The sequence below is a fragment of the Paenibacillus catalpae genome, from assembly GCF_900112695.1.
GTDB classification, from domain to species: Bacteria; Bacillota; Bacilli; order Paenibacillales; family Paenibacillaceae; genus Pristimantibacillus; species Pristimantibacillus catalpae.
The window spans coordinates 565559-612147 of sequence record NZ_FOMT01000006.1 but is presented as its reverse complement, the minus strand read 5'-3'; the positions used below and the strand labels follow the sequence as shown (position 1 = coordinate 612147).

33 protein-coding genes, 1 rRNA gene and 1 pseudogene are annotated in these 46589 nt (G+C 50.0%); 3 read left to right on the top strand and 32 right to left on the bottom strand.

Going from position 1 to position 46589, the window contains the following annotated elements; genetic code table 11:
- From BM200_RS27280 to BM200_RS27250, 7 genes are all read right to left on the bottom strand, one after another.
- Positions 1-333, bottom strand: a 16S ribosomal RNA gene (locus BM200_RS27280); the annotation flags it as partial.
- A gap of 347 nt (positions 334-680) precedes the next feature.
- A complete protein-coding gene (gene ligA / locus BM200_RS27275; RefSeq protein ID WP_091190067.1) occupies positions 681-2714 on the bottom strand; it encodes an NAD-dependent DNA ligase LigA in 2034 nt (677 codons plus the stop codon).
- Positions 2715-2738: 24 nt separating this feature from the next.
- Positions 2739-5096 carry a DNA helicase PcrA gene (gene pcrA / locus BM200_RS27270; RefSeq protein WP_091190066.1) on the bottom strand — a complete coding sequence of 786 codons (2358 nt, stop codon included), beginning with the start codon at positions 5094-5096 and terminating at the stop codon, positions 2739-2741.
- Positions 5097-5271: 175 nt separating this feature from the next.
- On the bottom strand, positions 5272-5979 hold the full coding sequence (gene pcrB / locus BM200_RS27265; protein WP_091190063.1) for a heptaprenylglyceryl phosphate synthase: 708 nt from the start codon (positions 5977-5979) through the stop codon (positions 5272-5274).
- Between the two features lie 13 nt (positions 5980-5992).
- Positions 5993-8512 (bottom strand): U32 family peptidase, encoded by a 2520-nt coding sequence (locus tag BM200_RS27260; protein WP_091190060.1) that lies wholly within the window; start codon positions 8510-8512, stop codon positions 5993-5995.
- Positions 8513-8660: 148 nt separating this feature from the next.
- Positions 8661-10565 (bottom strand): copper amine oxidase N-terminal domain-containing protein, encoded by a 1905-nt coding sequence (locus BM200_RS27255; protein ID WP_091190055.1) that lies wholly within the window; start codon positions 10563-10565, stop codon positions 8661-8663.
- A gap of 36 nt (positions 10566-10601) precedes the next feature.
- On the bottom strand, positions 10602-11717 hold the full coding sequence (locus BM200_RS27250; RefSeq protein WP_091190052.1) for a S1C family serine protease: 1116 nt from the start codon (positions 11715-11717) through the stop codon (positions 10602-10604).
- Positions 11718-12114: 397 nt separating this feature from the next.
- Between BM200_RS27250 and BM200_RS27245 the strand changes: the two genes are divergently transcribed.
- Positions 12115-13083: a sugar phosphate isomerase/epimerase family protein gene (locus tag BM200_RS27245; RefSeq protein WP_091190051.1), complete on the top strand. Its 969-nt coding sequence runs from the start codon at positions 12115-12117 to the stop codon at positions 13081-13083.
- A 249-nt stretch (positions 13084-13332) separates the two neighbouring features.
- On the opposite strand, the gene BM200_RS27240 is transcribed toward BM200_RS27245, so the two are convergent.
- From BM200_RS27240 to ftsE, 9 genes are all read right to left on the bottom strand, one after another.
- Positions 13333-13938: a DUF2087 domain-containing protein gene (locus BM200_RS27240; RefSeq protein WP_091190048.1), complete on the bottom strand. Its 606-nt coding sequence runs from the start codon at positions 13936-13938 to the stop codon at positions 13333-13335.
- Positions 13939-14140: 202 nt separating this feature from the next.
- Positions 14141-14359 (bottom strand): hypothetical protein, encoded by a 219-nt coding sequence (locus BM200_RS27235; protein ID WP_091190046.1) that lies wholly within the window; start codon positions 14357-14359, stop codon positions 14141-14143.
- A gap of 320 nt (positions 14360-14679) precedes the next feature.
- Positions 14680-17568, bottom strand: a complete 2889-nt coding sequence (gene uvrA, locus BM200_RS27230; protein WP_091190044.1) for an excinuclease ABC subunit UvrA — start codon at positions 17566-17568, stop codon at positions 14680-14682.
- 27 nt (positions 17569-17595) lie between these two features.
- Positions 17596-19599: an excinuclease ABC subunit UvrB gene (gene uvrB, locus BM200_RS27225; RefSeq protein WP_175533042.1), complete on the bottom strand. Its 2004-nt coding sequence runs from the start codon at positions 19597-19599 to the stop codon at positions 17596-17598.
- A 166-nt stretch (positions 19600-19765) separates the two neighbouring features.
- The gene (locus BM200_RS27220) at positions 19766-21088 is read right to left on the bottom strand and encodes a PDZ domain-containing protein (RefSeq protein ID WP_245773166.1); all 1323 of its coding nucleotides are present in this window, start codon (positions 21086-21088) and stop codon (positions 19766-19768) included.
- Positions 21089-21236: 148 nt separating this feature from the next.
- Positions 21237-22688: a S41 family peptidase gene (locus BM200_RS27215; protein ID WP_091190039.1), complete on the bottom strand. Its 1452-nt coding sequence runs from the start codon at positions 22686-22688 to the stop codon at positions 21237-21239.
- Positions 22689-22853: 165 nt separating this feature from the next.
- Positions 22854-24026, bottom strand: a complete 1173-nt coding sequence (locus tag BM200_RS27210; protein WP_091190038.1) for a murein hydrolase activator EnvC family protein — start codon at positions 24024-24026, stop codon at positions 22854-22856.
- 12 nt (positions 24027-24038) lie between these two features.
- Complete coding sequence (ftsX, locus tag BM200_RS27205; RefSeq protein ID WP_091190035.1) at positions 24039-24956, bottom strand: permease-like cell division protein FtsX; 918 nt, start codon at positions 24954-24956, stop codon at positions 24039-24041.
- Complete coding sequence (ftsE, locus tag BM200_RS27200) at positions 24946-25632, bottom strand: cell division ATP-binding protein FtsE (RefSeq protein ID WP_091190152.1); 687 nt, start codon at positions 25630-25632, stop codon at positions 24946-24948. Before ftsE ends, ftsX begins: the two co-directional genes overlap by 11 nt.
- A 367-nt stretch (positions 25633-25999) precedes the next feature.
- On the opposite strand from ftsE, the gene BM200_RS27195 reads away from it, so the two are divergent.
- Positions 26000-27427 carry a VanW family protein gene (locus BM200_RS27195; RefSeq protein WP_091190034.1) on the top strand — a complete coding sequence of 476 codons (1428 nt, stop codon included), beginning with the start codon at positions 26000-26002 and terminating at the stop codon, positions 27425-27427.
- 413 nt (positions 27428-27840) lie between these two features.
- Positions 27841-28511: pseudogene (locus tag BM200_RS27190) on the top strand (hypothetical protein).
- Between the two features lie 548 nt (positions 28512-29059).
- Here the strand turns inward: BM200_RS27190 and argH are convergent.
- The 16 genes from argH to BM200_RS27110 form a co-directional block, all read right to left on the bottom strand.
- Positions 29060-30475 (bottom strand): argininosuccinate lyase, encoded by a 1416-nt coding sequence (gene argH / locus BM200_RS27185; RefSeq protein ID WP_091190033.1) that lies wholly within the window; start codon positions 30473-30475, stop codon positions 29060-29062.
- Between the two features lie 80 nt (positions 30476-30555).
- Positions 30556-31791, bottom strand: a complete 1236-nt coding sequence (locus BM200_RS27180; protein WP_091190031.1) for an argininosuccinate synthase — start codon at positions 31789-31791, stop codon at positions 30556-30558.
- Positions 31792-31836: 45 nt separating this feature from the next.
- Positions 31837-32793 (bottom strand): ornithine carbamoyltransferase, encoded by a 957-nt coding sequence (gene argF / locus BM200_RS27175; protein ID WP_091190030.1) that lies wholly within the window; start codon positions 32791-32793, stop codon positions 31837-31839.
- A gap of 101 nt (positions 32794-32894) precedes the next feature.
- Positions 32895-34094 carry an acetylornithine transaminase gene (locus BM200_RS27170; RefSeq protein WP_091190028.1) on the bottom strand — a complete coding sequence of 400 codons (1200 nt, stop codon included), beginning with the start codon at positions 34092-34094 and terminating at the stop codon, positions 32895-32897.
- Between the two features lie 19 nt (positions 34095-34113).
- Complete coding sequence (gene argB, locus BM200_RS27165) at positions 34114-34902, bottom strand: acetylglutamate kinase (RefSeq protein ID WP_091190027.1); 789 nt, start codon at positions 34900-34902, stop codon at positions 34114-34116.
- A 27-nt stretch (positions 34903-34929) separates the two neighbouring features.
- A complete protein-coding gene (gene argJ, locus BM200_RS27160) occupies positions 34930-36171 on the bottom strand; it encodes a bifunctional ornithine acetyltransferase/N-acetylglutamate synthase (protein WP_091190026.1) in 1242 nt (413 codons plus the stop codon).
- Between the two features lie 72 nt (positions 36172-36243).
- The gene (gene argC / locus BM200_RS27155; RefSeq protein ID WP_091190025.1) at positions 36244-37293 is read right to left on the bottom strand and encodes an N-acetyl-gamma-glutamyl-phosphate reductase; all 1050 of its coding nucleotides are present in this window, start codon (positions 37291-37293) and stop codon (positions 36244-36246) included.
- Between the two features lie 143 nt (positions 37294-37436).
- A complete protein-coding gene (locus BM200_RS27150) occupies positions 37437-38342 on the bottom strand; it encodes a YitT family protein (RefSeq protein WP_091190024.1) in 906 nt (301 codons plus the stop codon).
- 163 nt (positions 38343-38505) lie between these two features.
- Positions 38506-39613, bottom strand: a protein-coding gene (prfB, locus tag BM200_RS27145) for a peptide chain release factor 2 (protein WP_139230844.1) whose coding sequence is annotated in 2 segments (ribosomal slippage) — positions 38506-39540 and positions 39542-39613 — 1107 coding nt in all. Because the reading frame shifts where the segments join, the coding sequence is not laid out codon by codon here.
- Positions 39614-39759: 146 nt separating this feature from the next.
- Positions 39760-42267 carry a preprotein translocase subunit SecA gene (gene secA, locus BM200_RS27140; protein ID WP_091190021.1) on the bottom strand — a complete coding sequence of 836 codons (2508 nt, stop codon included), beginning with the start codon at positions 42265-42267 and terminating at the stop codon, positions 39760-39762.
- A gap of 194 nt (positions 42268-42461) precedes the next feature.
- Positions 42462-43010, bottom strand: coding sequence for a ribosome hibernation-promoting factor, HPF/YfiA family (gene hpf / locus BM200_RS27135; protein WP_091190019.1), 549 nt, complete (start codon positions 43008-43010; stop codon positions 42462-42464).
- A gap of 259 nt (positions 43011-43269) precedes the next feature.
- Complete coding sequence (locus BM200_RS27130) at positions 43270-43467, bottom strand: cold-shock protein (RefSeq protein ID WP_015847290.1); 198 nt, start codon at positions 43465-43467, stop codon at positions 43270-43272.
- Positions 43468-43608: 141 nt separating this feature from the next.
- Positions 43609-43947 carry a hypothetical protein gene (locus BM200_RS27125; RefSeq protein ID WP_091190018.1) on the bottom strand — a complete coding sequence of 113 codons (339 nt, stop codon included), beginning with the start codon at positions 43945-43947 and terminating at the stop codon, positions 43609-43611.
- Positions 43907-44332: a flagellar export chaperone FliS gene (fliS, locus tag BM200_RS27120; RefSeq protein WP_091190016.1), complete on the bottom strand. Its 426-nt coding sequence runs from the start codon at positions 44330-44332 to the stop codon at positions 43907-43909. The genes BM200_RS27125 and fliS overlap by 41 nt, the downstream gene beginning before the upstream one ends.
- Before the next feature lie 3 nt (positions 44333-44335).
- Positions 44336-46117 carry a flagellar filament capping protein FliD gene (fliD, locus tag BM200_RS27115; protein WP_091190010.1) on the bottom strand — a complete coding sequence of 594 codons (1782 nt, stop codon included), beginning with the start codon at positions 46115-46117 and terminating at the stop codon, positions 44336-44338.
- A gap of 18 nt (positions 46118-46135) precedes the next feature.
- On the bottom strand, positions 46136-46561 hold the full coding sequence (locus tag BM200_RS27110; protein ID WP_217649589.1) for a flagellar protein FlaG: 426 nt from the start codon (positions 46559-46561) through the stop codon (positions 46136-46138).
- Positions 46562-46589 lie beyond the last annotated feature (28 nt).

Here is a 46589-nt window from a genome sequence, read left to right as displayed (position 1 = left end):
CGTGTCTCAGTCCCAGTGTGGCCGATCACCCTCTCAGGTCGGCTACGCATCGTCGCCTTGGTGAGCCGTTACCCCACCAACTAGCTAATGCGCCGCGGGTCCATCCATAAGTGGCAGATTGCTCCGCCTTTCCCGATTCGGCCATGCGACCAATTCGCGTATCCGGTATTAGCATTCGTTTCCGAATGTTATCCCAGTCTTATGGGCAGGTTACCCACGTGTTACTCACCCGTCCGCCGCTAACCTTGTCCCGAAGGACAAGATCCGCTCGACTTGCATGTATTAGGCACGCCGCCAGCGTTCGTCCTGAGCCAGGATCAAACTCTCCATGAAATGGTGTTTGACTTGCTCAATACTTAACTAGCTATTTAAAACTTGTTTGAATCGACGTGATTCATTTGTTCAGTTTTCAAAGAACTTGTTTGTCACATTTTGTCGTGGTGACAAGATGTTATGTTATCAGCTTCCGAACTCTTTGTCAACAGCTTGTTTCACATTTGTTTTAGCTACTCATGTGCTTTCGCTTGTTAATGCCGTGTCTTCCGAAGCGACAAGAAATAATATACCATGTCTGATTTTGAAATACAACTTGTAATAAATGACATTAATCTTTCATGACCATAATTAAAAAACCGCAAGCCCTGTTTCAGGACCTGCGGTGCTTTAACGCTCTATGCGTTCTATGCTTCGCCTAGCAAACGAAGCAATTCATCTTCATCCTCGATAACGGTAATGCCGAGATCGCGCGCCTTGGTCAGCTTGCTGCCTGCGCTTTCGCCTGCAATAACGAAGTCGGTCTTTTTCGATACACTGCCGGATACCTTAGCCCCGAACGCTTCGAGCTTCTTGGCTGCTTCATCCCGCGACATTTTCGACAAAGTACCTGTTAATACAACCGTCTTACCGCTGAAGATACTATCCTGACGGACCACTGCCGGCTGCTCAGCTTCCGCCTTCACGCCAAGCTCGCGCATACGCGCAATACTTGCAGCGATTATCGGATCGGCAAAGTAGTTCACAATACTATCCGCGACAATAGCGCCAACATCCTGCAAACCTACCAGCTCTTCCGCCGTAGCAGAGATGACGGCATCGAGGCTTCCATAGTGGTCGGCGAGCATTTTTGTCGTCGCCTTGCCCGTATTCGGGATGCCAAGAGCGAAGAGGAAAGCCGCAAGATCGCGTTCTTTGGATTTCTCGATGGCATCAAGAAGCTTTCTGGCCTTTTTGTCGCCGAATCGGTCCAGCTTAATCAAGTCATCATAACCTAGTGCATAAAGATCCGCCGGATCATGGACGTCGCAGTCCGCATACAGCTGCTCGGCCGTCATGACGCTGAAAGCTTCAATATCCATCGCATCACGGGATGCGAAGTGAGTGATACGCCCGATAATTTGCGGTCGGCACCCCAGCTTATTATTACAGAATAGATGGGCGCCGCGCTGCTCCAGCTCCGTTCCGCATGCCGGACAAACGGTTGGAAAGACAATCTCCTGACCCGGTTCTTCATCTACTTTGCCCAGTATCTCAGGGATAACATCATTGGAACGGCGTATGGACACAAGCGTGCCAAGAGCAAACTTCAAGTTCTTCCGCTCAATATCTCCAATATTGTTAAGCGTACAATTCTGAACCGTTACTCCTGCCAGTTCGACCGCTTCAACACGGGCTACCGGCGTGATTTTGCCTGTACGGCCAACCTCCCAGGAGACAGACTCGAGTACGGTTGCCGCTTCTTCCGCCTCAAACTTGAAGGCTACTGCCCAGCGCGGGAATTTATCCGTGTAACCGAGGGCTTCCCGCGTGCGCATATCTGTAAGCTTAACGACAGCGCCATCGATCAGGAAATCAAGTTCCAATCGTTTCTCGGCAATCCGCAGCAATTCTTCCTGCACTTCTTCAATCGTGTCGAAATACAAGGCATACGGATTCACTTTAAACAGGTTATCTTTCAGAAACTGCTGCATTTCACGGTGGTTCGTAAACGAAATCCCTTCCGCAAAGCCAACATTATAGAAGAAAGCATTCAGCTTTCTTTCTGCCGTTACTTTCGGATTAAGGTTACGGAGTGCCCCTGCTGCCGCATTACGCGCATTCTTAAGCGGTTCTGCTGCTGTCTGGTTATAACGCTCCAGGACGGACAGGTTCATAATCCCTTCGCCCTGTATTTCAATAATTCCGTCTCTGAAAGGAATCGTAAGCGGTACTGAACGGATGGTGCGCACCTGCGCAAGAATACCTTCGCCCACTGTGCCGTTGCCGCGCGTGGAAGCTTGAATGAGCTGTCCGTTCTCATAAGTCAGGTTGAGAGTGAGTCCATCAAACTTCAGCTCAATCACGTAACTCGGCTGAGGAAGAGGCTCCTCCCCAGGATGCTTCGCATTATAATCGTTAATACCCTTGAGCACACGCTGATTCCAAGCCAGAAGATCTTCAATATCCTGAGCTTTGTCGAGACTCCATAAGCGCGCCCGATGACGATGGGGCTCGAATCCCTTCAGCAGCTCGCCGCCTACACGTTGAGTAGGAGAATCCGTCAGCACAACTCCGGTAGCCGCTTCAAGCGCCACCAGCTCGTCGTACAGCTTATCGTAATCAGCATCATTAATGGATGGCCGGTCAAGGGTGTAATATTGATAGTTATGGGCGGAAATTTCCGCCGCCAGCTCTTGCATGCGGGTTAATTGCTCAGGCGTTGCCGTCTGATTGTCCATGGGAGGTCCCATCCTTCCATACCTTTAGACTTTTGTTATTGGTGCAAATCCGGCGAGCAGCCGTTTGACGCCAACCGGCGCAGGGAATGCGATTTGCAGCTCCATATCGTTGCCCGTTCCTTTAACGGAGACGATAACGCCTTCGCCCCATTTGCCGTGCGCGACTCTGTCGCCGGCAACGAAGTTCCGGTCCGCGGCACTACCCGCGGCCGATCCGGCTTGAGTCGCCGCTTTCGCTGCTGCGTCAAGCGGCGTGCTCACGCGCACTCCCGCCCCGGATGGCCCCGAGGGGCGGGCTCCAGCGCTTGGCGCGCCGAAAGATGGCGCGCGCCCTGCGCCAAAGCCGGCGTTGCCGCTGCTGCTGCCAAAGCTCGAGCGGCTTGCGCCTCCGCCAAAGCTGCCGCGGCCAATCGTTCCCCCCGGCGAAGCCAGCGTCTTCACGTTGTCCGGCACTTCCTGCAGGAAACGTGAAGGCAGATTGGCACTGATGCGGCCGAAGAGAGTCCGGCTGCGCGCGCATGTCAGGTAGAGCTGCTTCTCCGCGCGGGTAATGCCCACGTATGCAAGGCGCCGTTCTTCCTCCAGCTCTTCGTTGTCATTAAGCGCACGGCTGTGAGGGAAGATGCTCTCCTCCATTCCGATAATAAAGACGACCGGGAACTCCAGACCTTTCGCACTGTGCATGGTCATGAGGACAACCGCATTATTGTCTGCCGGATTACCGTCATCATCTTTGTCCATGGAATCAATATCTGCGATAAGAGCAAGATCCGTCAGGAACGCGACTAATGTCTTGTCTTCATTACGCTTCTCGAAATCAAGCGTAACGGACAGGAACTCGTCAATGTTCTCGAGGCGGGCAGTCGATTCGAGCGTCTTCTCTCGCTGCAGCTCTATCCGGTACTGCGACATTTCCAGGACTTTCTCCGTCAGCTCGGTCACAGACAGGTAGTCGACCATCTGCGTTAAATTATCAATCATATCCCGGAATTCATGCAGCAGACCTTGCGCACGGGCGTTCAGATCGATCCCTTGCAAATTACCAAGCACATTATAAATAGACGTGCCTTGACGGACAGCTTCTTCGGCAAGCTTCGCCACCGTCGTATCGCCGATTCCCCGCTTCGGAACGTTAATAATCCGCTGCAAGCTGATATCATCGTCCGGGTTGGAGATGAGTCTTAAATAAGCTAGCAGGTCCTTGATCTCTTTGCGATCGTAGAACTTGATGCCGCCGACGATCTGATAAGGAATATCCGACTTGATCAGAATTTCCTCGATCACACGGGACTGGGCATTTGTCCGGTACAAAATCGCATGTTCATCGTATCTGCTGCCGTTTTTCACATTTTTGCTGATCGTGCCGGATACGAAATACCCTTCGTCATGCTCGGAGTCCGCCTGATACAAAGTGATCATGTCGCCTTCTCCCTGATCCGTCCACAGCTTCTTCGGCTTGCGGCCGGTATTGAGCTTAATCACGGCATTTGCTGCTTCCAGGATGTTGGCGCTGGAGCGGTAGTTCTGCTCGAGCATAATCGTCCGTGCTTCGGGATAGTCATCTTCAAAGTTCAGGATGTTCGTGATGTCTGCTCCGCGCCAGCGGTAGATGGACTGGTCACTATCGCCGACTACGCAAATATTATGATGCTTGTCAGCCAGCATGCGGCAAAGCATATATTGCGCACGGTTCGTATCTTGATACTCATCCACGTGGATAAAGCGGAACTTGTTCTGGTAAAACTCCAACACTTCCGGCATTTCCTTGAACAACTGGATCGTAGTCATAATCAGATCGTCGAAGTCGAGTGAATTATTGCTCTTCAACCGCTTCTGATACATCTTAAATACTTTCGCCACAATATCGGTAAAATAGTCACCCGTCTTCTGCTCGTAACGCTCCGGTGTAATCAGCTCGTTCTTTGCTCCGCTGATTTCAGCCTGGACAGCCTTCGGCTCAAACTTTTTCACATCGATATTCAATTCCTTCATACAGTTGCGGATAACCGACAGCTGGTCGGCAGAATCCAGAATCGAGAAGTTGGAGGTAAAACCAATACGGTTAATATCGCGACGGAGAATCCGCACACACATCGAGTGGAAGGTCGATACCCAAATATCCTGTCCGGAAGGTCCAATCAGTGCCGCTACCCGCGACTGCATTTCTCTGGCAGCTTTGTTGGTAAAGGTAATAGCCAGAATGCTCCACGGAGCAACCCGCTTCTTCTCAATTAGATAGGCAATGCGATGCGTAAGCACACGCGTCTTGCCGGAACCCGCTCCAGCCATGATAAGCAAAGGTCCATCCGTTGCCTGAACGGCCTCCCGCTGCGGAGGATTCAGCTTCTGTACGGCTTGATCAATATTTATCGGATTAAACATAAATGTACTCCTTAATGATAAGTTCTGTTCGCATTTGTTCGCTTCTTACTGATAGTGTAGACAACGACCTTTAATGTGTCAATTTGCAAATAAAAAGCTATTCCTAAAGCTCGTTATTACGCTCTCGGAATAGCTCTCTCGCTGACTGACATTTCTCAAGAAAATAAGCTTTTGTTCATTTTTCCCCTGCAGCAGTCCGGACAGCCTGAACCGTCGACAGCGCTGCTTCCAGGTCGGAATAAATCACATTACCGACAACAACGGTATCGGCATATTCGGCAGCCTGCGATGCGGTATCCGCATTATGAATGCCTCCGCCATAAAACAGCTGGGCGCCATGAGCGGCCTCCTTCGCTGCGCGGAGAAGTGCCATATCGCCGAATCGCCCGCTGTACTCGATATAAATAACCGGGAGATTCATCAGCCTTGCCCCCATGCGGACATGGGCAACCAGAGCCGTTTCGTCCAGCTCCGTGTTTGCGCCTGTGACAGCTGCTGCTGTAGCTTCGCTGTTGAGGATAATATAGCCCTGTGAAGCGGTCTCCTCCCACGGCACAAACGAGCCATATTCCTTCAACCCTTCGATCTGACGGCCGATAATCCACTCTGCTCTGTCCGTGTTCAGGACAATAGGGACGAAGTAGCCGTCAAATCCAGGTACTGCCCCGTCGAGGCTTGAAACCTCAAGGGCACAATCAACCTCATAGCGGCGAATGCGCGCCATGAGATCAACCGTATTTTCAAACGTAACGCCGCTGGAGCCGCCAACTATGATTGCATCAGTTCCGGACATACAAACGGCATCCAGAACATCGTCGGAGATATCCTTCTCCGGATCTAATTTGAACACATGTCTCCAACCGCTGTACCATGCTCCACTCATGCGATGGTTCTCCTTACTTCACGAGCTGCCCGCGTGTAACACCGAGCTGATTCGTTGCTTTTAACGTTTTCCATACTTTCGTTCCTGTGATGCGGCCATCCAGCGCGTCCCGGTATAAGCCCAGTACTTCGCGTACTTTCTCCGGGGTTTCTTCCAGAAACTCAACGCGGTAGGAAGGTACGCCAAGCTCCATGAAATTGCGGATGTACTCGGCGCCAGACTGTTCAATCGCATTATATACCGTATTGCGGCAGCCTTCGTCTACACGTACCGGATGAGACATGCCAATACGGTCTTGCAGCGATGCGCGGTGATCCTCGCAAGGACGTCCGCAGTTCGTATAATCCGTACCTTCACTCATAAAGGTACAGTATACGCAATGCTCCGTATGGAACATCGGCATATGCTGCTGGATAACAACCTCCAGACGGGATGTGTCCGACTGCTCGAGCATATCGACCATCTGCTGAATGTTCAGATCGTAGGACGGGGTAATGAGATCAAGACCCGCTTCCGCAAATACTTCAACCGCTTTATGATTAGCCACGTTAAGCGAAAAATCGCCGATTAATCTCGGGAAAGGCTTGCCCGGATTCTCTGCGCGTGCACGAAGGTAGTAGTACAAGGCACCCGTATTGCGGACAAGCACGGCATCCGGTTGAAGCTTCAATATATTCGCATGGTAGCCGTTCTCTCCCGGCATATGAATACGCGGCGTAGCCAGCGCAATCGGCTTGCCTGCCCGTCTTGCTACTTCAATAGCAGCAGGGAACTGCTTAATAAATTCGAAATCGGCATAGATCATCTCAACATCCATTTGAACGGCCGCTTCAACCTGCTCCAAATTACGGCAGAGAGCCGTCAGTTTCGGATCAATCACTTTTTGCTTGGACTGCCCGGCAGCCAGGTTTGTCGCATCATCCAAAGGATCAATCATATGCTTCACATAGACCGGCGGTTTCGGACGCTCGCCCGTCAGTTTCACAACCGCGTCACGGCGCATCCTGTTCAGCTCACGTACCGGTACGATAAGATCGCCTTCGAGCGCCACTTCAAGCTGATCAAGCTGATACAGCGATCCACCAAGACGGCCAAGCTGGTCTTCAAGCAGTGCAGCATCCATCGGACGTTTATTCGCTTGCTCCAGCATTAGCTCAGATTCGACCTCAACGGTGATTCCTTTTTGAACATCCGTCCACCAGGTTCGGAGCGGTTCACCAACAACGCCCGATACTTTCAGATGCAGAGGGAATACGCGGTATGGCTTCTCGGTCTCGAATGTTGTACGCAGACGTTTATCCAGTGCCGGGTCGTTTGTCTTCCAGATCTTATCCCCGACATGCACTTTACGCAGGTCAACGTCATTACGGCCCGCTACGAGCTCGAGCAATGTTCCCTCTTGTGCTTCGCCTTCGATCTTCTGGCCATGACGGCGCAGGTCATAAACACGTCCGCCTTCTTCCTTCTTCGTTGGATCCCCTGCATCAAATACGATTCCGTCACCACGTTTAAGCGGAGCTTCCAGGCGAATCGTTACCGCATCACGCAAAATACGTTCTACACGGCCCAGATAGACGCCACGGCTTTTCGGGAAGGTGCCGTCTACCAGCTGTTTGTTGTTCGTTCCTTTCAGGAAGCCATGCGTAAAGCCGCGGGAGAAGCTTTGCTGCAGCTCGCGGACTTCTTCCTTGGTAGGGCCGGTCATATCTCCCGAAAAATAACTGTCAATTGCACGGCGGTATTTGCTTACAACATTAGCAACATACTCAGGGCTTTTCAGGCGGCCTTCAATCTTGAAGGACGTGACGCCTGCCTGAATCAATTCCGGAATCAGATCAATAGCCGCAAGATCTTTCGGAGATAATAAGTAAGCAACATCGCCCATCGGCTTATGCTCGCCGTCTACCATTAGATCATATGGGAGCCGGCATGCCTGTGCGCACTCGCCCCGGTTCGCGGAACGGCCTCCCCACATTTCCGAGGTAAGGCATTGGCCCGAATACGATACGCAAAGCGCGCCGTGAACGAATACTTCCATCGGAAGCTTCGCTTGCTCGCCAATCTTTTGAATTTGTTTCAAGTTATTCTCGCGGCCAAGAACGACACGTTCCATGCCAAAAGGCTTCGTGAACTCTACCGCTTCCGGCGACGTAATCGTCATCTGAGTCGAGCCGTGAATCGGGAAGTCAGGAGACAGCTCGCGAATCATTTTCACAAGACCCAAATCCTGCACGATTACCGCGTCTACACCGGCATTAATACACATCTCTATTAATTGCTTCGCATCACGAAGCTCATCTTCAAATACGAGAATGTTAAAGGTCAGAAAGCCTTTCACTCCATACGTATGAAGAAACGCCATAATCTCCGGCAGCTCTTCGCTCCGGAAGTTGTTCGCGCGGGCACGAGCATTAAACTTCTCTACGCCAAAAAAAATGGCATCCGCGCCGTTGGCCACTGCTGCGCGCATGCAATCCCAGTCGCCGGCCGGAGCCAGCAGCTCGATATCCTCTCGCTTTATATTAATCGTCATTCGACATTCATTCCTCCATTTGTAAACCTGCTATTGCTAGTTTATCAAACCGCGGCATCAGATGCCACCACCCAATACTGGCAAGGAAGAGAAAAGAAGCCGATTCTCTTGACGAGATCCGGCTTCTTTCCTAATACTTACATGACTATTATTGAAGCTTGATCGACTTGACAATTGTGTCAAAGCCGTTCAGAGCGCTCGTTGTTGCGTTTGCATCATTAATTGTAAAGACGAGCAGCAGCGTATTGCCTTTGCTTTGGACAAAATATAAAACTTGTGTAATCGGCACCCCGGAATCTGTCACATCATGAATGGTAAATTTGCCAACCGTCGAGTTGCCCACAAATAGGGAAGAACTATTGGAAACTGTTATTCCTTCTTCCTGTAGTCCTTGTTGAACAGCTCTGTTTGCTGTCGCGGCATCAACATCTTCATAAGCTTGAATGATCATGCTGCTATAATCGTCAGCGTAGCTTACTGTCTCTTGGTTAAAGTCAGTGTCGATACCCAGCCAGTGAGACGGAAGATCGATGGAATAGCCATATTTACTGCTTGTTTTCGTATTCACTTGTGTACGGTCGATGTTATCGTACTGATCTTCGATTTGGCCGTAATTTTTTTCAATATAAGCCGAGTCGATATCTACCGTTGCCATTGTGGATTTAAATAATGCATCGCCTTGGGCTCCGAGCTTCGAATCATAAGTGAAATGAACCGAATAACGATAGTTGCCTACAATCAGATAAACTTCATTAACCGTAACCCAGTCTTTCATGTCATAGCTGTAATCATAGGTCAAAACTTGCGCATTGCCGTCTTTCAAAGTAATAGAAGAGACTTTCTCATTCTTAATATAATTCGGCAAGAAATCATCATGAAGCTGCTGTTGCATGCGAGCAAGCCATCGGTCTACCGTATCACCCGACTGCAGCGAAGAGATTGCAAAGGAGAAATAGCCGTCTTCGCTTACATACAGAGGAGTTGTGCTGTCTTTAACACCGTACCAACCTGCAGGCAGCTTAAGGGAAAGGCCAAACTCTTTGTTATTAATGGACATAAGGCCATCTTTAACTTTTGTAATATCTTTAACGGTGCTATCCGCTTTATTGAAAGAAGTCACGAAGCTGTCCAGCAGAGACTGGTATGGATCAAGAGCCGACTTGTCTGTTCCAACAACTCCAACCATCACGTAATACAGCTCTTCGCCTTTTTGAGCGGCACGATATTCGAACATCATTCCACGTTTAGTTGTTCTTGTTACCAACTTCTCGAAACTCTGGCCATTAACAGTGATCGCACGTTTATCCATTACGACTTCATCATCGCCGAGCCAGTTTACAGTGATTTTATCGCGAATCTCGTTGCTCGTCAGAACATCAGACACATGCTCAGTCGACACGATAACGGTCGATTCGCTTGTAGTGCTGCCCCACATTGCAAATGTTCCGTCATCACTTTGCTGCACTAGCGCAAGTCCTGGTGGATAGTTCATCGTCCAGCCGAGGTAGCTGTCACCAAATTTCGTTTTGCCATAGTCAGGATCCAGGTTCGGCAAGCCGCCGCCTGAATTACTGCTGCCCGATTGAGCAAGCGTACCGGTGATTACAATTTCATTCGTCTTCTTATCTTTGCCAATCTTCGCGCCGAACGTTTCGACAATTACCCGCACCGGCACCATTGTTGTACCCTTGATCACAACTGGCGCAACAGCGACTGTTTGTGCTTTGCCATTTACTTTCACGGCTTTGCTGCCGATCGTGACTACCACGGTTTTATCATTATAATTAAGCGTAATAATTTTATTGTCTTGCAGCTTCAGCTTCGCGCCAAATGCTTTCGTAATAATGCTAAGCGGTACCATTGTTGTTCCGCTTTTCTCAAAAGGAGCTTGTACCGTCGATTGTTTGCCGTTAATCTTAACGGCGGTGCTGCCTGTTTTGAGGCGGACTTCTACTGCTGTGCTCGTAGAATCTGCTGCAAAAGCTGCTTCCGGCACGATGCTGACAACCATCAATACCGCGAACAGCATGAGCATAAATCGGTTCATCTTCATTCTCTCTACTCTCCCTATTTATAAATGAATAAGAAATTAAGCCGTAGTCAGCGTTAGTTTACGGGTAACCAAATCGCCATCCATCATCATTGTGACTTCAATCTGCTGGCTTGGTAAGTACGATTTCAAAAGCTCATTTAGTTCCACAATAGAAGAAATCTGATGGCCGGCAACGGAATACAACACATCCCCAACCTGAATGCCCAGCTTCTTGGCAGAGTCCGATTTGACAGAGGTCACTGTTAAACCGTCATCTGTCGGCAGACCGACAATAGCAGCGTAACTCTCTTCCAGACCGATGCCGAGGGATGAACGCTTCACATGACCATATTTGAAGAAATGGCCCGTTACGTAGGAGACGGTATCGATCGGAATGGAAAAGCCCATGTTATCGATACCTTCATCCACAAACTTCATGGAGTTGATCCCGATTACTTCGCCCTTCATATTCACAAGTGGGCCGCCGCTATTCCCAGGGTTAATCGCCGCGTCTGTCTGCAGCAACTTATAGAAGGAAGACACCGAACGATTCATGCCGCTAAGTACACCAGTTGTAGCCGTGTTGCGAAGCGAGAAGGATACAGGCGTCCCGATTGCAATAACCGTTTCGCCAACCTTTGCTCGGAGAGGCGATGCCGCAAACTTGGCGACCGGCAGCTTGGTTGCATTGATTTTGACAAGCGCCAGATCGCTTACCTCGTCAACATTACTTCGCTTTCCGCTGTACTGCTTGCCATCCGCGGTAACGACCGTAATATTGGTCATGTCCTTCACGACATGGGCGTTGGTCAAGATCCAGCCATCCGCCTTCATAATGACACCCGTTCCATGAGCTAACACATAACGCTGGTCGCCGCCTCCTTCAGGCTTGCCAATAATGCCAACAACAGAAGGAGATACTTTGCTGACAATGGCGGGTACATCCGCAGGCGGTGTGTAAGTATAGGTCTTCGATGATGCGTCATAAGTCCCAGCCCCTCCAAGAGTACCTGTCAGCGAAGAAGCTTTGACATAAACTTCTCCATTAATCTTGGTCGCGCTCATTTTCATTGTTCCGGGACTTGTTGCTGTTCCCGCTGCAAACGCTGAACCAGCCACCAACAGGCCTCCCGCCAGGACGATGGCACCTGCGCGAAGCATACTACGTTTCACTCTATCACTCTCCCAGATCCAATAAAAAAGAGAATCCATTTATAGGAAACATGTTCTAAATGTATCATGCCAAAGTACTATACAACAAGAAGAATTTGTATTTAAAATCCTAAATATTGGGTAAATGTAAGGATGAAGTAAACCTCTTATTTTCTTATTATGAAGAATCCAATATAACGACAAATAGGTATACCTTGATCGAATAAATTTGACGTTATTGTAAAGTTTTAAATAGGCCCTTTCGTTACTGAAATGCTAAGTCATTCCGCACCAAGAGAATGCTTTCATTTTAATTGCTCTGTTTATATGCGATTTTGGTTTTTCTTTCGTAAAAATTAACTATCCGCTCAAGTAGAATGATATAATAGGGGCAGCCAAACCTTAGGAGGTAATAATAATGAAATTAGGCGTATTTGCCGTACTTTTCTCGCAGAAACCACTTGAAGAAGCGCTCGACTATATCGCAGCCAAAGGTCTGGAAGCGGTAGAGCTGGGAACTGGCGGCTATCCGGGCAACGCACATTGCGACCCTGACACATTGCTTGCTGATGCAGGCAAATTGAAAGCGTTTAAACATGCAGTGGAATCGCGTGGACTGATGATCAGCGCACTTAGCTGCCATGCCAATCCACTTCACCCGCAAAAAGCAATCTCCAGTGCAGACGACGCTATTATCCGTAAAACAATTGAACTGGCTAACCGTCTTGAGGTTCCAGTTGTAAATACATTCTCCGGCTGCCCGGGCGACCATGAAGATGCAAAATATCCGAACTGGCCGGTTGCTCCATGGCCAAATGATTTCCAAGAAATCCTGGCATGGCAATGGGAGAAAAAAGTTATTCCATATTGGTCTGAAATCGGCGGCATTGCTGAACAAAACGGTGTAAAAATCGGCCTCGAGCTGCATGGCGGCTTCTCCGTTCACACCCCGGCTACTTTGCTTCGCCTTCGTGAAGCTGCTGGTAAAGCGATTGGTGCCAACCTTGACCCATCCCATATGTGGTGGCAAGGCATTGACCCTGTCGAAGCTATCAAAATCCTGGGCCGCGAAAATGCGATCCATCACTTCCATGCAAAAGATACATCGATTGACTATAATAACGTGAACAAACACGGCGTGACTGACATGCAATCGTACACCCTGATGATGGACCGCGCTTGGCAGTTCCGCTCCGTTGGCTTTGGCCACGATCTGAAAACTTGGGCTGATATCATCAGCACGCTTCGCCTTGTTGGCTACGACTACGTTGTCAGCATCGAACATGAAGACGGCCTAATGTCCGTCGAGGAAGGCTTCTCGAAAGCCGTTCAAAACTTGCAGCAAGTTCTGATTAAAGAGCCTGTAGGCGATATGTGGTGGGTTTAATTCTTGTGTAACTGATATTCGCTGCGCAAAAGTATGTTTCTTCCGATCGCTCTTGACCGCGGATTTTCTCAATTAAACCGCTGGGCGGTTGAAATCCTTGGTCAAAGGCGAACGCTAGCGCTTCTCCAGAAACATACTTTCGCTCCGCTCACGCAAGACACACAAGAATTAAAGATAAGAGCAGTAAAACAGCCTGCCTGGCTTTGAGCCGGGCAGGCTGTTTTTTTGTGAGAGCAAAACTAAGAATACTTAGGACAACATCTCCCACTTCGCCCACATTTCCTGTGGATTGAGCTCGTAAATTTCGTTTTCGCGGAACATGAATTGATGCATGATAAACTCACGCCGGATCGTGGCGAAATCTTCATGGTAACCCTTTATGAATGCGTTAAGTTCTTTTTCCGTGTATTTACGTCCCTTCTCTAACTTCGAGACCATAAACTCAAGTACGATAAGCTTCTTCTTGAGTTGAGCCGGGATCGACTTCAACTGACCCGATGCGGTAAAGAAGTTCTTGATCACGGATTGCTTCATACGCTCCAGTTCCTCATTCATTTGTTCTTCCTCTCCCTTCTGATTAGACTGCCTATAGATCAGGTTCGCCGCTGCATTAGAGCCGCTCTTGATAAAGTAATCATTGAGTGAAAAATAAATGGTGTTCTTCTCTCTCCGCTCATTGATCAGGCTCGCTTCCCGCAGCTTTGCCGCATGATGTGTTACGGTAGCCGGCGTTACGCCAAGCTTTTCAGCGAGTACCTGACCGTTGAGCTCTCCATCTGCCAGCAAGATGAGCAGCCGGATTCGCGTTGGGTCCGCAAGTGCTTTATGGTAATTCACTACTTTATCTAATTGCATGGAGGTCACTCTCTCCCTTCTGAGATATAATTTAATAATTGTCTAATTAGATTATTGTTAAATTAGATATTACGGGATGGCTTCCTAAAAGTCAATCCGCAAACCAAAAAAGCGCCAGCCTGCTTCATCCTTACGGATGAATAGACCAGCGCTTGTTATCCATTAATAAAGCCTGCCGATTAACGGCAGGCTTATGTATGATTTATGCCATCCAAACTTTAAAGATCATAATGTAGTCAATGTAAACAAACAAGGCGAGCGATACGGCGGTAAATCCGATCGCAAACACATTTTTCTTAGAACGAGCTTTCAATAAACGCACAAAGCCAATCAAGATCAAAATGGTAAATGCAAGCATGAACCAGTCAAATGTATTGATGTTGCTGGTCGATTGTGCTGCTTCTTCTGCTGCCAAAAACATCGAGTGACCCCCTTTTATTCGCACGTAGCCTATATTACCTCTATGTTATCTTCAAGTGGCAAATGATGCAAGTCCGATTCAGATTTCGTAACAACTTTGTCACCTTTTCCCACATTTTCTTTTTAAAACGTTGTCTTTCCAGTTTACCCTGCCAATAATTTGTCCATATCGGCCCACATTTATAACAAATACATACAAGCGAGAACGGCTGCGCCATCCACGGGAGGAGCAGCAACCGTTTCGCTAAGCACAGAATAATGAAATCTCAATTTAAAAAGAGACCCTCCTCCGTTCAAGCAAAGGAGAGTCTCTGTCTTCATTTAATCCACAACGCCGGCAGCTACACTTTCTTCTACGGAGCGATGCTTCTTCACCGTACGTTCACGGTCACGTTCCATAATCGGCTTCAGATACTTGCCCGTATAGGAACCGGCAACCTTCACTACATCCTCCGGTGCACCTGATGCAACAATGGTACCTCCGCCATTACCGCCCTCTGGACCAAGATCGATCAAATAATCGGCTGTCTTGATTACGTCCAGGTTATGCTCAATAACTAGCACCGATTCTCCCGAATCAACTAAACGATGCAGTACGGTAAGCAAACGGTCAATATCATCGACGTGCAGCCCGGTAGTTGGTTCATCCAGGATATACAACGTCTTGCCCGTGCTGCGCCGATACAGCTCGGAAGCCAGCTTCACCCGCTGAGCCTCGCCTCCGGATAACGTCGTAGCCGGTTGGCCCAAGGTCATATAGCCAAGGCCTACATCAAGCAAGGTCTGCAGCTTACGATGGATACGAGGGATGTTCTCGAAGAACTTGGTTCCGTCCTCGATCGTCATTTCCAGTACTTCGGCAATGTTCTTGCCTTTGTATTTCACTTCTAACGTCTCGCGGTTATAGCGCTTGCCTTTGCAGATCTCGCAAGGGACATAAACATCCGGCAAGAAATGCATCTCAATCTTGATAATCCCGTCGCCTCTGCAAGCTTCGCAACGTCCACCCTTGACGTTAAAGCTGAACCGGCCTTTCTTGTAGCCGCGAACCTTTGCTTCATTGGTTGTGGAGTACAGATCACGCACATCGTCGAATACCCCTGTATAAGTAGCAGGGTTCGAACGCGGGGTACGGCCAATTGGGGACTGGTCAATATCAATGACCTTCTCCAAATGCTCAAGACCACGCAGCTCCTTGTACTCCCCTGGACGCACCTTCGCCTTGTTCAGGTCGCGGGCAAGCGTCTTATACAGGATCTCGTTGATGAGAGTAGATTTACCGGAGCCGGAAACGCCCGTCACCGCGGTAAAGATACCAAGCGGAATCTTCACGTTGACGCCGCGCAGATTATTCTCCTTGGCGCCGCGGATTTCCAGCCATTTGTCACCGGTGCTGCGGCGCTCAAGCGGAACCTCGATAAATCTCTTCCCGCTCAAATATTGGCCGGTCAGCGAGTTATCATCCTTCATAATCTCCTCAGGTGTCCCTTCAGCTGTTACCATGCCTCCGTGTATACCTGCACCCGGGCCAATATCAATAATATAATCCGCTGCCAGCATGGTATCTTCATCATGCTCAACCACAATAAGCGTATTGCCAAGGTTGCGCATATGCTCCAGCGTTTGAATAAGGCGGTCGTTGTCACGCTGATGCAGGCCGATACTTGGCTCGTCCAAGATATACAGGACGCCCATCAGACTGGAACCAATCTGCGTAGCGAGGCGGATACGTTGTGCCTCCCCACCGGACAAGGTTCCCGCTGCACGGCTCATCGACAAATACTCCAGACCAACGTTAACGAGGAAGCCTAGTCGGCTGTTGATCTCCTTCAGGATCAAATGGCCGATCGTCCGTTCTTTCTCGTTCAGCTCAAGAGAGTCAAAGAAACGCTGCGCTTCACCAATCGATAACGAAGTAACAAAGGAGATGTTCTTCGCATTAATGGTCACCGCAAGGCTTTCTTTCTTGAGGCGATGTCCTTTGCAGGTACCGCATGGCTTCGCGCTCATATAAGCCTCGATATATTCCCGGATGCCTTCAGAAGCAGTCTCCCGGTAGCGGCGCTCCAGATTATGCACAATACCTTCGAAAGGAACAAAAGCTTCCTTCCGGTGGCCAAAGTCATTCTCATAGAGGAACCGCACCCGCTCCCCGCCTGTTCCGAACATGAGCTTTTTCATTTGATCCGCGGTCAGATCCGATACCGGAACATCCTGCGGAATATGGTAGTGCTGACATACGGCGCTAAGAAATTGCGGGTAATAGTTGGACGTGCTTCCCGCCCAAGCTTCGAATGCCCCTTCATTGATGGCTTTGCTTAGATTCGGAACAAGCAGATCAGGGTCAACGATCATCTTTACGCCAAGGCCGTCACATTCCGGACAAGCACCATACGGGCTGTTGAAAGAGAACATACGAGGAGCCAGCTCCTCAATGCTGAAGCCGCATTCCGGACAAGCCAGGTTGGAACTGAAGAGCAGCTCCTCCTGATCGATAATATCAACGAGAACACGGCCATCGGCCAGCTTCAGCGCCGTTTCTAAAGAGTCGGCCAACCGGCCCTGGATGTCTGGTTTAACAACAATCCGGTCTATGACAACCTCGATGTTATGCTTTTTGTTCTTCTCCAGTTCAATCTTCTCGCTTAGCTCGCGAAGCTCGCCGTTAACCCGTACCCGGACGTAGCCCTGCTTCTGAATATCCGCAAGCAGCTTCGTATGCTCGCCTTTACGGCCGGAAATAAGGGGAGCCATAATTTGCAGCTTCGTCCGTTCCGGATACTCCATAATCCGGTCAACCATTTGTTCAACTGTCTGTGAGGTTATCTCAATACCATGATCTGGGCAATGCGGTCTTCCGATCCGGGCATACAGCAAACGCAAATAATCGTAAATCTCCGTTACCGTACCTACCGTCGAACGCGGGTTACGGCTTGTCGTCTTCTGGTCAATCGAGATCGCCGGAGACAAGCCTTCAATGGAATCGACATCCGGCTTCTCCATTTGACCCAGAAACTGCCGGGCATACGCGGATAACGACTCGACGTATCTGCGCTGGCCTTCTGCATAAATCGTATCAAAAGCAAGCGAAGACTTCCCGGAGCCGCTAAGCCCTGTCAGCACGACAAATTTGTCGCGGGGTATGGTAACGTCGATATTTTTCAAGTTATGGGCTCTTGCCCCTTTGATTACAATCTTGTCACTAGCCACTTCTTACGTTCCTCCCATTCCTTGTCTCTAGCCCATCTCGGCTTTCAGCTCCAGCAAAGCGTCACGCAGCTCCGCGGCTCTCTCGAACTGCAGGTTCTTCGCCGCATCCTTCATCTCGGCTTCCAGCCTTTGCAATAATGCCTGACGGTCTTTCTTCGACATCTTCTCGGTGCCAACGCCGGTCAAATATTCCGACTTCTCCTCAGCCACTTTCGTCGCCTTGATATCATCATGCACTTTCTTGCGGATCGTCTGCGGCGTTATGCCATGCTTCTCGTTGTAGGCAATCTGAATGGTCCGGCGGCGCTCCGTCTCCTTCAGCGCCTTATCCATGGAATCCGTAATCTTATCCCCGTACATGATCACTCGGCCTTCACTATTACGTGCAGCCCTGCCAATCGTCTGAATCAAAGAGCGTTCGGAGCGAAGGAAGCCTTCTTTATCGGCATCCAGTATCGCAACCAGCGACACCTCCGGCAGATCCAGCCCTTCCCTCAGCAAGTTAATACCCACCAGCACGTGGAACGTACCAAGGCGCAAATCCCGAAGGATCGCAATCCGTTCCAGCGTCTTGATATCGGAGTGCAGATAACGCACTTTAATGCCAATCTCTTTGAAATAATCCGTCAGATCCTCAGCCATCTTCTTCGTCAGCGTGGTGACAAGGACTCGTTCATCCTTGGCAATCCGGTCGCGGATCTCGACTAACAAATCATCGATCTGGCCTTTGGTCGGACGCACCTCAATAATCGGATCAAGCAGGCCTGTCGGACGTATAATCTGTTCAATCATCGTCGGGCACTGCTCCAGCTCATAAGGTCCAGGTGTTGCCGATACATAAATTTGTTGTTTGGATTTCTCCTCGAATTCCTCGAAGCGCAGCGGCCTGTTATCCAAGGCAGACGGCAGGCGGAAGCCATGGTTAACAAGCATTTCCTTCCGCGCACGGTCACCGTTGTACATAGCCCGGATCTGCGGCAGGGTAACGTGGGATTCGTCAATAACGATCAGCATATCATCCGGAAAATAATCCATGAGCGTATACGGCGTAGCTCCGCGTTCACGGAAAGTCAGAGGTCCCGAATAGTTCTCGATACCGGAGCAGAAGCCCATCTCGGCCATCATCTCAAGATCGTAACGCGTACGCTGCTCCAGACGCTGCGCTTCCAGCAGCTTGCCATTCTCCCGCAGCTCCGCAAGGCGTTCCTCCAGCTCCCGCTCGATATTACCAAGCGCAACCTTCATCGTCTCTTCATGGGTAACGAAGTGAGACGCCGGGAATATGGCCACATGATCGCGTTCGCTTACGATCTCGCCAGTAAGCACGTCGATCTCCGTAATTCGTTCAATCTCATCGCCAAACAGCTCGACCCGGATCGCCCGTTCATTATTGGCAACCGGGAAAATCTCTACAATATCACCGCGGACGCGGAACGTACCGCGGATAAAGTTAATGTCATTGCGCTGGTATTGAATGTCAACAAGCTTATGAAGAATCGTATCCCGGGGCTTCTCCATGCCTACCCGCAGCGACAGAACCAAACTGCCGTATTCGGAAGGCGAACCGAGACCGTAAATACAAGATACGCTCGCTACAATAATGACGTCCCTGCGTTCAAACAAAGAACTGGTCGCGGAGTGGCGCAGCTTGTCGATTTCATCATTAATGCTGGAATCCTTTTCGATATAGGTGTCTGTAGACGGGATATAAGCCTCAGGCTGAAAATAATCATAATAGCTGACAAAATAGCTTACCGCATTGTCCGGGAAGAACTGCTTGAACTCGCTGCACAGCTGTGCCGCGAGCGTCTTGTTGTGTGCAATGACCAGCGTCGGCCGGTTAAGCTCCGCAATCGTATTGGCAATCGTGTAGGTCTTGCCGGTACCTGTCGCACCAAGCAAGGTCTGCTTGGCTTCGCCGTTCCTCACGCCTTCAACAAGTCTTCTGATGGCTCCCGGCTGATCGCCCTGCGGCGTATAGTCGGACTTTAATTGAAATAATTGCTCTGAAATCTCATTCACTTGCGTCATCCACCCCGTTTCCCTTACTCATCAATCATTATAGTCAATATATATAATAATATAGCATATCCGAATGTGTGTTCCCCTCTATTATAGACGTCTGCAACGGCTGTTGCAAACATAAAATCGAAGGGCTTTCCCTAAGCATCCGCTTAAGAAAAGCCCTTGTTCCCCTTTAAACATTCAAAGTGCCCGAACGGTCTTCATCCTCCGAATAAACCCCGCCCCGGCGCTTTGCCGTCCTTGACCTGCGAAGGAGATCAAGCAGCGTAGCCGGCTCCGATGAAGCGTAATAGGTCGCCCGCTCATCCGGCGACAGGATGACGCCCAGCTGATGATGCTCCCCTTCATAACGTGCGCGCTGAACAAATTTGAGCTCGCCGTCTGTATTCAACACCTCAAGCTTATACATCGCCGAGCTGTTCTGCAGCGCCTCGTGAAGATCCTCTTTGGAATAAACGCGGCTGCCGTTTACTTTCGCGATAATCTCGCCTGCCTGCAGCTTCATCCCATCTGCCGGTGTACCCGGCACAATGCCAAGTATGCGCAAGCCGCGCTGGTCATTCACATAGAGCGGACTTTGTGCCGCCTCTATAGCACGGCTTCGCCAGATAATCACTTCATGCATGAGCAGCGAGCACAAAGCAGCGATCGGCAGCAGCGCAGGCTGCCACCACGCGAGCAATGCCGCACCCGTCAGCAGCAGGCTGTACCCCAAAAGCCTTTTTGCCGCGTGGCGGGCTTTGACCTTGGGCAGCATAGTCCGCGTCATCTCGCTGAAGCCGATAATCATCGGCAGAGCTACGACACTCCATCCTTGCGTCCAGTCACTGCCGGATAATGGCGTCCATGGCAGATCAACAACGGATGCTCCTCCTGCAGCAGGTACAAGCAGAAACAGCGGAACCGGCCAAAAGCCCTGCAGCATATAACCGCCAACAAGCTTGCCGCGTTTGCCTTCCAGAAATAACGGGGTAGCAAGCTTGTCGCCTTGCCGCCGGACCAGGAAAGCCTCCATCAGATGAAGCAGCGCTACCAGCACAAGTATGCCTGGCATATCAAGCGCTGCGAGTGAAGCAGCGATGTCGCCAATCCAGCCGCCGTTATCCTCTAACGGTGTAAAACCAATAATCCATTGCAGAAGCGCGAGCACTCCCGCTCCGTAAGCAAAGCACAGATAGCGGATCCGGAACAGCAGCAGAACAACTGCCGATCCCCACAGCCATAATACGGCATCCCCGCTTAAGCTTATTCCGATAAAAGCTCCAACAATGGAGGCGATCACGCCCGCTGCAAGCCCCGCCAGCATGGCTTTCGCGACTAATCGCGGCCATATATGCAGCCTAACGGCGAACATCCTTCTCTCCAGAGAGATTTGCCTTGTGTACTGTACAATAATAAATAAGACCGCAATATAGTAAAAAGGCTGCGCCAGCAAATGTACAAACGCCTTGCCAAACTGATCTAGTAAAGCATTGGCCGCATCCAATCGCCACACTCCCATCCTGCATCTAGCGTAAACGGCTGCGCCGTCCTAAGAGGACAAGCACGCGTTTCGCGGTAAAATAAAATAAAATAAAATAAAATAAAATAAAAGGCTGACCCTTAGCAGCGAGCCAACCTTTTAAGAATTCGACATTTCCTCTTTATTTCCTGCTGACCGCCTGGATTGCTTCAAGCAGCTGTTTATCGTTCTTCTCGTCCTTGATCCACTTCACAACAGCTTGCTCTAAAGCAACTGCCGTCTTGGCATCGATCTCGCCTGTAACCGGCAGGCCGGTATTGCTTTGGAAGTTCTTCACAGACTGTTCCGTCGAGGCGTTGAAGTATCCGTCATCCCGCTGGGTAGCATAGCCAAGACCAGTCAGCATCACCTGCGCATTCCGCACTTGCTCCCCGAGCATATCCTTACGCAATGTATCCTTTAACGTAAGTCTCGCTACGGTATACAGCTTAGGCGGCTGTACTTCAACCGTTGGCTTAATCCCCTTCTGATGAATCCAATTGCCATCCGGCGTCAGCCATTTCGCAATCGTCATTTTCACAAGACTGCCGTCTCCCAGCGTTTTGTTGTAGCTGACCTGCACCGTTCCTTTGCCGTAAGAAGTCTCCCCGACAAGAACGGCCTTAGCCCGTTCCTGCAGCGCTCCTGCCAGAATCTCGGAAGCACTGGCGCTGCCCTTGTTCATTAATACCGCAATCGGATAGGTCTTGCCCCCGCCTTGCGATTCCGTTTTGTCCCGATGGCCGTCGCGGTCTTCGACCTGTACGATTGTTTCACCCTTCGGTATGAACTGCTGTGCGATTTCAACCACAACCGGCAGCACACCACCCGGATCATTACGCACATCGATGACTAGCCCCTTCATCCCTTGCTTCTCCAGCTTGGCGAGTTCTTCCTTGAACCTGTCTGCTGTGTTGAGTGAGAACTGGCGAATCTCGATCACGCCTACACCATCACTTCGGAGATTGGCATACACCGTCTCCACATCAATATCATCACGGACGAGGATCAGATCAATCGGCTGGGTATTCCCAACGCGCTCGATCCGAAGCTTCGCTTTTGTCCCCTTAGGGCCGCGGATTTTGGCTACTGCATCATTTAACGTAAGACCGTCCAGTTTGTCGCCGTTGACCGACAGGACGATATCCTTGGCAAGCAGTCCCGCGCGTTCAGCCGGTGAGCCTTTGATTGGCGCAACGACTACTACCTTCCCTTTCTCGAGCGTAACTTCTGCCCCGATTCCGGAGAAAGATCCTTCAATAGACTCGGAAAACTGCTTGGCGACATCCTCCTCCATATAGACGGAATAAGGATCATCAAGCGATTCCATCATACCTCTGACAGCTCCGTCTACCAGCTCATCCCGGTCTATGTCCTTGAAGTACTTGGTTTCAATCAAGCCCAGAACCGCATTGATTTTCGACTCTTCCTTCCTGCTCAGCCCGGCACCTTCGCTTGCCGAAGCAGCGGATAAGGAAGCCTGCTTCCCGTTGGCCGGCCAAAAGACTTGATCTCCTATGGTCAGCGTTACGAGCACTGAAGCAACCATCGTCATCAGCAGAAGGACGAACACGGTTCTTCCTTTAAAATACACGTTCCACACCACCTTATCATTTGACCCATTCCAGATTTTAAGTGAACCTCATTAGTATATGAAAGTCTGTCCATATTTATTTGCAGCTTCTTCCTAATGCAGGAGAAGGCATACTCGTGAAATAACGGAACAATTCCGCATCCCTCGGTATGCCTTCCAAGAAAGTTATTTCAAATAGCCTGCCGGATCAACCGTTGCCTCGTTCTTCCGGACTTCGAAGTGGAGATGCGGTCCTGTCGAATTACCCGTACTGCCGACCTCTGCAATTTTCTGACCTTTCTTCACGCTCTGACCCTTCTCTACTTTAATGCCACCATTGCGGATATGCCCGTACAACGTCCATAATCCGTTGCCATGATCGATAATGACTGCGTTTCCGTAACCGCTCCATACTTGGGCTACGATAACAATACCCGACTCTGCTGCATAAATATCTGTCCCCTGCTTCGCTGCAAAGTCGATGCCGGTATGAAGCTTCTTCACATGGGTAATCGGATGGATACGGTAGCCGTAATTTGAACTGATCCGGTATGTACCACGAATAGGCATGCCCAGCTTGCCGCCCGAATAAGGGTTTTTGATCGAATTCTTCTGTTTGTTCAAATCCGACACTTTCTTCGCCAAGGCAATCAGCTGCTGTTCCTGCTCCTCGCTGATGTCCTCAAGTTCTTCCATCTCTTTGTTGTAGTTTGCGATCAGAACTTCTTTCTCTTCCTCTTTTTCGTTCAGCTCCGATTTGTACTTCTGGAGCTTCGTATACATGGTCTTTACTTCTCCAAGCGCCGTTTCGACGTTCACTTTCTTCTCAGCGACCATTGCTTTATCCTTCTTGTGCTGTTCGAGGATCGAGCGGTCTTGACTCAGGATGGATTGCAAAGAATCGAACCGGTCAAGAAAGTCAGAGAAGCTGGTTGCACTGAACAGAACATCCAAATAGGAGACAACGCCATTCTCATACATAAGCTTCAGACGGGACTGGAGCAGCGCATCCCGCTCCTTCACCTGCTCTTCTGCCTTGACCAGCTCTTTGCCGGCCTTCTGGAGCTCTTCTTCCTTCGTATCCACCTGGTCTTGCACATAGTTCAGGTTGTCTGCAACCTGATTCAGCTGTTTGTTCAATTTAAGGATTGCCTGCTGAGCGTCTTCCTTCTTGCCTGCTATATCTTCTTTCTTCTGGTCGGCATTTTTGGCGATTTGCTGCGCCTGCTCAATCTGCTTCTTCGCTGCAGCGAGATCTTTGTTGATTTTATCCAAGGAGGATGCGGCATTTCCGCCAACAGGCTGCAACATAAATACGGTCAACATCGTTATGACGATAAATAGTTTTTTTACCTTCACCTGCGCGGTCACCTACACTTTCAAATATTTGCGTACCGAGATCGTACTTCCCCATACCCCAATCAAGGTGCCGAGGCCAATCAAGAGCGCTGCGATTTGCCAACCACAATCTGCAACAGGAATCAGCTTAATCATCAATAAGCCCAGTTCGACTTCATTCAAACGCACAAGCTCCGAGTAAGCCAGCAGAACAACCACGGTTGTAATCCCTGAAGCCACGATTCCGATTAACGCACCTTCTACAAAGAATGGCCAGCGGATAAAAGAGTTCGTTGCCCCTACCAGCTTCATAATGCCAATCTCCCGGCGTCTTGCCAGAATCGTCATCTTGATCGTAGTCGAGATCAGGAACATTGCCGTAACGCCAAGGCCAATAACGACGATCAGACCGATGTTGCGGATGGCATTCGTAATCTTGAACATCTTCTCAACCGTGCCTTGTCCGTATTTGACGCTTGTAATCGGCTTTGCCTCATCGTCATTATTCAGAGCGCTGATTTGATCTGCAGTCACGCCGATATTTTGCGGGTCAAACACCTCAACGGTGAATGAGTCCGGCAGCGGGTTGCTGTCCTTGTCATAACCGTCTAACAGCGCGTCGCCGTCCTTGCCGAGATTTTTGCGGAGAAGCTCAAGCCCTTCTTCCTTGGATACAAACTCGACTTTGCTGACGTCGGCCAGCTTGCGGATTTTGTTCTCGAGCTGATTCGCTTTCTGCTGATCAATATCCGTCTGCAGGTAAACGCGGATTTGCACCTGGCTTTCAATGTTAGATGCCATGCTGTTAATGTTCAGCGCCAGCAATACGAATACGCCCAGCAGGAAGAGCGAGAAAAAGATCGAGCTGATCGAAGCGAAGGACATCCATCCGTTACGGATGATGTTCTTGAAGCCTTCGCGCAGATGGCGGAGCAGCGTACTAAACTTCATACCCGTACTCCCCTCTTGCTTCATCGCGGGCAATGTTGCCGTTCTCGATGGCGATGACGCGTTTGCGCATCGTATTTACGATCTCTTTGTTGTGCGTTGCCATGACAATCGTTGCGCCGCGGAAATTGATCTCCTCGAGCAGATTCATAATGCCCCACGAAGTCTCGGGATCAAGGTTGCCGGTCGGCTCATCCGCTACGATAACGGTTGGATTATTCACAATCGCCCGCGCAATGGCAACACGCTGCTGCTCACCGCCGGACAGCTGGGCAGGCAGGCTGGAATGCTTATGTTTCAGTCCGACCAGATCGAGCACCTCCATCGTCCGCTTCTTGATCAGGCGGCGCGGTGCTTCGATAACTTCCATGGCGAAGGCTACATTCTCATAAATCGTCAGCTTCGGAAGAAGCCGGAAATCTTGGAAAATAACGCCGATATTACGTCTAACGTACGGGATTTTACGAGGCTTCAGCTTGCCAATATTGAAACCGTTGACGGAAATTTGCCCTTTCGTTGGCACTTCCTCACGGTAGATCAGTTTCATGAAGGTGGATTTGCCGGCGCCGGATGGGCCGACGAGGTACACGAATTCGTTGCGATCTATGCGGACAGATACGCCTTTCAGGGCGTGAGTACCGTCGGTGTAAGTCTTCCATATGTCTTGCATCTCTATCAACATTATCACATCCTGTTTTTTATCAAATTCTAAGCATTTATAAGTCTTTGTCTTATAAATAGGACTTAGAATTCTCCGGAATGAAACGCTCCCCGCTATCAATGGACGGCGGAAGCCATTTCACCTCGGCCTTACTATTTCGACAGGGATATACGAAATCCTTCACATTGGGTCTTATTTCCTCATTTTTCACAATTCTCATAAACGTTCGAAGGGTTGATTTTCCTCGAGTTTTGGCCTTTTATACGACAAAACGCCTTGTCGCCTAATGACGAAAATATGGAAAACAGAGTAAGTGACAAGTCGCCTTCCTCCTCTGCATATACATGAAACACTGTCATTTTTGAACGGAAAGGGTGGTCTTACGATGTGGAAAAAGCTGCACTTATGGATCATTGTTATTTTTGCGCTGCTATTAGTCGCTTCAGTCGGCTATGGCGCCCTGTCCTACTATGCCGGGCAGGATACCGTACCCGAGCAGGTCACAGCCGGAGGGGTAGACGTCGGGGGCTTGCCGATTGATGATGCGCTGAAGAAGCTGGATCAATATGAACAGATGCTGGAGAGCCGGACGATTACCGTCGAAGGCAATGCCGAAGCTAAGGCTGAGGGCAGCAAACAGTGGAGGGCTTCCGAGATCGGATATAACGCAGAGTTCATTGGGGTCCGGGAGGAAATTAAAAAGCTCCGTACGGGGGATGTGTGGACCCGCTCGAAGTTCCGTTACCACTTCCCGGCTTCCTTTGAGCTGAAGCAAAGCTATGATGCTGCCGTCTTTGGCAAGCTCGTCCGGGCCGAGTGGGACTGGATTGACTCGAACGAGCCGGTGAACGCCACACGCACAATCGCAAGCAACGATAAGGTTGTCTATACGCCGCATACCGATGCTTACCGTATTGATGTGGAGCCTTTGGAGAAAAAGGTTGCGTCCTGGATTATCATCCCGGACAGCCAGATTGGCGGGCAGCCGGAGCAGGCGCTCTCTATGCAGCTTGAAGTGAAAACCGTTCAACCGGACATCACTTTGGAGAAGCTGAAGGATGAAGGCATCGACCGTAAAATCATCGAGTTCACGACCAATTTTGCCACGAGTGCCGAAGGCCGGGCTTTTAACGTAACATCGACGGCTAAAGTGTTAAACGACTGGGTGCTTGAACCTGGCGAGGTGTTCTCTTACGGGGATGTGGTGAAAAAGACCGAAAAGGAATATGGCTACAAAGAAGCTCCCGTTATATCTAATGGCAAGCTTGTACCCGGTATCGGAGGCGGCATCTGTCAGGTGTCCAGCACCTTATATAATGCGATTCTCCGAGTATCAGGAATCGATATCGTCGAACGGCGCAATCACTCTCTTCCCGTCGCTTATCTGCCTAAGGGTCAAGACGCCACCTTTGCTTCCGGCGCAATCGACTTCCGCTTCCGCAACTCGACCGGCAAAAAGCTGATTATCCGCACCGTTGTGGAAGACCGAAAGCTGACGGTGAAGCTGTTTGGCACCATGCCGGAAAATATCCGCTATGATATTGAATCCAAAGTGGTGAAGACGGTGCAGCCAGCCGTGCAAAAAGTGACGGATAAATCGTTAGAAGCCGGTCAGAGTGTTACCGTTCAGAATGGCTCTCTTGGCTATGTCGTTGATACGTACCGCACGCTTGTGAAAGACGGCAAAGCTGTCTCCCGCGAGAAAGTATCGCATGATACGTATCGTGCACAGCCAATTATTATCCATGTTGCACCAGGCGCCGGCGGCTCGGCAGGCTCGCAAAACTCCGGTGTCGTAGAAGACGGGATCTGATTCACCCTATAGCATAATAGTGCGGTTTTGCCCATTAGCTCGAGCTTATAGTGAAGTCGTACATTCTCTCGACGGTTTGAGCCACTTTAGAGAGTTAGCGCCGCTACATTGGACTTCTTACAGTATAATGCGGATTCTTCAACCTGCAGCATACGCTACATTGGATTGCATGCAGCATAATAGGCTCATTTGGGACATTGGCGGCTCATTCTGGCTACTTTTACTGGAGTGACTCCAACTTAGCACCGCCCTCCATCCCTGTTAGCCTAATTTTACTGGAGAAACCCAACGTAGTAGATTTAATGGGGACTGTCTGTTCATGCTGGAAAAAATATAGTAAACTGTTGGCAGACGAAGAACGTCCTTAGCCTTTTGGCTGAGGGCGTTTTTTTATTTTTTAAGGAGGGACTAGATTGGTTGAATTTGAAGAAGCGCATCAACAATTTCTAACAGAACATTTAGAATTGAGAGGTGGTGAAAGAAAGGGCCGTTTAGCACGAGGACATAACTATGCGGAAAAGCTGCTACTGCAAAACATTTGGTGGCCGTTGTTTGGCAGTTTTGAACATTTATTCCCGAATATGAAGTCTATGATTGGAACCGCAAATCGCAGTTTTTAGACTTTGCTTTCCTGCCACCCTACGGTAAATTCGGCATTGAATGCGACGGCTACCAAAGTCATGTCAAAGATATGGACCGCGAGAAATTGAGCTATTCATTAAATAGGGATACATTCCTGACCGGACTGGGTTGGACCATGATCCACTTTTCCTTTGATGATGTACAGAATCGGCCCGAGATATGCAGAATGCTGCTTCAACATGTCATTAGTCCTCGTCTTTTCCGCAGCAGTTCTTCACCTGATCCAACTCTATTGCTTGAGAAAGAAATATTACGTTATGCTTATCAGCTTAGCAGATCGATCCGTCCAAAGGATGTATCGGACCACCTGAAAATTGATTTTCGGACTGCCCGCAATAAGCTGCAATCCCTCACTTCCAAAGGTATGCTTAAACCAATCGAGCGCGGAACCCAGATCCGACGTTACGAACTAACCGATAGAGCAATGGAGTCATTGTTGTAGCTGCTACGACTTCTGAATATGCCAACACATTGATTGGTGATCGAATTCAATGTAGTCCTAAACCGACTTCTTACCTTATATGCTGATTTTTACTGGAATGAATCCAATGTAGCCGCCTCATGAGGGGAAGTGTTTACTTTATATGATAGTCGAAGGAGTTACGTTGGATTTCGTGCAGTATATTGCGGCGTTTTCGACCGGCAGCTTATGCTACATTGGACTGCATGCAGTATAAGAAGCAGACTTAGACTATCTCGGCTCATTACTGTTCTTTTTACTGGAGTGAATCCAATGTAGCACCACTCCCCATCCCTATTTTCCTAATTTTACTGGAGTGAATCCAACGTACTGCCTCGTGTTGCAGGGGGCGGTGTAGCACCGCTCTCCATCCTTATTTGCCTAATTTTACAGGAGTGAATCCAACGTACCGCCTCGTGTTGAGCGTGCGCGGACGCGCAGCAGGCGGGCACGCACGCTCAGCCGTTACCGGGTGAAAATAAAAAGACCATCAGCACCGCTATAAAGCGGGTTGATGGTCTTTATTCGGATTAACGGCTTTTCTCGGCGTATTCCGTAACCCAGGCAGCGGTTTGCTCAAGCACCTGCTCGGCACGGCCGATTGCGGCCTCCACCTGTGCTTTTGCTGTGCCGCCGTATACATTGCGGGCATTAACAACCTGCTCCGGCTGAAGCACGTTGTAGATACGGTCGTCGAACAGCTGCGAGAACTGCTTGAACTCTTCCAGCGTCAGATCAAGCAGGTATTTGTTCTGCTGGATGCAGTACAATACCGTCTTGCCGATCACTTCATGCGCTTGACGGAACGGCAGGCCTTTGCCAACGAGGAAATCGGCAATGTCGGTCGCGTTCGAGAAGTCCTTGTTAACCGCTTGACGCATTTGGTCTTTGTTGACCTTCATCGTCGCGATCATTGGGGCAAACAGCTGCAAAGCGCCTTGCATCGTTTTCACCGTGTCGAACATGCCTTCCTTGTCTTCCTGCATATCCTTGTTGTAAGCAAGCGGCAAGGATTTCAGTACGGTCAACAGACCAACCAGGTTGCCGTAGACACGGCCGGTTTTACCGCGTACTAGCTCCGGAACGTCCGGGTTCTTCTTCTGCGGCATAATGCTGCTGCCCGTGCAGAACGCATCATCCAGCTCGACAAAACGGAACTCCGTGCTCGACCACAGGATCAGCTCTTCGCTCAGACGCGAAAGGTGCATCATGATGATCGAAGCATGGGACAGGAACTCCAGGATAAAATCGCGGTCGCTTACCGCATCCAGACTGTTCTCGTACACACGGTCGAATTTCAGCTGGCTTGCGACAAAATGACGGTCGATCGGGAACGTTGTTCCCGCCAATGCGCCAGCGCCAAGCGGCAGCATGTTGATACGCTTGTAGCTGTCCTGCAGACGCTCCAGATCGCGGCCAAACATCGAAACGTAGGCCATCAGATGATGGGCGAACAGGATTGGCTGCGCACGCTGCAAATGCGTGTAGCCCGGTACGATGGTATCGATGTTGGCTTTCGCCTGCTCGATCAGCGCGGATTGCAGCTTATGCAGCATATCCACGAATTCAACGACGCGTTTGCGCAGGTACAAGTGCATGTCCGTTGCCACTTGGTCGTTACGGCTGCGGCCGGTGTGAAGCTTGCCGCCAACCGGACCAACGTCGTCGATCAGCGTTTTTTCAATATTCATATGGATGTCTTCATCAGAAATAGAAAATTCGATATCATTGCGTTTGATGCGCTGCAGTACGCGGTGAAGCCCGTCCTTGATCGCCTCCACGTCATCTGCAGGCAGAATGCCCTGCTTGCCAAGCATCGTTACATGCGCCAGGCTGCCTTGGATGTCTTCTTCCGCAAGCTCTTTATCGAACATAATGGATGCTGTATATTCCTCTACCAATTGGTCGGTCTTCTTCGTGAACCGGCCGCCCCACAATTTGCTCACTCGTTACACTCCCTCCCGAATTGCCATAAAGGCCGCTAGATGCAACGCACATAACGGCCTTGATGAGTATTCGGTTCAATTTATTTCTTGCTTTGTTCTACGCCGGACGATACTTTCAGACGAAGCGCGTTCAGGCGGATGAAGCCAGTAGCATCGCCTTGATCGTATGCTTGCGAAGGATCTGCTTCCATTGTTGCGATATCCGGGTTGTACAAGCTTACCGGGCTCTTCACACCAGCGCCGATGACATTGCCTTTGTACAGCTTCAGGCGAACAACGCCCGTTACGTTCTTTTGCGACTCGGCAACAAGGGTTTGCAGCGCAAGGCGCTCAGGTGCGAACCAGAAGCCGTTGTATACGAGTTGCGCATATTTCGAAATGAGGGAATCACGAAGGTTCATCACTTCGCGGTCCATCGTGAGCGATTCCATCTTGCGGTGTGCCGTGAACAGGATTGTGCCGCCCGGTGTCTCGTACACGCCGCGGCTCTTCATGCCAACGAAGCGGTTCTCTACCATGTCTACGCGGCCGATGCCATGCTTGCCGCCCAGTTCGTTCAATTTATCCATAACGCCAAGCGGGCTCAGCTTCTCACCGTTAATTGCGATGCAGTCGCCAGCTTCAAAAGTCAACTCAACGTATTCCGCTTGGTCCGGAGCTTTCTCCGGAGACACGCTCAGCACGTACATCTCTTCGTTCGACTCGGCGCTAGGATCAAACCAAGGATCCTCAAGCATGCCGGACTCAAAGCTGATATGCAGCAGGTTGCGGTCTGTCGAGTAAGGCTTGGAAGCCGAAGCCGTAACCGGAATGCCATGCTTCTCGGCAAAAGCGATCATCTCCGCGCGGCCCGGGAACTCTTCCCGGAAGCGCTCTTCACGCCATGGCGCGATTACTTTGATGTCCGGAGCAAGAGCAGCCACGCCCAGCTCGAAACGCACTTGGTCATTGCCTTTGCCTGTTGCGCCGTGAGCGATCATCGTAGCTCCCTCTGCGCGGGCGATCTCCACCATACGTTTCGCAATCAGAGGACGTGCGATCGATGTGCCGAGCAGGTATTGGCCTTCATACAGCGCTGCCGCCTGGAACATTGGGAAAATAAAATCACTCGCGAACTCAGCGCGCAGGTCATCGATATAAACCTTCGATGCGCCAGTTGCCAGAGCTTTGGCTTCAAGGCCGTCGAGCTCTTCTTTTTGACCGATATCCGCCGTGAAAGCGATGATTTCTGCGTCATACGTTTCTTTCAGCCATTTCAAGATGATGGACGTATCCAGACCGCCGGAATAGGCCAGTACAATTTTTTCCTTCGCCATAATTTCTCCTAGCACCCCTTTAATTTATTAAAAACAAGTCTCATGCTACATGATTGCTGCCATAATCGCTTTTTGCGCGTGCAAACGGTTCTCTGCCTGATCGAAAATAATCGAGTTCGGACCGTCGATAACGCCTTCGCTTACTTCTTCCCCGCGGTGAGCAGGCAAACAGTGCATGAACAGGTAATCCTTCTTCGCGTATTTCGCCAAAGCTTCGTTCACTTGATAGTTCGCGAAAGCAAGCTCGCGCTCCTTCTGCTCCGCTTCTTGACCCATGCTTGCCCAAACGTCGGAATAGACCACATCCGCATTCGCGATTGCTTCCTTCGGATCACGGCACAGATGGATCCGCGCGCCGGTTTCTTTCGCATTGTCAATCGACTGCTTAACAAGATCCGGATCAGGATCATAACCTTCAGGTGTAGCGATGGAAATATCAACGCCGAGCTTAGCAGCGCCCATCATGAGGGAGTGAACAACGTTATTGCCGTCGCCGATGTAAGCGAGCTTCAACCCTTCAAGGCGTCCTTTATGCTCGAGGATAGTCTGGTAATCCGCCAGTGCCTGGCATGGATGAGACATATCTGTAAGGCCGTTAATAACCGGGATCGTTGCTCCGCGCGCAAGCTCTACCACGTTGCGGTGTGCGAATGTACGGATCATGATACCGTCGAGGTAACGCGACAGTACTTGTGCCGTGTCAAGAATCGGTTCACCGCGGCCGATTTGCAGGTCATTACCGCTCAGGAACAGCCCTTGGCCGCCCAGCTGGTAGATACCAACTTCGAACGATACGCGGGTACGAGTGGACGATTTTTCAAAAATCATACCAAGCGTCTTGCCCTTGAGCGGCTGATAAACCTCACCGGCTTTTTGCTTCTTCTTCAAATCAATCGCAAGATCGATCAAATATCTGATTTCCTCCGGCGTGTAATCCAGAAGCATAAGGAAATCCCTACCCTTCAAGCTAGCCGCCAAATCTTCCTTTACTGTATCTACCATCGTGATACCTCCTGCAATGAATTATCACCAAAATGACCGCGATCTGTCATCGTGATGATTCATACTTCGAAAGCATAAGCTTATGAATTTATTTCAAGCCATTAAACTTTAACCGCATTAGACAACAATTGCGTCAGAATTGATACCGCCTGATCTACTTCTTCCTTCGTCACCAGAAGGTTTGGCAGGAGGCGAACAACATTAGGTCCCGCGGAAATAACGAGCAAGCCTTGCTCTTGCGCTTCCGTCAGTACTTGTGCAATCGGCTCAGCGCATTCGATGCCCACGATCAGACCTTGACCGCGTACTTCCTTCACGAACGAATGACCTGCCAGATGCTTGTTCAGTTCATCCATCAAGTAAGCGCCCATCTCCGCCGCACGCTCCGGCAAACGTTCGCCAACAATGGTCTCGATTGTCGCCTTCACCGCTGCAGTCGCAATTGGCGTACCGCCAAACGTTGATCCGTGGCTGCCGGGGCCAAATGCTTCGCGAAGCTTATCCTTCGCAACCGCCGCGCCAACCGGGAACCCGCTTCCAAGACCTTTTGCCAATGTGAAAATATCCGGTTCAATGCCGTAATGCTCATACGCGAACAGCTTGCCCGTACGGCCCATGCCCGTCTGGATTTCATCCACGATGATCAGTATGCCGTTCTCTTCGCAAAGCTGAACCATTTCTTGCACGAATGCCGGGTCAGCCGGATAAATACCGCCCTCGGCTTGAATCATCTCGAGCATTACTGCAGCTGTTTTATCCGAGATCGCCGCTTTCAAAGCTTCGATATCGTTATAAGGAATGTATTTGAATCCTTCCGGCAAAGGCGCAAAGCCTTCCTTCACCTTCTCTTGCCCAGTAGCTGTCAAGGTTGCCAGCGTACGGCCATGGAAGGATTGGGCAAACGTAATAATCTCATAACGTCCGTTGCTTCGCACCTTCTGCTGGTAACGGCGCGCCATCTTGATGGCTGCTTCATTCGCCTCCGCACCGGAATTGCAGAAGAATACGGCATCGCCGCTGCTATTGGAGGTAATAAGGTGTGCCGCCTCTTCCTGGTTCGGAATCCGGAACAGGTTCGAGACATGCCACAGCTCATCAAGCTGCTTAATAAGAGCTTCTTTCACTTGGCGCGGTGCATGGCCGAGATTCGTAACGGCAATGCCGCTCATGAAATCCAGATATTTATTGCCTTTGTCATCCCAAAGCCAGCTTCCTTCGCCTTTCACAAGTGCAATTGGATATCTCGCGTACGTTGGCAGCAAGGATTGCTCAGGTGCTGCCGCTACTTTCGTGTCACTCATCGACTATAACCGCCTCTCTCTACTCCTGTACGATCCGTGTACCAACGCCGCCTTCACGTACCGCATTGGTTAATACGCCCGGCACTTCGCCGCTCACGATAACAACTTCGCGCACGCGTCCTTGAATGCACTGTACGGCTGCGCGCACTTTCGGAATCATGCCGCCGTAAATCTCACCGCTGGCAATCATCTCTTCAATCTCAGCCACAGTGACCGTTGGGAGCACCCGCTTCTCGCCGTCTACCGTGCGCATAATGCCGGGCACGTCTGTTACGACAATCATCTGCTCGACACCAAGATGGGAAGCGACAGCACCAGCCGCCGTATCGGCGTTAATGTTATAACGCTGACCGCTTGCGTCGATTCCGATTGGCGCGATAACCGGCATATAGCCCATGGTCATAACGCCTTCAATCACTTCCGCATTTACATCGGTTACATCGCCGACAAAGCCGATTTCCGCTGCATTTGCGACCGGCTTCGCCTGAATCAGCAAGCCGTCTACACCGGACAAGCCAAGTGCTTTCGCCCCGTTTGTCTGGATTTTACGAACAATTTCTTTATTAATTCGGCCCGCCAGCACCATTTCGACTACGTCGAGCACAGCCTCATTCGTCTTGCGCAAACCGCTTACGAATTCCGTCTCAATGCCAAGCTTCGTCAGCGTCTCGGAGATGGCCGGACCGCCGCCGTGGACGATGACCGGATGAACGCCGGACTGCTGCAGCTCGCGCAGCTCGCCGAAGAAAGAATCGGGAAGCGCCGCCAGCGTGCTTCCGCCGCATTTCATTACAAAACGTTGTGCCATGTGAATCCGTTCCCCTCTGCCCTAGCGTTACGTACGATATGCCGCATTAATGCGGACATAATCATAAGTCAGGTCACAGCCCCAAGCCGTTGCCGTGCCATTGTCCATATGCAGGTCGACGCGGATCACAACCGTATCGCCCTTCAAGTATTCCAGCGCGGCGTCTTCGTCAAACGCAACCGGACGGGATTGCTCCAGTGTCACGATATCACCGATCCGAACGTCTACCGTATCCGGGTTAACCGGCTGGCCTGCACGGCCAACGGCCGCAATAATCCGACCCCAGTTCGCATCTGCGCCAAATACGGCGGACTTCACAAGGGAAGAGCCAATGACCGTCTTCGCGATTGCGTTAGCTGCATCGTCGCTCACTGCGCCGTGCACCTGCACTTCAACCAGCTTTGTTGCGCCTTCGCCGTCACGGGCGATTGCTTTCGCCAGCACCTCGCATACATGGCGGAGTCCTGCCGAGAAGGCTGCCCAGCCTTCATGCTCCGGCGTAAGCTCGCTGTTGCCCGCAAGGCCGCTTGCCATCGCTACAAGCATGTCATTCGTGCTTGTATCGCCGTCAACCGTAATCATATTAAACGTATAGTTAGTTGCTTCGCGAAGCAGCGCCTGAAGCGCATCGCTGCCGATTGCCGCATCCGTTGTCACAAAGCCGAGCATAGTGGCCATGTTCGGATGAATCATGCCGGAGCCTTTGGCCGCGCCGGCGATATGTACGGTCTGGCCGTCGATTTCAACCGAGACGCATACCATTTTTTGTACAAGGTCAGTGGTCAGGATTGCCTGGCAGAAGCCTTCCGATGCATGACGGTCCGACTGCAATTGAGCCGGAAGCGCATCGATGCCGGAGCGTACCTTATCCATCTTCAGGTTCTCGCCGATCACACCGGTCGAAGCTACCGCAACTTGATCTGCGGACACGCCAATAGACTCGGCAAAGCGCGAACGCATTTCGTAAGCATCCTCTTCGCCTTGCTTGCCTGTTACCGCATTAGCATTACCGCTGTTTACGATGACCGCACGCAGAAAACCGTCCGATTCAATGCTCTCACGCGTTACCTTGATTGGCGCCGCCTGGAATACATTCGTTGTGTAGACGCCCGCAGCAGCAGCCGGCACCTCGCATACGATCGCTCCAAGATCATAACGTGTTGTTTTTTTCAGGCCGCAGTGGAGACCACCGGCTCTGAATCCTTTAGGAGTCGTAATCGATCCGTCCGAGACGACCGAATACAGCGCTCTAGCTTGCACCTGTCCCATTTCTCCTCGTATCCCCTTCACCTTGTACGAATAATTGCTTTATTGAAAATTTAATAAGTATAATGGCATTTCTCACGGATAGACCGGTACGAACTGCAGTCCCAGACCTTCATCCCAGCCCATCATCAGATTGAGGTTCTGAATCGCTTGTCCCGACGCGCCTTTGACCAGGTTGTCGATAACCGAAACAATCGTTATGCGGCCTGTTCTTGCATCCAAGTTAAAGCCCAGATCGCAATAGTTCGAGCCCCAAACTTCCTTCGTCATCGGCATAACGCCTTCCTTGCGGACACGGACGAATTGGCGGCCCTCATAGAATTGCTTATATAGTTCAATAAAATCAGCCGTTGTATGCTCACCCTTCACGGCCCCGTACATCGTCGACATGATGCCTCTAGTCATCGGAACCAGATGCGGCGTGAACGTCGTCACAACCTCATGGCCTGCCGCTTCCGAGAGCACCATCTCAATTTCCGGAACGTGCTGGTGCTGGTTTACTTTATAGGCTTTAAAGTTCTCATTCAGCTCGGAGTAATGAGTACCGAGGCTTGCACCGCGTCCCGCGCCGGATACACCGGACTTCGCGTCGATAATAATCGAGGCCGGATCGATCCAGCCCGCCTTTACGGCAGGAACAAGACCAAGCAGAGCGGAGGTTACGAAGCAGCCCGGATTCGAAATAAACGAAGCGCCTTGAGCTTTGTCACCATTGATCTCGGGGAGAGCGTATAGAGCCTGCTTCAGGTAATGCTCATCCGCCGGTGTTTTTTTATACCACTTCTCGTATAAAGCGGTATCCTGCAAACGGTAGTCGCCGGACAAATCAATGACTTTAAGGCCGGCATCCAAAAGCTGCGGAGCAAGCTTTGCCGCTACGCCAGCCGGAGTTGCCGTAAAGACGAGATCAGCCTTTGCCTTGATGGCCTGCGGATCCACATCATCCAGCAAAGCCGTCTGAATATCCGTCAAATGCGGGAACCATTCTGCAATCGGCATACCCGCGCTGGACGAGGAAATAACCGATGTAATCTCCACCAACGGGTGGGAAGCCAACAAACGAATAAGCTCAATACCGCCATAGCCGGTAGAGCCGATTATTGCAACCTTAAGTTTCTCGCTCATATCCGTTCTCCCCTCACTGCATCATCATCTAAATCTATATTTTACATGAATCAAGTTCATATGGAAATATTACGTCGTTTCGTATTATTATACAGTCGTATTCATATTAATACAATGAAAAAAGATGTCATTTTCCGTACAATTTATTCCGATTTGAACCCCTGTCCAACGACTTCCGCCGTATTGCTGATTATGACAAAGGCCCCCGGATCAACCGCTCTCACAAGCTGCTTCAGCTTGGCCGCCTCCATCTGCCCGACGACGACCATCAGCACTTGGCGCTTCTCGTTGGTGTATCCGCCATGCGCATCCAGCCTTGTTACTCCGCGGTCCAGGTCATGCAGAATCGCCTCAACAAGCAGGTCGGCATGATCGCTGATAATAAAAGCAACCTTCGACAGCGGAAGACCGCTTTGAATAATATCAATGGTCTTGCTTGTAGCGAACAATCCGATCAGTGCATATAAAGCCGCCTCCGGAGTAATAAAAATACCCGACGCCGCGATCACGCAGCCGTCAAAGCAGGCTACCGCAAGTCCAAGCGGAATGCCGGTATACCGATGCAAAATCTGGGCAGCCAAATCGAGTCCTCCCGTGGAGCCCCTGCCGCGGAACACAATACCAAGTCCGATACCAACCCCGATACCGCCGTAAATGGCCGCCAGCAGCATATTGTCGGTTGGCGGCGACCAATCTGCCGTAAGCAGGACGAATAGCGGAAGCACAATGGTGCCCAGGAGAGTTTTTAACGCAAAACGTTTGCCCAATAGGAACAGCCCGGCCAGGAACAGCGGAATGTTAAGCGCCCATTGCGTGTAGGCGGGCGTGATGCCCAGCGTCTTATGAACAAGGATGGATATACCCGACACACCGCCTGACGCGATTGAGTTCGGCGCGAGAAAAAGGTTAAAGCTGAGTGCTACTACAAATGAACCGATGATAACCTGCAGAAAGCTCCAGATGACATCTGCAGGAGTTGCCTTCCTGCCAACCGGGCGCCTGCTGCGCTTGGCGTGTTTCCTGCTGTTATTCTTGCTCTTGCTGTCCATGGATGACCATGCCGCCTCTCTGTATGTCTGCTTCTTCTAAATGTATTCATGTACGCATGACCTTCCATCGTATGTAACCCCGATTGCACAAAAAAGAAGAGTTCCAACCTTTATAAGTGTTGGAGCTCTTCCCCAAAGCTATGCATATGAACTTGCTGATATCTTAGTCGTGGCGGATCTGATTGCGCAAATAGCCGTCGATAAAAGCATCCAGGTCGCCGTCCATAACGGCTCCAACGTTGCCTGTCTCCACCGAGGTCCGGTGATCCTTCACCATGCTGTACGGATGGAAAACATACGAACGGATTTGGCTGCCCCATGCGATATCCGATTGCTCGCCGCGAATCTCGGCCAGATGCTTCTGCTGCTCTTCGATCTTGCGCTCGTAGAGCTTCGAACGGAGCATATTCATCGCACGCTCGCGGTTCTGAATCTGAGAACGCTCCTGTTGGCAGGCAACGACAATTCCCGACGGAATATGCGTAATCCGGATCGCGGATTCCGTCTTGTTTACGTGCTGGCCGCCGGCACCGCTGGCGCGGTACGTATCGACCTTCAGATCCTCGGAACGGATCTCCACCTCAATATCTTCCGTAATCTCTGGCACTACATCACAGGATACGAAGGACGTATGTCTGCGGCCGGAGGAGTCGAACGGCGAGATACGGACGAGGCGGTGAACGCCTTTCTCTGCTTTCAGGTAGCCGTAGGCATTATAGCCTTTAACCGCAATCGTTACGCTTTTAATGCCCGCTTCATCGCCATCCTGGTAATCAAGCACTTCAACCTTGAAGCCATGCTTCTCGGCCCAGCGTGTATACATCCGGTACAGCATTTGCCCCCAGTCCTGCGACTCGGTGCCGCCAGCACCTGGATGCAGCTCGAGAATAGCATTGAGTTTATCATAGGGCTGGTTAAGCAAGAGCTGCAGCTCGAAGCTGTTAACCTTCTCAACAAGAGCCGCAATTCCTTCGATCAGCTCGGCTTCCAGCGACTCGTCGCTCTCTTCCTCCGCCAATTCCATCATCGTCTGCAGATCTTCCGATTCCACATACAGCCGATCATATTGCTCAACGACCGACTTAATCGCATTCATCTCCGAGATAACGCCCTGCGCTTTCGTATTATCATCCCAGAAATCAGGGGCAGTCATCTTCTCCTCAAAGTTTGCGATATGCTCCAGCTTCAGATCTAAGTCAAAGAGACCCCCTGAGTTCTTGGAGACGCTTTGCTACTTCACGCAAATCCTGTTTCACATTTGGTTCTATCATAGCGTTAGCTTCACCTCAAAATTAAGTATGCGCGGCCCTGCTTCATCAAATCCGCTTAGACCGCATAAAACGCGCCGTTCTGCCGCAAAGGGCAGACCGGCGCGTTCAAACCGTTATGTTACATTATGCGCATGGCAAGGCTAATGTCACTTACCCATGCCATGGCACATTTTATACTTCTTGCCGCTGCCGCATGGGCACAGATCGTTGCGTCCTGTACGCTCTTCACGTTTCGCAGGGCGCTTCTCGGCCTCAGCAGGACTGTTCGTCGTCGTTTGGCCTTGCGCGACCTCTTGACGCTCCAGATTGCTTTCAACGCGGGCCTTCATGATGTACTTCGCGACTTCTTCCTGGATGCTGTAGATCATTTCCTTGAACATCTCGAAGCCTTCGAATTGGTACTCGCGAAGCGGATCCGTACCGCCGTATGCACGAAGGTGGATACCTTGACGGAGCTGATCCATCGCATCGATGTGATCCATCCATTTGCTGTCTACTGCGCGCAGTACGACAACCTTCTCGAATTCACGCATCGTCTCGGCGCCAAGCTCGGCTTCGCGCTCATCATAATAAGCGACAACTTTGCCCTTGATGAGCTCAACGATATCTTCCTTCTCTTTGCCCCACAGATCATCCTTGCTGAAGGTATCTTCAGGCACCAGGTTCGAATTCGCGTAATCCGCGATTTCCTGCAGATCCCACTCTTCCGGAATATCGCCTTCGGTATGGGCATCAACCACATGCTCGATAACCGGTACGATCATCTCCATAACGATTTCGCGGATGTTCTCCGAGTACAATACGTCACGGCGCTGCTTGTAGATGACTTCACGCTGCTGATTCATCACGTCGTCATATTGGAGGACGACTTTACGGGTATCAAAGTTGCTGCCCTCTACGCGCTTCTGAGCGGACTCAACGGCACGCGTAATAAGGCGGCTCTCGATCGGCTGGTCTTCTTCAAGGCCCAGACGGTCCATCATCCCCATAATGTTCTCCGCACCAAAGCGGCGCATCAGTTCATCCTCGAGGGAGAGATAGAACTGCGAGGAGCCCGGGTCGCCTTGACGGCCGGCACGACCGCGCAGCTGGTTGTCGATACGACGGCTCTCATGGCGCTCTGTACCGATGATGTGCAAACCACCCAGATCCGCGACACCTTCGCCAAGCAAAATATCCGTACCGCGTCCCGCCATGTTGGTAGCGATCGTAACCGCGCCAGCTTGACCTGCGCGGGAAATAATCTCTGCTTCCTCCGCATGGAACTTCGCATTCAGCACTTTGTGCGCGACGCCGCGTTTTTTCAGCATATCGGCTAATCTCTCGGAGTTCTCGATGGAGATCGTACCAACCAGTACAGGCTGGTTATTTTTATGGCGTTCCACAATCTCTTCGACAACGGCTTTAAACTTGCCGTTCTCGGATTTGTAGACAACGTCCTGCAAATCTTTACGGATAAGTGAACGGTTCGTCGGAATTTGAATAACTTCCAGACCGTAGATCCGTTTGAACTCCTCTTCCTCTGTCTTCGCCGTACCGGTCATGCCGGACAGCTTGCGGTACATACGGAAGTAGTTCTGGAACGTAATCGTTGCGAGCGTCATGCTCTCGTTCTGAACCTTCAGCTGCTCTTTCGCTTCGATTGCTTGGTGCAGACCGTCGCTGTAGCGGCGGCCGGCCATCAGACGGCCCGTGAATTCGTCAACGATAACAACTTCATCTTCATTAACGACATAATCAACGTCGCGCTTCATGATGACATGCGCTTTAAGCGCCTGCTGGACATGGTGGTTAAGCGTTACGTTCGCATGATCGAATAAGTTCTCGATGCCGAAGGCTTTCTCCGCCTTCTCAACGCCTGCTTCTGTCAGCGTCACGTTACGAAGCTTGATATCAACCGTATAATCCTCTTCTTGCTTCAAACGGCTGACGAAACGGTCAGCTGCAAAGTAGAGCTCAGTCGATTTTTGTGCTTGTCCGGAAATAATAAGCGGAGTACGCGCTTCGTCGACCAGGATGGAGTCCACTTCGTCAATAATGGCATAATAAAGCGGGCGTTGAACCATTTGCTCCTTGTATAGCACCATGTTATCACGCAAATAGTCAAAACCAAACTCATTGTTCGTTCCGTAAGTAATATCGCAAGCATAAGCTTCTTGCTTCTCCTCATGCGTCAAGCCGTGCAGGTTACAGCCGACTGTCAGTCCGAGGAAAGTATAAAGAGCAGCCATGATCTGACTGTCACGTTGTGCAAGGTAATCATTGACCGTGATAACATGCACGCCTTTGCCTTGCAAAGCGTTCAAGTAAGTCGGAAGGGTCGCAACGAGCGTCTTGCCTTCACCGGTTCTCATCTCCGCGATCTTGCCTTCATGGAGCACCATACCGCCCATCAGCTGTACGTCAAAATGACGCATGCCAAGCGTACGCTTCGACGCTTCACGGACAACCGCAAATGCTTCCGGCAAAATCTGATCAATGCTCTCGCCTTTTTCAAGACGTGCTTTGAATTCTTCGGTTTTGTTGCGCAGCTGTTCGTCCGTGAGCGGAGTTATCGAGGACTCCAGTCCGTTAATTTCTTCTACCGTTCGCGTGAGACGCTTGACCTCGCGCTCGTTCGCATCACCGAATATTTTTTTCACTAGTCCGAGCATGGTCTTCCCCTTTCATAAATACGCCTGTTTGCCTTAAATTGTAACAGTTTGTAGTGACGCTCGCAACGCATCGCGTTCATTTCCAGCAATAAGCATGTATACTTTCATATAAAAGGCCTCTTCCCCGTTCGGAGAAAAGGCCGTCGCTCTCAATTTTATAAGTATAAGTGTAGTTATTATGGCCGGTTTCAGAATTATACTTGCTCGATCAGCCCATACTTCCCGTCGCTGCGTTTGTAGACAACGTTCACTTCCTTATTATCGACATTGGAAAATACGAAGAAGTTATGTCCAACCATGTTCATTTGCAAAATCGCTTCCTCAACGTCCATCGGCTTCAGCATGAAGCGCTTCGTCCGGACGAGCTCAAGTTCATCTTCCTCATCCATAACGGATACGGCTGTTTGACCGGCCCCTTCCTTAAACAGCGATTTGACACCGCTCTCATGACGGAACTTTCGGTTGATTTTGGTCTTATGTTTGCGAATTTGACGTTCCAGTTTGTCCACCACGACATCAATTGAGGAATACATATCCTCGCTCTTGTCTTCCGCCCTCAGCATAACGCCAACCAGCGGGATTGTGACTTCCACAGCGTGTTTGCCTTTGGTTACAGACATCGTAACGGTTGTTTCGGAGGCAGGTGCTTCAAAATACTTTTCCAGTCGACTGATCTTCTTCACAGCATACTCTCGTAAAGCTTCTGTCACTTGAAAACGATGACCTCGAATGATGTATTTCATGGGGCATTCCTCCTTTACGTACTCTTATTATAACATATGCAGGAACCTAATTCAAAATAGTTTTTTATTTATTGTGAATTTTCAGATAATATTTTCGAAGGATCTGCCTGAAATTTTTTCTTCATTAATAAGGGGACTAGCTGTGTGACAGTATGGATGAAAAGGGGATAAAAAAATGAAAAGCCCCGGTTTCCCGGAGCTTAGAATAGGCACTTGTCAATCGAACCATATAATGTGGCTGATGAGTCAGCCTAGATGATTACAGTTTGACTACGTTTGCAGCTTGTGGACCGCGAGCGCCTTCTACGATGTCGAATTCGACCGCTTGGCCTTCTTCGAGAGTTTTGAAGCCTTCGGCTTGGATTGCGGAGAAATGAACGAATACGTCGCCGCCTTGTTCAGTCTCAATAAATCCGTAACCCTTCTCTGCGTTAAACCATTTAACTTTACCTTGCATACATAAACAGTCCCTTCATCTTCAAATACTGTGAGGCGTCTAAGATATGTTATGGCCCACAAGTCGAATATACCATCATTGACACACTATTGTCAATATTTCCATGTAAGCGAATTCATAATTTTTAAATCGCCTCAAAAACTACCTTTTAGCATCAAAAAAGAGGCTGTCTCCGCCGCCGTATGCCGAGTCATATCTTGCCTGAGAACGGCGCCCCTGCTGGATTTTATCCCATTGCTGCCTCGCCTCGTCACGGAGAGTAACCATTCTAGCAACGATGACGGACTCCATGGAAATTAAACGGTCCGCTTCCAGGCGCAGCACGGCCATTTGCTCCATAGGAAGTTCCATTTGTTCCAGTTCCTTGAACAGTTCTTCTCGCTGCCGCATATATTCGTCGAACTGCTCCAGGTCGGCATTGTCCAACCGCTCAACCAAATTAGACGACAGTTGAATGAGTCGCTGTAAAAGAGCTTCCATTAGCTTGTCCCGCCATCTGATTGACTTGTTTGGCCGCTTCCACCCATGTTGCCTTCAGATCAAGCAAGTGCTCAAGCACTTCCTCGGCCGGTTCGGCGTTCTTCTGGGTATTCGCTTCGATAAGCCGTTGTTTGAAGTAATCGTAAAGCAGCAGCAGGCTTTCCGATACCGGGTTCGAGCGATCCAGCGTAATAATGAACTCGCTAATAATATCCTGTGTCTTCATCAGACTCGTATGTGCATCCGCATTCCGCTGCTCTTTAATCGCCTCAATGCCTTGACGGCAGAAGCGAATCGCCCCGTCATAAAGCATAATAAGCAAAGCAGCCGGATTAGCCGTTTGAACCGAGGTCTGCATGTATGGATTGCGCGGTTGGTATTGCATAGTTTAGCCTCCTGAATTAAGCAGCGATGCCAGGCTCGTGCTCCGAGAGTTCATCTGACTGATGTATTTTTCCATCTGAGTAAACTGAGCATAATAACGGTCTTCCATGTCAGCCAACCGGGTTTGTAGAGTTGAGATCTGCTTGTCTAAGTCGAGTGACTCTTTACCCAGTAAATAAGTATTTTTAACGGATGTGGTCGCTCCTGCTTTTTCAACGATCTGGCTGAAAATCGCACTTGCCTGATTATACAAACGAGTAGCAATCCCATCCCCTGCAGGGGTCTTATCATCTTTATCGTCAGTCGTAAATAAAGACATCACTTCATCCGGTTTCTCGGAAAGCATCTGTTTGAGTTTGGTTTCATCGATATAAAGCTTACCTTTGTCCATATAGCTGCCGCTAATCGATGTACCACTAATTAAAGAGCTGGATATCCCGATATCGGATAAGCTTTTTAATGTTCCGGAAGCTAGACCACTAACGGATGAAGACAAGGCATCTCTCATTTTATACAAGCTGCTGCTCAGAATGGAATCATTCGCAAGCATACCGCTCTTTGCTTTATCTTCCCATTGCTTAATCTGATCGTCAGTCATTTCTTTCTTCTGAGCGTCGGTCAGCGGAGCAAAATTGCGGTATTTCTCCTCAGTTAGCTCCGAGTTAATGGAACTGATCAGCTCGTTGTACTTATCCACGAAAGTTTTAATCTTGTTAAAGACGGAATCCGTGTCCTGCGTAACATTAACGTTTGTTACATCGGCGCCTTCCGCCTTTGCTGTAATGCTAAGGCCAGCTATTGTAAAGGTGTTTGAATCGTATTCACCGGCTACGCCATTAAACAATACTTTAGCGTTCTGGCCTGCTTTATAAATGGATGGCCCAGCATCTACAGGCGTAGCACCAGTCAACCCCAAAGCATCCAATACTTCTGTAGCAGAACCCGTATTGAAATCAATTGCTTTGCTTTTATCCGGGTTGTCAATCGCCAGGTAGCCATCCTTATTCAAGGATACCGAGACTCCGGTATTCTTCAGCGAATCATTCATCTTCGCAACCAAATCTCCAACTTTTGTTGTGGCGGTAATATCAAACTTATATTCTTGACCACTAATTGTAAGAGAAATGGATTTACCTGCTAAGGAAGCTAATGAAGTATCAGATGCCAGCTTAACATTGCCTGTCGTGGTTGCAGCTGTTGTTGATGTAGAGAGGTTTAAGATCTGTCCAATATCCGCACCTCTCAGATCAATATCTGCACTTGTGCCTGTTTTAGTAGATGAGAAGAACATTGTTTTCAGGGTAGAGTCGTAAGCTACTTTTACCCCTGTTTTTACAGATTCCGCATTGATCTTATTGGCAAGATCCTGGTAAGTATCTGAGCTCTTAAGCTCAATATTTACGCCATTGACGGTTATCGTCGTATCCTTACCAATTGCAGCTCCTGATAAAGTTCCGCTTTTCAATGACGCTGCCTTTGCCAACTGCTGAACTTGCAAAGTGTACGACCCTTCGATCGCCGTTGCTGAGCCTGTTACCGTTGCTACACTCGTATTAGAAGAGGATGCCGTTTTCGTTAAGTAACCGGATTGCAGCTTCATGTCGAATGCAGCATTTTTGAAATCCAGTATCTTGTTGTTCAGCGTCCGATAATCATCTTGCTTCCACTGGTTAATCTGTTTCTTCTGGTTGAGCTTATCAAGTGGCACACGCTGGGCATCCATGATCTGTTTAATCATGCTTTCATAGTCCATGCCAGATGCTAAACCGGTTACACGTAAAGTCACTTTAATCCCTCCTGATCATTACCTTTTCTCGTCAACAATTAAACCTGCCATTTCCCATAGCTTTGCAATAAAATCAAGCGACTTCTCTGGAGGGATTTCGCGCAATACTTCCCCCGTTTCCTTGTCCTTGACCTTCACCGCAACAAGATGGGTTTGCTTATGCACATCAAACTGCAGTTCTGTTGGTCTTCCCCGCATAGCTTTAACAGCCTGCTCGATATTTTTGAATAACTGCTGCTCTCCAACGCTGATCTTCTCGCCTTGCATCTCAGCCAGTTTCACATCTTCAAAGCTTGTATAGGTACGTGTTCCTTGAACAGCCGCTTCCATCTGTACCGAAGTTTCCGCATACGCTTCTTTGCTAGGAATACTCTTTGGTGCTTCGGATGCCGAAATTCGTTCCGATGGAAAATTCGATCCTGAGATAGATAGATTTGAACTCATCCGAATTTTCCTCCTGCCAGATTGATGT

What these genes read in the sequence shown, in the direction of transcription:
- BM200_RS27260 (WP_091190060.1), bottom strand. Translation starts at nt 8,512, where the DNA reads ATGACGATTAATATAAAGCGAGAGGATATCGAGCTGCTGGCTCCGGCC.
- hpf (WP_091190019.1), bottom strand. Translation starts at nt 43,010, where the DNA reads ATGAAATACATCATTCGAGGTCATCGTTTTCAAGTGACAGAAGCTTTA.
- BM200_RS27195 (WP_091190034.1), top strand. Translation starts at nt 26,000, where the DNA reads ATGTGGAAAAAGCTGCACTTATGGATCATTGTTATTTTTGCGCTGCTA.
- uvrB (WP_175533042.1), bottom strand. Translation starts at nt 19,599, where the DNA reads ATGACGCAAGTGAATGAGATTTCAGAGCAATTATTTCAATTAAAGTCC.
- BM200_RS27150 (WP_091190024.1), bottom strand. Translation starts at nt 38,342, where the DNA reads ATGGACAGCAAGAGCAAGAATAACAGCAGGAAACACGCCAAGCGCAGC.
- argJ (WP_091190026.1), bottom strand. Translation starts at nt 36,171, where the DNA reads ATGGGACAGGTGCAAGCTAGAGCGCTGTATTCGGTCGTCTCGGACGGA.
- argF (WP_091190030.1), bottom strand. Translation starts at nt 32,793, where the DNA reads ATGGTAGATACAGTAAAGGAAGATTTGGCGGCTAGCTTGAAGGGTAGG.
- pcrB (WP_091190063.1), bottom strand. Translation starts at nt 5,979, where the DNA reads ATGAGTGGAGCATGGTACAGCGGTTGGAGACATGTGTTCAAATTAGAT.
- BM200_RS27255 (WP_091190055.1), bottom strand. Translation starts at nt 10,565, where the DNA reads ATGAAGATGAACCGATTTATGCTCATGCTGTTCGCGGTATTGATGGTT.
- BM200_RS27170 (WP_091190028.1), bottom strand. Translation starts at nt 34,094, where the DNA reads ATGAGTGACACGAAAGTAGCGGCAGCACCTGAGCAATCCTTGCTGCCA.
- pcrA (WP_091190066.1), bottom strand. Translation starts at nt 5,096, where the DNA reads ATGTTTAATCCGATAAATATTGATCAAGCCGTACAGAAGCTGAATCCT.
- fliS (WP_091190016.1), bottom strand. Translation starts at nt 44,332, where the DNA reads ATGCAATACCAACCGCGCAATCCATACATGCAGACCTCGGTTCAAACG.
- argB (WP_091190027.1), bottom strand. Translation starts at nt 34,902, where the DNA reads ATGGCACAACGTTTTGTAATGAAATGCGGCGGAAGCACGCTGGCGGCG.
- argC (WP_091190025.1), bottom strand. Translation starts at nt 37,293, where the DNA reads ATGAGCGAGAAACTTAAGGTTGCAATAATCGGCTCTACCGGCTATGGC.
- ftsX (WP_091190035.1), bottom strand. Translation starts at nt 24,956, where the DNA reads ATGAAGTTTAGTACGCTGCTCCGCCATCTGCGCGAAGGCTTCAAGAAC.
- secA (WP_091190021.1), bottom strand. Translation starts at nt 42,267, where the DNA reads ATGCTCGGACTAGTGAAAAAAATATTCGGTGATGCGAACGAGCGCGAG.
- BM200_RS27245 (WP_091190051.1), top strand. Translation starts at nt 12,115, where the DNA reads ATGAAATTAGGCGTATTTGCCGTACTTTTCTCGCAGAAACCACTTGAA.
- BM200_RS27235 (WP_091190046.1), bottom strand. Translation starts at nt 14,359, where the DNA reads ATGTTTTTGGCAGCAGAAGAAGCAGCACAATCGACCAGCAACATCAAT.
- ligA (WP_091190067.1), bottom strand. Translation starts at nt 2,714, where the DNA reads ATGGACAATCAGACGGCAACGCCTGAGCAATTAACCCGCATGCAAGAG.
- BM200_RS27240 (WP_091190048.1), bottom strand. Translation starts at nt 13,938, where the DNA reads ATGCAATTAGATAAAGTAGTGAATTACCATAAAGCACTTGCGGACCCA.
- BM200_RS27125 (WP_091190018.1), bottom strand. Translation starts at nt 43,947, where the DNA reads ATGGAAGCTCTTTTACAGCGACTCATTCAACTGTCGTCTAATTTGGTT.
- BM200_RS27180 (WP_091190031.1), bottom strand. Translation starts at nt 31,791, where the DNA reads ATGGCGAAGGAAAAAATTGTACTGGCCTATTCCGGCGGTCTGGATACG.
- BM200_RS27110 (WP_217649589.1), bottom strand. Translation starts at nt 46,561, where the DNA reads ATGAGTTCAAATCTATCTATCTCAGGATCGAATTTTCCATCGGAACGA.
- BM200_RS27130 (WP_015847290.1), bottom strand. Translation starts at nt 43,467, where the DNA reads ATGCAAGGTAAAGTTAAATGGTTTAACGCAGAGAAGGGTTACGGATTT.